Source organism: Sodalis sp. RH15, from assembly GCF_047324255.1.
Classification (GTDB): domain Bacteria; phylum Pseudomonadota; class Gammaproteobacteria; order Enterobacterales; family Enterobacteriaceae; genus Acerihabitans; species Acerihabitans ligni.
Genome location: NZ_CP178738.1, coordinates 2,989,926 through 3,047,596 on the forward strand (window position 1 = coordinate 2,989,926; position 57,671 = coordinate 3,047,596).

Genomic DNA, 57,671 nt, shown 5'->3' on the forward strand with positions numbered 1-57,671 from the left:
TGTCTGATTCTATCAACTTGTTGATATAAAAGACTAAATTATGGCGTTCATTTCAAATATGACGGCTGGCGGAGACTATTATGCGCTGAACAGGCCGGTTATCAAGCCATTGTTCTGCTGTTGAAATAATGACATGAGCGGAATCCAGGCGTACTTGTAAATAAATAAGTACTTCTGCGATATCTATTTCCTGAATAACGCATTGGGAAATAAGGCATAGAGGTAATAGCTGCTATCACGCTATTCATTAATACCCGCCATACTTCAAGTTTCAGGTGCTTTGGCTTTCCTGCAACTCGAATTATTTAGGGTAAAACATTTATTTTACAAGTAGGCAAAAATGAAAAAATTGATGTTAATATCGGCGCTGGCTCTCTGTGGCTGCAGCGGGGTGGGCCATTATAATGTGGATAAAACCGCAAGCGCCAAGGCGGATTTTCATTTCATTGGTATTCCGGTATTGGCGGGGGCTGTGGGCTCCAGTTTTCCCCTTACGGAGCATTACAGCCTGACCGCCGGGCATGTTGCCAAGATAATGATGGTGAAAGTGAAAGCCTATAATCCATTATGCGATGTTGCCATTATCTATCATAATAATAAAGGCGCTGTATTACCCAAGGTGGAATCCGCCATAAAGGGTGAGCATGTAAATCTTTATGGATATAATGCCTATACCGCATTACCCACCTCATCATCGGGCACATTAAAGGAATTCGGCTGGTGGGATAAACCCAACACCAGCTGCCTGGTGGGGCTCACCGACGCCGGCGGCATACAGGGCATGAGCGGCGGGCCGGTTTACGGTGTGGACGGCGCCGTTATCGGCGTATTTACCGCAACTCACCCGAAAAGGGACCAAAGCATTTTTGTTCCCTATCAGAATATCGCGGGCTGGATTAACCAGGAGTTGCAGGGAGAGGATTTAGCGCAAATCAGGCAAGCGGAAAACCTGCGCCTGGTTAAGCGCACGGCCGCTTCCTTGCCGCTGGCGCGGGCCGACCTCCCGGTACGCTAAGGCGCGGATAAGGCATAACGCGCCCGCAACCAGGCCGGGGAGCAAGACGAAACGGCGCTACTCCTGTTTGCTGTGCTGCTCACGGTAAGCCAGGGGGCTTATGCCCAGATTACGCTGGAATACGCGCCGGAAAACGTCCGCGCTGGTAAAGCCGCATTTCATCGCGATCTTGTCCAGGTTCATCGATGTCATCTGCAAAAATCGCTGCGCCGCTTCCATGCGGATATTTTCAATGTATTTTGCCGGCGTGGTGTTCAGCTCATGCTTGAAAATCCGTATCAGCGTGCTGCGGCTCATGGCCAACCGGTCCGCCAGTACATCCACCGACAGTTCCTGGGAGAGATGTTCATGAATCCAGGGCTGAAGCGCTTTAATGCTCCGCTGGCCGGAGTACTGGGCCAGCAGCGAATAACTCAGTTGGGCCTGATCGGCGGGGCGCCGTAAAAAAAGCACCAGTTCCTTGGTCACCTCTCCCGCCAATGCCTCGCCGTGATCGTCGGCAATCAGGTTCAGAGCCAGATCGATCCCGGCGGACATTCCGGCGGAGGAGTAGATTTTCCCGTCCTTGACCCATATCGGCCGTTCTTCCACATGTACGCCCGGATGGAGTTTGCTGAACTCCTCCATCACGCGCCAATGGGTGGCCACGCGTTTGCCTTCCAGCATGCCCGTTTGCGCCAGCGCGAAAATGCCTGACGATACGGTACAGATGCGGCGAACCCGGCTTGCCTGGGTGCGCATCCACTCAATGGCCATCGCCGGATACAAACCGAAAGAAGCGATATTGGTCGTCACGATCAGCGTATCGATATTGGGAGTGCGCCATTTTTTATCCGCCAGCACGGATTGTCCCAGCACGCTGATACCCGATTCGCTTTTGATCTCCTTATCCGGGCCGGGGGAGACCAGTTCCACCTGATAAGGATAATATTTATCCGCAAGGGTGTTGGCGATTCGAAATGCCTCCGTCGGCCCGGCGATATTTAACAAATCGACAGGAGGTATACCAAGAATGACTATATTTTTAGTTAACGGACGATTCGGCATCATTAATCCTCTTTCGCCATTAAATAAAAACAGCAATAAATTATATTAACTTTTGACACAAATTGTCGGGAACTTGGAATTTTACTATGCCTGGAATTAAATACAGTCATCATTCGCGGCTATAACTTCATATAAATTATCCTTGAAAAGATAGTAATGTAAAGTTGTGTACCTGTGCAAGGTTGTGAAATAATTAGATACATTTTAATATTAAAGGATTAATGGCTGTATTTATTTACAGAATCATTGTACAAGCAAGAATGTCATTGCTGGTATTTTTATACAATATTTTCCTTCAGGAACCATTTTTTACGAGCAGTAGACATGGCTTGATAAGCATGCATTTAAGCTATTGAAATTAAATATTATTTATCGAAATGCTGCGTGGATTTACATCCTGACTAGGATTTTACTGAAAAAAACATTTTTTACCTGTCCTGTGGTCAACGATTGATATAAGCTATGAAATCGAGAACGTTATCGTTTTTTTTGCGAGATAATGTGCTTACGTAATATATCATCACGCAAAACTGTTAAATATGAAATACATTGACATATTTAGAAATTAGCGCGATTGGGAGTAAAACACTCCACAAGCGGGGGCGCCTACATCCTCGTTATTATGCCCTTATCCGCCGCAATAAGGGACATAGTGCAGATAAACAGAGACTGTCACTTATTGTATGGGTAACCGCTCGTTAGAACTGGTATTGCACGCCGGCGGAGGCAGTATAATGCCTGTTTTTCATACCGGCAGAGTTATTCCCGCTATAGTTTTTTTCTACGCTACTGGTACTTGTCTTTGTAAGATATCCAATTTTTTGTTCATATTTATTAAAACTCAGTTCAACAAATATCTTTGCGTTAGGGGTAACATAGTATCCCGCATCCACGGCAGCGGAGTAATAGTGGGAGTTGTTCGCCTTATGACGGAATGTGGCTTGCCGCAGATAGTGTTCATCATTATCCTTGGCCGAAACCCAGGGGCTGAATTTCAGCAACGCGTTGAATTCCGCCTTTTGATAACGATACATGCCGGCCATGCCGAGGTAGGGCATGGCGAATTTCTGTCGGTAGCCGATGGTGCGCCCGCCCCGGGAAAATTCGCCAACGTCATTTCCATTGTCATAGTTATAATTCCCGCCAAAACTTGTCCAACTGAATCGCGTCTGCTGGTAGCCAAGCACTGTCCCCAGACGATACTCCGGTGTGTTAAGCATCCACCCTTTGACATTCACATCGAATTCATTGGCATGCTTGAGCCGGGTATTCGGATGCGTGGACCAGTCTGTCCAGTGGGACTGACCAGGATTTCTCCAGTCGTAGTCATCCATTCCTGCCCCGCTGGAAGCCAGGGTGGTCCATCCCTTGACGTTCAGCGTCAGAGAATCAGAGGCATCCCAGGCAATATCCCCTCTGAAGATGGCGGCGTTTTTGATTTGCCAGATTAATTCACTGATTTTATGGCCATCATAGGGATTATAAGAATACTCATTCGATTCCCCGTTCAGCCAACCCATGGCTGCGCTGGCTTTTATGCTGTCAGCATCGAAGCGAACCTTGTGCGCCAATGCGGATGGAGCGGTGGCCAGAACAGCAATCATGACTGCAACGTTTTTTTTAAGCATTAAAATTATTTCCGTAAACTAATTGATAAGAGGTTAACTAATATGCATGTGGTAAATAGTTTCAGATAAGAACCAGCCTCATAAAAAGAACACGCAAAATACAAATAAAAAGGTGGTAAGTAATTAATCATAAAAAAACTAAAAAAATCTTAAACGAAACAAAAAAATATCATCAATTGATAACTTATTAATGAGGTGAGTATATAATTAGGAATGAAATATTCAATCTAGGTTGGGGGACGGAATTGTAGGTACTATTATTATCGATTCATTTCGATGTAAATGATTATCAGCAACCCGGCATGCTCGAGCGGAACCCGAGCATGGCTTATTTGTTTAAATAATAATTTGGTTAAGTTTTAGTATATCAATCTTTACATTATTACTCATTTTTGAAGTATCCAGATTATTTAGGATATGCATTATTTCAATGAATATATCTTTATGTTCGCTTAGCTCCTCACCCTTTATCGTCGCTAAGGCTGCTATAAGCTCGCCGCCATAATTCTCACCTACCAGTGGATCTTCCTTCATTAAGGCAAGAGCTCTTGGCATCAGCTGATCAATGCAAATTTTCTGACGGATAGCACGGCAAATATCGTCCACGGTTAAAGCATCAATTGGCACATCCAGGACGCTCTCGTATCCTCTCTGGAGGGGAGGATTTTCTTCCTTTTTGCTGGGATTCAAGCTGGTCCCTCCCGTAATCTTAAAAAGGTCGATTGGCGTGCATACTAAATCGCAGGAATATTGCTTGCTGTAATAATTGCCAAATTAATATGGTTTAAAAACGATTACCGAATTTTTGAAAATTTCGTGGATTTCATTGTCCGGCGGCGCCGGTATATCCGCATCCTGAATGGCTTTAACAGCCGCTGCACAAAGCGGTTTATAACCTTCAGTCTTGAAGTCGCCATGCGTGGCGCCCTTTTTGGATATATTAAAGCTTACGGTACATTGCTTTCCGTTAAACTCTTTCTCAAGATGGAGTTTTATTTGAACGGCTGATTTGATGTCTTGAGCATATTGCATTTTCTTGCCATCCAACGGCACAAAAACCTGGGAGGGTAGAGGGCTTGGCAAAGGGCTGGCGTGAGTGCTGCACGCAGAGGAAAATACCAAGCTGAGCAGGCAATAAGGGAATACTCTTCGCATTATATAAATCCAGTTATGAGTGGAGTGGTGATTATCTTCATCAGTGAATAAGTTTTTTTGTATCAAGGGAGCACGAAAAATTCAACGATTATATTGATATCGTTTAACAACGGATGACAAAGGATGATATTACGGCAGTATGTTTAATTTACGATGGGAAATGCGGTTGATATGCGCTGTTTAAATGCTTATTCAACGATACGTATTGTTTAGCTTATCTGCCGCCGAGACAATATAGCAGATAAGCAGCCGATGGCAGGTATTGCCCACCGGCCGCCGTCTCTCCTCAGTTCAGCCTGACCTTGGAAAAATCGCTGCCGTTGAGGCTGACGCTATAGCCGCTGACGTTACTGCGGGTGGCATAAAAGGTTTTGCCGTTGGCCAGGGGTATCCAGGGGGCCTGCCGATGGAACACCTGCTGGGCCTGTTTATACAGGGCGGCGCGCTGGGCCGGGTCGCTGATGATTCTGGCCTGCTGAATGAGCGAGTCATACTGTTTATCGCACCAGAACGCGGCATTGGAACCGCTTTTGACGCTGTCGCAGCCCAGCAGGGTATTGGCGAAATTATCCGGATCGCCGTTATCCGACATCCAGCCGAACAGCGCGGTGGCGTGTTCGCCTTTGCGAATGCCGGCCAGGTATTCGCCCCATTCATAGCTCACGATTTTCGCCGTGACGCCGACTTTGGCCCAATCGCTCTGGATCATCTCCGCAATGCGGCGTGAGTTCGGGTTATAGGGGCGCTGTACCGGCATTGACCATAAATCGGTGGTAAAGCCTTGTTCAAAACCAGCCTGTTTCAGCAATGCCTTGGCCTTGGCCGGATCATAAGGGTAGTCCGCCAGATCTTTATCAAAGCCGAGCATATTGGGGGGAATGGGGGACTTCGCCACCGATCCGGAGCCGAGGAATACCGCATCGACGATGGCTTTTTTATCCACCGCATAATTCAACGCCTGACGCACCAGGGCATTGTCGAACGGTTTTTTGACGGTATTAAACGCCAGGTAACCCACATTCATGCCGTCCACGCTGTGAAGGGCCAGCGCTTTGTTATTTTTGATCTCGTCAAAATTAACCGGACTCGGCGCGGGAATAATCTGGCACTCATTTTTTTCAAGCTTGGCCAGGCGCGTGCTGACGTTGGGGGTAATCGAAAAGATAAGTCGCTTGGTGGGCACCTCTCCCTGCCAATAATGGGGATTGGCCTGATAGCGGATAATGGAGTCCACTTTATATTCCTGCAGGTTATAGGGGCCGGTGCCGATGGGATCGGTATCCACCCGTTCCGGCGTGCCGGCTTTTAACATCGCGTCGGCGTATTCCGCGGAGAGAATGGAGGCAAAATCCATGCCCCAATCCGCCAGGAAGGTGGCATCAGGTTTTGTCAGGGTAAACCGGACGTGATAGTCATCGATTTTTTTCACGTCCTGAATAAGCGAACCGAGGCCGACGTCATTGAAGTACTCATAGGTGGCCTGGGACACCTTATGGTAGGGGTGATTAGCGTCTTTCTGCCGCAAAACGGAGAAAATCACATCGTCGGCATTAAAATCACGGCTGGGAGTGAAATATTTATTGCTGTTGAATTTGACGCCCTGGCGCAGGGTAAAGGTATAGGTTTTGCCGTCCGGACTGATTTCCCACGCGGTGGCAAGGGAGGGTATCGGCAAATTATCGCTTTCCCGGAAGGCCACCAGCCGGTTATAGAGCACCTGGGAACTGGCGACAAATGAGGGGCCGGAGCTGGCGATTTGCGGGTTAAACGATTCCGGCGAGGCTTCGGAGCAGTAGACCAGAACGCTGTTGTCGGCGGCCAAGGCCGCGCCGGCCGGCAGCAGGGCGGCCATAAGCACTACGAGAGAGGTTTTCCTGAAATCCATTTTTCTTGCCTTATAAGATGATAATAATCCGATTTTAAACAGTCCATTATAAGCGGCCATAGCGGAAACTGAAAAATCTTATGCTTATTAGAGGCTTCTCGCTGGTTATAAGCGCTGCCTCTTAAGGCATGGGCGCCGGTAAAATCCTTCGCCGGCGCCGCCTTCAGTGGTTGCTTAAAATATTTCTAAGATATATCTTTAAAACGTCAATCTCCTGAGGTTTTCTCACCTGAAATTTTCATCGGGAAGGGTGATGGATAATTTATCTGATAAAAGAATCCTGGTCCTCGCCGTCGCGCTGGATGCTTGCGATCGCACTGCCCTGGGGGCGTTTTTCCATCAGTGGGGTCCGTTTGAGCATGGGATGTCCATGGCGGGGGATGTCATGGGCGGCGACATCATGCGCGGCTGATGTCGCTGGTATACCTCCTCTGCGCAGACGTCTGCATCACTATGTATGTATCGAAGAATAAAAAAGAAATTGGAGAGAAATATGGAGAATAACCCCATGAACAATGTAAATAATAAACGGCCGGTGAGAGTAAAAAATGAATTGAAATTCAGGGAAATCATTGTCAAACGCTGTGAGGACCTGTTCGGCTGCTTCAAACGCATTATTTTTACCGGAGAAGAGCTCGGCGGGTTCGTTTCACGGGGGTTTGACGATCATATCAAGGTTTTTTTCCCGTCGGCGCCGGGGAAGTCCGTCACACCGCCGCGCATCACCGAGGAGGGCATAGTATGGCCGGAGGGAGCACGGCCCATTGGCCGCGATTATACGCCGCTGTCTTTCAACGCGGAAAAAAATGAACTGACGCTGGATTTTTATTTGCATGACGGCGGCGTGGCAAGCGAGTGGGCCGCCAAGGCGAAGCCGGGGGATATGCTCGCCATGGGGGGCCCGCGGGGATCGCTTTTGATACCGACGGATTATGCCAGGCAACTCTATCTCTGCGATGAAACGGGCTTGCCGGCCATCAAGCGGCGCTGCGGGGAGCTTAACGCCGCCGGCACGGCCGGGAACGCGGTGATTTTGGCGAGTGCCCGGGATGCCCGATGCCGGGAGTATCTCGCTGACCATAATGATATGCATATCCAGTGGATTATTGGCGAAGCCCCGGGCCGCCGGCCGGACAATGACGCTGTGCTGGCAAGCGTGAAAGCATTGCCCCTTTCCGGTAAGGATTGCTTCATTTGGGCCACCGGCGAAGGTGGGCTGGTGAAAGCCATCGGGGATTTTTTCACCGTACAATGCGGCGTTGAGCCGGATTTTGTCAGGGCTGTCGCCTATTGGCATGATAAATAATGTGCTGTACGGCGTGCTATAAAGCGATATATTTGAAAAATCCTATAATGAACCCCCTACGATGATTTCGATGAAAAAAACGCCGCCCTACAGGCAGCAGGAACCGTTAGATAGCGATAAACAGCGCCCCGCGGCGATAGGGGGAAAAGAACATTGTCTCGGGGGGCGCAAGCATCGCCGCGAACGCATGTTCGACAGCGCGGACATCAGGTTGTTGATCATGCATTTTTTAGCGCAGGGGCCCGCCCATGGCTATGAATTGATCAAAGCGATACAGGAGTTGTCCAAAGGCGAATACACGCCGAGCGCCAGCATCGTTTATCCCAACCTGACCTTTTTGGAGGAGCAGGGGATGGCGTCCCCAGTCTATGACGGGGCGGGGAAGAAACAGTACCGGCTGACGGAGGAGGGCCAATCGCTGCTCGATGTCCAGCGTGGCAACCTGAACGGGATTATCGACCGTTTGTATTCCATGGCGATACTCTCCAATAATCGAAGCATTCCTGAAATGCAAAGAGCGATTAATAATATCCGGACGGCTTTGAATCTGCGCCTCGCCAAAGGGAAAATATCCCAACAGGCGCTTTATAACATTATCGATGCGCTGGATAACGCCGCCAAAGAAATCGAACGGAGCTAAAAGATATTCATCCAATACCCTTCAAAGGACGATTCCATGCCTATTCTTAGCCCCCTCTATTGCGGCAGGCTGTTATATGCCGCTCTGCTGCTATTTTCCGCCCTGTCGCTCGCGGCGCCAGGGACCGGGCGGGACGCATTACCGGGCATTGGGCTCATGCCGCGAAACGCCGAGTCGGGCAAACCGGCCGTATTGGCGGTGGTTAAACCGGCCATAGCCTGTTCCGCACTGATGCAGGTGGATTTAGCTGTTATCGGCGGCCAAGGCAGCCGGGTGGTGTCGGCGAAAGAGGTGTCTGCCGGCGGCACGGCGTTTTGCGCCGTGGAAGGGGTGCTGGCGCCGGAAATCAACTTTACGCTTATGCTGCCCACGGCCAGCTGGAACCAGCGCTATATGCAGCTGGGCTGCGGAGGATTATGCGGCCAGGTCAATCTTCAGGTGGGAGCGGCGGCCGGCTGCGCCGTGCTGAATGCCGGCGGGTTTGCCCTGGCCGCCACCGATATGGGGCATCCCGCGTCGGAGCAGGATTTCGGCAACGATCCGCAAAAGCGCAGGGATTTCGCCTACCGTTCGGTGCACCTGACCGCGCTGGCGTCCAAGGCGCTGGTGGCGGCGTTTTATCAGCGCCCCGCGGCCAGGTCCTATTTTAACGGCTGCTCTGACGGCGGTCGCGAAGCCTTGATGGAGGCGCAGCGGTACCCGAAGGATTTCGACGGCATTATCGCCGGCGCGGCGGCGATGAATTTCCAGGCGCAGAATGCCCTTTATCACAGTTGGCAGGCCGTCAGCAATACCGGCCCGGATGGCAAGGCCATCATCACCGCGGCCGAGCTTCCGTTGATTCATCGGGCGGTATTGGCGCAGTGTGATGGGATTGACGGACAGAAAGACGGCCTGATCTCCGATCCCCAGGCCTGCCATTTCAATATGCGCGTATTAAAATGCAATGGGGTGAAGGCGGGCAGCGGCGGGCAATGTCTGACGGATATCCAGCTTACCGCGCTGCGTCGCCTATACGACGGGCCGCGAGACGCCGACACCGGTAAAAAAATGACCGTCGGCGGGCCGCAGTATGGCTCGGAACTGGCCTGGGCCGGCGTCTTTGTGCCGCAAACCGCCGATGGTCCGATTTTCAGCCGGCTTATCGCACTGTCCTCCCTGAGGTACCTGAATTTTACCACCAACCCGCCGGGGACCTTCAGTCTGAAAGACCTGAAGTTCAACGGGGCAACGTTCCAGGCGTTGCAGAAACTTCATCCGCTTTATGATGCCACCAATCCCGATCTGAGCGCGTTTGCGGCGGCGGGAGGCAAACTGATTATTTGGCATGGCTGGGCGGACCCGCATATTTCCCCGCTGAATTCCATCGCCTACCACAATGCCCTGGCGCAATACATGGGCACGGCCAGGCGGGACAGATTCGAGCGGTTATATCTGCTGCCGGGCGTTTATCATTGCGCCGGCGGGGAGGGGCCAAGCCTGGTTGATTTTCTGACGCCGCTGATGGCCTGGGTGGAAAAAGGCGTCCCGCCGGATGGTGTCGCCACCTGGCAGGCGCCGGATACCGAAAAAAGCGGTTTTGGCCAGCCGGTTGCGAACGAAAACCCGGCGCCGCCGGTTCTGAGAACGCAGACCATCCCTGGGAAGGCGGCGTCACGGCCGGTGTTCCCGTATCCCTATTATGCGGCGTACGGCCTCGCTAAAGGCGATCGGGCCGAAACGCCGGCCTATAGTCCCAGGCCGCTGCTGGAGACCCATGCCTATTATCAATGGCTCGGCGAAGGCTTCTATCGGCCCTACAAATTCCTGGACTGATATTGTGCCCGGCCGGGGCGGCGCGTAGGTGCGTCCCCGGCCCGCTAGATGCCGTTGCCGGGGCTTTGCAGGATAACATCATACTGCCGGCGGCTGACGGGACTGAAGCCCTTGATAAGCACGGCGCGGCAAACCTCGCGGTGTTCCGGCGCGCTCACCAGCCCCAGCAGCGCCGTCCGTAAGGCCGCCAGCGTCGGGGGGGAGGTGTGCCGTTGCGTAATCAAGGGCAGGCCGGGAGCCAGCGGGGTGCGTCCGATGGTTTTCAGGCCGCGGATGCGTTCGGGACGATGGCGTTGCAGCAGGGCATAGGTGACGCAGTCGACGGCGGCGATATCCGCCTCTTCCCGCTGCAGGGCTATCAGGGATTGTTCATGGCCGCCGCTGAAAATGATCTGGCTGAAAAAATGACCTCCCGCGGCCATCGGCGCCGTCATGGCCCGTAATGCATGGTAACCGGAATAGGAGTCGGCGCTGTTGCAGACCGCCCGCCGCTGCCTGAAATCCCGGAGCTCAGCCCCTGTCTCCCGCTGACGGACGAGCAGGAAGCTACGGTAGCCGATGCCTTCACAGCCAGGGGCATCATAATGGAAACAGCCCACCGGCTGGACGTCCGGCAGCATGGTCATGAACGGATAGCCGCAGGTCTGGCTGAGCAGCAGTTGGGGATCTTGCCAATGGGCCGCCAGATCCGCCGGCCAGCTAAGGGCGAGACCGGCGGCGGCTACGCCATGTTCGGCCAGCAGCCGGCGCAGATGTTGCCACTGGGCGTCGACGTCGGCCCGGTTAATGGCATACATGGGAAGGGAGACGCTATCAGCCGGGGCCATCAGGTTTTTTTTCACCGGTGAACGACGCCGGATGAACATTGACATCCACAGGTCTCAACAGGAAACGGCTTAACCATTCGAAATACCCTCGCACGACAAATCCCCGGTTTTGCAGCTGGTAGCTGTGCCGATAGGTCAGATAAATATAGCGCAGAGCATACCAGGGGACACCCGGCAAATCATGGTGTACCGAATGATAGTTCAAATTGAGAAACAGCAGGCGCCAGGGCAGGGCGGCTTCATTGATCACCGAGCGCTCCTTGGGATCGTCCGCCGCCTGATGTTCCATAAAGGAGCGGATTTTGGTCAAGCCCAGGGCCGGGTAGCTGACCGCCAGCAGAAAATAGAGTACCGGGAAGCCGCAATAGCGTATCCAGGCGATAACCAGCATCAACAGCACGCCGTGCGCCAGCCACATCCCCATGGCCCGGCGGTCGCGGCGGTGAAATGCGGCAATCAGGCAAACCATGGCCTGGGCGATATCCAGCGCCGGCCCCAGCAGCACCCGGCCCGGCAGGGTATTGTGCAGCCGTATCAGGCCCCGCTGCCGGCGGCTCAATCGTTCCCAGCGCTCTGCTGAGAAATAATAGGTTTCCGGATCTTCGCCGGGCAGCGTCAGCTCTTCTTCCCGATGGTGCCGCAGATGCAAGTCGCGGTACAGGCCGTAGGGATACCAGATGGCCAACGGCAGCAATCCCAGCAGCTGATTGACGCGGGGATTGCGGGTGGGGTGGCCGTGGATCAGTTCATGCTGCAGCGACATATACCAGGCGGTGAACCAGGTAAGGACAAGAGTGGCGGGAACCCATCCAAGGATTCGCCAATAGGCCAGGGCGGCGAACCAGCCGCTGTAAATGGTCACAATCAGGATCCAGGTGGGCAGTTCGCTGCGCCACAGCCATGATTGGGATAATCCGTGAATAAAATCCCGCTGCTGTCCGTGCAGGTAGGACGCACCCTTTTTAACCGTTGCCATCAGCCTTATTCCAATGAATAACTACCCATTGGAAAATAAAATGGAATGCACGGCACTAAATAACAACGTATTTAAACGGTAATAGATGAACGGGAAATAGCTATAGGGTAACGGCGCTAGCCGCCGGGCTGATAACGCAGCGCGTCGACAAACAGGGCAAAGGCGGTGGTATGCTGTTTGCGGCTCGGATAATAGAGATAATAGCCGGGGAAGGGTTCGCACCACTCCTGCAGCACACGCACCAGGCGGCCTTGGCTGATGTCATCCGCCACCGAATCATCAGGTATGAAAGCCAGGCCGAAACCATTTACCGCGGCGTCTATCCGCTGTTTGAGGGTATTGAAGGTGAGTTGCCCCTCCACGCGGACTTTTATCTGCTGGCCGTTTTTTTCAAACTCCCAGGCATACAATCCGCCCATGGTGGGCAGCCGCATATTGATGCAGGCGTGATGCTGCAGATCCTGCGGCGTGCCGGGGACGCCGCAGCGGGCAAAATAGGCCGGCGCCCCCACCACGGCCATGCTCATATCCGGCGCGATGCGCACCGCAATCATATCCTTCGCCACCTGTTCACCCAGGCGAATCCCGGCGTCAAAACGGCCGCTGACGATATCGGTCAAGGCATTATCCACCGTGATTTCCACATGGATATCCGGATATCGGGCGAGGAACGATTTCAGCACCGGCCAGAGAACGTAATCCACCGCGTGTTCGCCGGCGGTCAGGCGAATATTACCCGCGGGTCGTTCACGCATTTCGCTTAGTGCTTCCAGCTCGCCTTCTATTTCGGCAAAGCGCGGCTCCAGGCTGGCAATCAGCTTTTCGCCGGCTTCCGTGGGGGCGACGCTGCGGGTGGTGCGGGTGAGCAGCCGGAGCGCCAGCCGCTCTTCGAGCCCGCGGATGGCATGGCTTAAGGCGGATTGCGACACGCCGAGCTTGGCCGCCGCTTTGGTAAAGCTGCGCTCCCGCGCCACGGCAAGAAAGGAAAGCAAATCGTTAAAATTTTCTTTTAGCATTTCATTAGGGATGTTTTTAGCATTGACCGGGCATAGATTAGCACTAATCAGCGGTAATACGGCACTATTTATGAATTGACCTCATAGACTTATGCACATTATCCACTCTAATATTTATGACCGTTCTTTGCTACCTTTCACATCAGGCGTTATATCCGGCGATCGGTATCCCGACGCGCTGGAAAAACTCACCGGACCGTAAATCGGAGCAAATATAATATGAAGATAACACCCAGCGGTTCCCAGCCGTCCAAAGCCGGCCCTGAAAGTTATTTTACCGGCGGGGTCCGCATCGATGCGCCTTTCCAGGCAACGGCGCCGGCCCGTGTGGGGGGCGCCACCGTGACGTTCGAACCCGGCGCCCGTACCGCCTGGCATACCCATCCCCTGGGCCAGACGCTTATCATCATCCAGGGCCGTGGCTGGCTGCAGGAATGGGGCGGCGAAATCAAAGAGATGAATCAAGGGGATATCGTCTGGATCCCTGACGGGGTGAAACATTGGCACGGCGCGACGCCTGACACCGCCATGACGCATCTCGCCATAGCGGAATCGCTGAACGGCAGTCCGGTTGAATGGCTGGAAAAAGTCAGCGACGAACAGTATCGGAAATAATTTCGGAGGAATTATGGCACAAGGTATTGAAAATAAAGTGGTGGTTATCGCCGGGGCCAGCAGCGGCCTGGGTGAGGCGCTGGCGCGCCGTTTGGCCAAGGACGGGGCAAAACTCATGCTGGGCGCCCGCCGCCTGGACCGGCTGGAAACGCTGGCCGGGGAGCTATCCCTGGATAAAGAGGCGGTGCTCAGAACCGATGTGACCCGGCCGGAACAGGTGCAGGCCCTGGTGGACAAAGCCGTGGCGCTGTATGGCCGCGTTGATGTGATGGTCAACAACGCCGGACTGATGCCGCATTCGCTGCTGGAACGCCGTAAAATCGACGACTGGAACCAGATGATTGACGTTAATCTCAAAGGGGTACTGTACGGCATTGCCGCGGCGCTGCCGTATATGAAAGAACAGAAGGGCGGGCATATCATTAACACCTCTTCCGTGGCGGGCCATAAGGTACGGCCGGGCAGCGCCGTGTATGCCGCCACCAAAACCGCGGTGCGGGTGATCTCCGAAGGGCTCCGGCAGGAAGTGAAACCCTACAATATCCGTACGACGATTATTTCCCCCGGGGCGGTAACCAGCGAACTGGCGGACAGTATTACCGAAGCCGACGTGGCGGCGAATATCAAGCAGTTCTATGCTGAAACCGCCATCTCCGCCGACTCGTTCGCCGCCGTGGTGGCCTTTGCCATCAGCCAGCCGGAGGAGGTGGATATCAATGAAATCCTGTTCCGCCCCACGAAACAAGATCTCTGATTAGCCGGATGCCGGCGTCCGGTGACGGGGCGCCTTTCAGCCTAATGACGCATAGATCACCTGGAACGGCTGGTGGTCTAGCGCCGGCATCATTTCCGGCCGATGGCGACAGTCAGTGACGATATCCGTCAGCGAGGGCAAAGGGCAAACGCGAAACAGCGACCATGAGCCGTATTTGCTGCTGTCGGCCAACAGCACCCGGCGTTGGGCATTGGCCAGCAGATCCTGCTTGAGGCCGGCTTTCTCTTCGGTCGGCGTGGTAATGCCTTTCTCCAGGCTCCAGGAGTTACAGCTGACAAAGGCAAGTTGCGGATTAATGCTGCGCAATAGCTTGCGGCCATGTTCACCGATGCAGGATTGACTGCTGTCGTCGATGCGTCCGCCGATTATGGTAACCTCGATTTGCTTAAAGCCGCTGAGAAACAGCGCGATATGCAAATCAGTGGTAATCACCCGTAACGGCAAATGGCTTAATTGGCGGGCCAGCTCGTACATGGTGGTGCCGGCATCCAGCACCACGGTATCACCGGCGGTGACGAAGCCGGCGGCCTCAAAGGCAATGGCCTGCTTCTCCGCCAGATTGCGCTGATTTTTTTCGTAGGTGGTGGGCTGGGAGGGAATGAACCGGTTAAGGGTTACGCCGCCGTGCATGCGGCAAATGACGCCTTCCCGATCCAGTTTGATGAGATCCCGGCGCACGGTGGCGGGCGATGCGCTCAGCACCGTCACCAATTGATCCACTGTCACCAGATTATGGTTTTTCAGGTAACCCAAAATCTGGTCAAGGCGAGGTTGTCCCGTCATCGCGTCCGTCCGCTTATGCCAATTGCATTGCCAGCGCGATGGCAACAGCCATGCTCTTGGCTTTGGCTTGTCCGCGCCAGGCGATATCAAACGCGGTGCCATGATCCGCGGAAGTCCGGATAAACGGCAGGCCGGCGGTGATATTCACCCCATCGTAGAAGCCTAGCAGCTTTAAGGGGATATGCCCTTGGTCGTGATACATCGCGACGACCATATCATATTGTCCCTCATAGGCTTGCAGGAAAACCGTATCCGGCGGACAGGGGCCGTAAACATTGATGCCTTTTGCCGTCATCGCCGCAATGGCCGGGCCGACAATGGTTATCTCCTCATCACCGAACAGACCGTGTTCTCCCGCATGGGGATTGACGCCGGCCACCGCGATGCGGGGGGCGTCGAAACCGACGCGTTTGAGAAAGGTATCCGCCATGGCGATAACGGTTTCTACCCGCGCCCGGCTCAGGGTATCCAGGAATTTGCGCAGGGCGATATGCGTGCTGACATGAATCACCTTCAGCTTTTCGGTATAGAGCACCATGGCGTAATCCCGGCTGTGGGTTAATGTCGCCAGCAATTCAGTATGCCCTGGATAAATATGGCCGGCGCTGTGCAATGCTTCCTTATTTAACGGCGCCGTGGCAATGGCATGAACCTCTCCCGCAATGGCCAGTTCGGTCGCCCGCTTTACGCAGCGGTAGGCCAGATCCCCCGCGGCCGATTGCACCTTGCCCGGCTGCAACGCCAGAGGGTCGGCCAGCGGTTCATCGATAACGTTCAATATGCCGGGAGCGAAATGCGCATCGGCGACGTTTTTAATAATCCGCAGCTCCGCCGCCGGCGTGATATTCAGAGATAAAACCCGCCGGAGCGTACCGGCGCAGCCCACCACCACCGCCGGCGCACCGGATAGGGGGCCGTCGATGAGTGATTTGATGATGATTTCCGGACCGATGCCCGCCGGGTCGCCCATGGTGACTGCAATAATTTTAATCACTCCGCTTCTCCTGATTGAAACACAATATGATTATATTGAATCATAGTTGATTATATGTGAGCACGATCAAAAAAAACCAACGTTAAATATTCTATAAAATAGGGGCGGCGGCCATGAGCTGTGATGTTAAATGATGAAATATAATCACCGACGTTCCCTGAGCGGGGAATGAAGAGACAAGGCAAGGTCAATGAATATAAACAGCACCCTTATCAGTGGTTATCAGGCGCTTAACGACCTGGGTTACCTGTTGCAGGATAAGCGAGCGGCATTACTGGTAACGGATAAAAACATCGCCGTTATTCCCGCCGTTCAAAGCGTGATTGAGCAGGTGTGCGGCAAGGTCGCCAGCCTTAAGATGATTGATAATGTCCCCCCGGAGCCCAGGGCGCAGGATGTGGAGGCTATCGTCGCCGCGCTGGGGGGAAAGTCGTTTGATCTGGTGATAGGTATCGGCGGCGGCAGCGTGCTGGACGTGGCGAAACTGCTTTCAGTGCTGTGTATCGGGGGCGCGCCGGATTTAACCGCCCTGCTGGCGGGAGAAAAGCCGCAAAAGCGCATCACCTCGCTGCTTATCCCCACCACGGCCGGAACCGGCTCGGAAGCTACGCCCAATGCCATTTTAGCCATCCCCGAACGGGAAACCAAAGTCGGGATCATTTCGCCGGTGATGCTGCCGGACTATGTGGCATTGGTGCCGGAGTTGACCGTCAGCATGCCGGCGTCTATCGCCTCGTCAACCGGTATCGACGCGCTCTGTCATCTGATTGAATGTTTTACGTCCGTGGCGGCCAACCCGGTCAGCGACAACTATGCCCTGATGGGGCTGAAAAAACTGTTCGCGAATCTGGAAATCGCCGTGGCCCGGCCGGATAACCTGGCCGCCCGATTGGAAATGCTGTGGGCGTCTTATTACGGCGGCGCCGCCATTACCCATGCCGGGACGCATCTGGTTCATGCCATGTCTTATCCCCTGGGAGGCAAATACCATATCCCCCACGGGGTGGCGAACGCCATTTTGCTGGCCCCCTGTATGCGCTTTATCCGTCCGGCGGCGGTGGCCAAATTTGCTCAGGCCTATGATTTAGTGCCTGATGCCATCACCTCTCTAAGCGACGAAGAAAAATCCCACGCGCTGGTGGAGTATTTTTCCGCCTTGGTGCAGCGCCTAAAGCTGCCGGCGAGTCTCGAGGCGCTGGGGATCGGCGGGGAGCATTTGCCTTATCTGGTGGAGGCGGCGCTGGACGTGCAGCGGCTCATGAAAAATGTTCCGACGCAAGTGGGCGCCGACGATGTCCGCCGCCTCTATTTGACGCTGTTCCAAACACAGGATTGTTGATTAATTACGAGGGTATTATGAGCAAAAAAATCAGCGGCGTACTGACGGCTATCGTCACCACCTTCGACAATAACGGCGATTTCAGCCCGAGCGCCATGCGTTTGCAGGTTCAGCGCCAGTTGGGTTACGGCAACGGCATATTCTGCGGTGGCACCAACGGCGAGTTTTTTGTGCTGAACGAGAAGGAAAAGCTGGCATTAATCGAGACCTGCACCGATGAGGTGGCGGGCAAGGCGGCGGTGGTGGGGCATATCGGCGAGATATCCACCCGCGAAACCATCCGGCTCGGTAAGCAGGCGGCGGGTTTGGGCGTCGATGCGGTTTCCGTGATCACGCCCTATTTTGTGCCGCTAAAACAGGAGGAACTGGTGTGGCATTACCGGGCCATTGCCGATGCCCTGCCGGTGCCGATCTTTCTCTACAATATTCCGGCGCGCACCGGCAACACGCTGCAACCGGAAACCGTCCGGCAATTGGCGTCCCATCCGAATATTATCGGTATCAAAGACAGTGCCGGCAGCTATGAAAGCCTGAGCGGCTTTCTTAACGCCGTGAAGGATCTCGAGGGTTTCAGCGTGCTTAACGGTCCCGACTCGCTCATTCATCAGGGCTTTGTCGATGGCTGCTCCGCATGCATCTCCGGTTTGGCCAACGTCGCGCCAAAAGAGATTAACGCTATCTGGTCCCGTTTCCATGCCGGCGATGTGGAAGGCTCCCGTGCGGCGCAGGAACAGGTGACCGGACTGCGAACCGATCTGTATAACGTGGCGTTTTCTCCGGCGGCGGTGAAAAAAGCGGTGTCGCTGATGGGTTATGACGTAGGGGAAAGCCGTTATCCCATCAGGTTCAGCGCGGCGGACGAGGAAAAAATCCTCCAGATCATCAATAAATATACCAAGTGATTTTTGCTGCGGGCGTTTATACGCGCCGCGGAATCACGACCATGGGCCGGTGGGATAATAACGGAATCTCAACATGAAAATACTCTGTACTTCGCCCTCTTTTGCTAAATATGATGATAGCCCGGTCATGGCGCTTAAACAGCATGGCCTGGAAATAGTCATGTTGCCGGCGGATATCAGTCTGTCCGAACTGCGTGCGCATCTAGCCGATACCGTGGCGATGATTGTGGCGTTTACCGAGGTGACTCCGGCACTGCTGGAGATGGCGCCGCAGCTCAAGATTGTCTGCAAGCATGGCGTCGGCGTGGACAATATTGACCTGAAGGCCACCGCTGAACGGGGTATTTATGTCACCAATGTTCCCGATGCCAATAAGCATGCGGTCGCCGATTTTGCTTTTTCCTTGATCCTGGCCGGCGCCCGCCAGCTGACGCAATCCGTTATCCAGACGCGGGAAGGCCGCTGGCCGCGGATCTTTGCCACCGATGTCTATGGCAAAACGCTGGGCATTGTGGGACTGGGGAATATAGGCAAACAGGTGGCCTTGCGCGCCGCCGGATTTAACATGCGCGTGCTGGCCTATGATTTTTATCAGGACGAAGCTTTTGCCCGCGACCATAACGTTGAGTTTGTTACGTTGGATTCACTGGTGCAACAGAGCGATTTCATTACGCTTCATACGCCGTTGACCACCGAGACCCGCAACCTGTTCGATGAAGCGCGGCTGAAACGTATGAAAAAAAGCGCCTTCCTGATTAATGTTTCCCGTGGCGGCGTGGTGGACGAAAACGCGCTGTATGATGCGTTGGTTGATCACGTCATCGCCGGTGCCGCGGCGGATGTGTTTGAACAGGAACCGTTAAAGACCCATCCATTATTTAGCTTAGATAATTTTATACCAACATCACATATCGCGGGGTATACCGACGGCGCCATCAGCGCCATCGGTGCCCGTTGCGTGGAACAGATTATTCAGTGCGTGGTACACCAGCAAAGACCTGTAAATATCATGAATTCACTTTGATGGTATTTAATAATGGGGAGAATGGCTATTTTCTCCCCGGGTATAATACTCGATATGGTGCTCATTTATTCAAATAAGCGCCACTCTATATTGGGCCAATCATCATGAACGATGCCGCAACGAAATCTCGTATCCGCTGGTGGGTCGCCGGCTTAATGTGGCTTGCCATTGCCATTAATTATGTTGACCGCACGGTGCTCTCCGCTTCCGCGCCGCAATTGATTAAAGAGCTCAGTTTAAATCCTGAGACCATGGGCCTGGTGATGGCCGCATTTTTTTGGTCTTATTCGTTATTGCAAATTCCCGGCGGTTGGTTTGCCGATCGTTTCGGCCAGAAAAAAGGGCTGGGATTGGCGCTGGGCTGGTGGTCCGTCGCCACCGCGGCCATGGGCCTGGCCACAGGATTCAAATCCCTGCTGGCGCTGCGATTGGCCTTGGGAGTGGGCGAGGCCGCCGCTTATCCGAGCAATGCCGGCATCACCGCCCGCTGGTTCCCGGACAAGGAGCGCGCCACGGTGTCCGGCCTGTTCGACAGCGCCTCGAAGTTCGGCAGCGCCGTGGCCATGCCGCTCATCGTTTGGCTTATCTATATGTTTGACTGGCGCATGACGTTCGTGATAACCGGTGCGGTCGGCCTGGTATGGCTGATTGCCTGGTATATTATCTATGCCGAAAATCCGGAAGACCATAAACATATCAGTTCGCAGGAAGTCCGCTATATTCGCGACGGGCAGTTACAAAAACACGGCGATAAATCGGTCCTGCCGATAAAATGGTATAAGCTGCTGCGTTATCGCAATATCTGGGCGATGTGCATCGGGTTTTTCACCATTAACTATACCTCCTATTTTTTCATTACCTGGCTGCCGACCTATTTGGTAAAAGACAAAGGAATGGACTTTATCAATATGGGGATGGTGGCCGCGCTGCCGCTGCTGTGCGGCATGATCATGGAGGTGGCGGCGGGCTGGGCCTCGGATGTCGTCGCCCACAAAAAAATCCTCTCCCTCACCGCCACCCGCAAGCTGTTTCTGACCATCGGCCTGCTGCTGGCGCTGTGTATCGGTTTCGCCCCGTTTACCCAATCCGTATTCATGACCGTATTGCTGCTGTGCGTGGCAAAATCGGGCACGACCATTGCGGCGTCGCAGGTGTGGGCCCTGCCGGGGGACGTGGCGCCGAAAAACAGCGTCTCTATGGTGGCCGGTTTGCAAAACACCGTCTCGAATTTCGGCGGGGCCATCGGACCGGTTGTTACCGGCTTTATTGTGGCGACAACCGGCTCCTTTACCTATGCTTTGGTATTTTCCGCCGCGCTGGTGGTGGTGGGGATTCTGAATTACCTGTTTTTGCTCGGTAGGGTTGAACCCATCGAGCCTGAAATTTCCGGTCCCGCCCCGCAAGCGTCCGTGGACCATATTTAACTATTCAGTTGGTTGTCGTTAGTTTTAATAATCGCATTATCCAAAGGTAATGCGATTATCGATTTACTCTGCGTCCTACATAATGATTTTCCGCAGGAGATGATAATGTCGCTTAATCCGGAGCCACAAAAGTATATGACAGGCCACAATGCAGTGGAGAATATAAAATCGGCTAAAGGCAAGATGCGGTTTATTATATTGACCGTGTTGTCCGTGGGTATTGCCATTAATTATATCGACCGTGCCACGATGAGCGTTGCCATTCCCTTTATGTCAACGGAATTGCATTTATCCAGCACCGACAGCGGATTTTTATTATCGGCGTTCTTTTGGAGCTACGTCTTGTTCCAACTGCCGGGGGGCTGGCTGGTGGACAGGTTCGGTCCACGTATCACCTTTGCCTTCAGTAGCCTCTGTTGGGGGCTGGCCACCGCGGCCTGCGGACTGGCGAACGGTATCACCGCGTTACTGGGCTTTCGGTTTGTGCTCGGCGCGGTGGAAGCGCCCAGCTATCCCGCCAGCTCATCAACGGTCACCCGCTGGTTCCCGCGACAGGAGCGCAGCTTTGCCGCGGCCACCTTTAATAACGGCAGCAAGATAGGCGGCACCCTGGCCATTCCCATCGTCTCTTTCCTGATTGCCCTGGTGGGTTGGCGCATGACGTTTGTCATCTCCGGCCTGGCGGCGGTGATTTGGGCCGCGGCATGGTATGTCTGGTATCGTGATCCCCGCCAGCATCCCACCGTGTCGCAGGAAGAAGTGGAATTTATCGAGGCCAATCAGGAGCATATAACCGGCGAGGCCATGAGCATTGCCCAACTGCTGGCGCAGCGCACGGTGCAGGCCATGATGGCGGGCTTTTTTTGCGTGAATTTCGTCTCCTATTTTTTCTTCACCTGGTTTCCCACCTATCTGGTGGAAACCTTTCATCTGTCCCTGATGAAATTCGGCCTGCTCGGCATGCTGCCGGGCATCGCGGCGATTGTTGGCGGATGGTGCGGCGGCCTGTTGTCCGACAGTCTGGTGCGGCGGGGCTATTCTCTGACCATCGCCCGTAAAATCCCGCTGGTGGGGGGGATGCTGGGCAGTTCGGTCATCGGCATAGCGGCTTATTCTCCCACGGTTACCCTGGCCCTGGCCGCGTTGTGTTTCGCCAATTTTGCCGCGACTTTCGCTTCCGCCGCATTATGGGCGCTGCCCTCCGACGTAACGCCCAACCGCGCCAACGTGGCGACCATCGGCGGTATCCAGAATATGGCCGCGAATCTGGCGGGAATTATTTCGCCGATTTTTATCGGCGTGGTGATGCAATTTACCCATTCCTTTGTTATTCCTTTGGTTCTTGCCGGCGCTGTGGGCTTGGCGGGCGCGGTGGTCTACGGTATCTGGTTGCCGAAAGTGCAGCCAATGGCGCTGAAAATCAATTCCGGGAGGAGAAGAGCATGAACCGGCAGACCCGCTGGAAACAGCGTCCAGACGATGCAACATGGGGTGATTTCGGTCCTGACGATCAGCTGGGCCGGCTTAATTTACTGACGCCGGAAAAAGTGCTGGAAGGGGTGGCGGAGGTCAAGTCCGGCCGCACCTTCTGCCTGAGTTTGCCGCTGGATCTGCCCGGCGGAACCGTGATGAATCCCAGACGGCCGCCGCCGCGCATCCAGGCGACCCGGCGGGGGGATTATCCCAATATGACCTATCCCCTATCGCGGGACAATGCCCGCCTGACCGATGTCATTTGCGACGACATGGTTACCCTGGCTTTGCAGTATTCAACCCAGTGGGACAGTTTGGCGCATATGGGGCAATGGTTCGATGTGGCCGGTAACGGGGTGCCGGAAATGGTGTTTTATAACGGCTATCGCGCCGGGGTGGACATCGTGGGGGAACAGGATTACCGCCCCGGCGCAGGCTGCCATCACGGCAGCCACCTCGGCGCAACGGCGCTGGGCATTGAGCATATGGCGCAGCACGGCATACAGGGCCGGGCGGTCATGGTGGATATTAAAAAACATTTCGGTATCGAGCGGCTGGCCTTCGGCTATGAGCATCTGCTGCATATTTTACGGGCGGACAATATCACCGTTCGTCCGGGGGATATGGTCTGTTTCAGAACCGGCATGGATGAAGCCATCATCGCCATGGCGGGGGCGCCCGACGGCGATTACCTCGGCCGGCATTTCGCCGGTCTGGACGGCAGCGACGGACGGCTGCGCCGTTGGATTGTGGACAACGGTATCGTGGCGCTGATTGCGGATAACCCGGCGGTGGAAATTCTGCCGGCCCATCCCATGAACGAGCATGTTTATCCCTCTCATCCCCTGCATGAGCTTTGCCTGTTTCGGCTCGGCACCTATCTGGGCGAACTGTGGCATCTGAGCGAGTTGGCCGATGGGCTGGCGGCGGAGCGGCGGCACGCTTTCCTGCTTACCGCGCCGCCGCTCCGATTACCCGGTGCCGTGGGGTCCCCGGTAACGCCGGTGGCGACAATATAGTGAAAATATCGGGCGGCAAGCGCGCATGAGACGAGCCGCCCCATAAAGTATCACGCCCGATAATGCTGTATACCTAACGCGACTCTTCTTTGCTCCGACCCCGCCTTGCCCCATGTGGCTCATTGCATTGGTAATTATTATTTACATTAATAATGCTAATGCGTATGATTCTCGTTTTCTTTTCTGTCTCATTTATTCTTTTTAAGTGACAATGTAACATTAAGTTATTTCAGGCTAAACAACCTATAAATCAATAAGACCCCCTGGCTATGTGAGCAAAAATATAACCGGTTTCATGGAGAATAGTGATGTTGCTGTTTGTTTCGAAGAGTAAGGCTAGAGAAGCGATGGGTAGGTTTAATCATTCAGGTTCGAGATATTTATTGCCCGTTGCCGCCGCCCTGATCTCTTCTTGGTATCACATGGCCGCCGCGGACGAGCCGGGCGGGGCGAAAAATGCCGATGACACCCTGGTGGTCACCGGCAGGCCAAGCGGCAATAGCAGCGGCGGCCAGCAGGATTACAGCGTGCCGGTGACCACCGCCGGCACCAAAATGCTGCTGGCGCCGCGGGATATTCCCCAGTCAGTGAGCATCATCACCCAGCAGCGCATGCAGGATCAGGATCTGCAAACCCTTAACGATGTGCTGAGCAATACCATTGGTATCTCACCGGAAATCATCGATTCCGATCGCGTCAGCTATTATTCCCGCGGTTTTCCCATCACCCGATATTTGTTTGACGGTATTCCCACGACCGTTGATCAGTTGTGGAACTTCGGCGATGCGGGTTCGGATACCGCCATCTATGACCGTATAGAAGTGGTGCGGGGCGCCACCGGCCTGCTCACCGGGTCGGGGGATCCCTCCGCCTCCGTCAATATGGTGCGTAAACATGCCGACAGCCGCGAATTCCAGGGTTCCGTCACCGGCAGCTACGGCAGCTGGGACAAACAACGAATGGTGCTGGACCTTTCCGGCCCGCTCTCGGCGTCCGGCAACGTGCGCGGCCGGGTTATCGCCGGCTATCAGGATAATGACAGCTTCCTTGACCGCTACCATTACCGTAAAAAGTTTCTTTACGGCGTGGTGGACGCCGATCTGACCGATGCCACCACCTTATCCCTGGGTTACGACTTTCAGGAAAACCATGCATCGGACCCCACCTGGGGAGGCTTGCCCACCTGGTATAGCGACGGCAGCCGTACGCACTTCCATCGCAGCTTTAACCCGGCGCCGGACTGGAGCTATAACAACCAGCTGTCGAGAAAGGTATTTGCCAATCTTGCCCATCATTTTGACAATGGCTGGGAGGCGCGCGTTAACGGCACCCATGCTGAAACCGATTTTGATTCCAAGCTGATGTATGCCGCCGGTTTTCCCGACAAGGATAGCGGTACCGGGGTGACGGCCTACGGCGGATGGAATACCGGCGTACGCAAGGTGGATTCCGTCGATACCTATGCCAGCGGCCCCTTTGACCTGTTGGGCCGCCGGCACAAGCTGATCGTCGGCGCCAGCTACAGCAGGCAAAATAACCGCTACTACAACTCCCAGGCCACCCTTAGCGAGTCTGATATCGGTGATTACAACAATTGGAACGGCGACGTGGCGGACCCGGTCTGGAGCCCCTGGGTGGATTATTCCAGTGATACGATACGGCAAAAATCGTTCTATACCGCCGCTCGCTTCTCCCTGGCGGATCCCCTGGCCCTGATTGTGGGCGCCCGTTACACCGATTGGCGCGCCGAGGGCACCACCGCCGATGCCGATAAAAGCGACGTCACGCCTTATGCCGGCCTGATTTATGATATTAACGACACCTGGTCCGCTTATGCCAGCTACACCTCCATCTTCCAGCCGCAGACCTACAGGGACCTGAATAAAAACTATCTGGACCCTACGGTGGGGAAAAACTATGAGACCGGCCTGAAAGGCGACTGGAATGACGGTCGCCTGACGGCGTCTGCCGCGGTGTTCCGCACGGAACAGAACCATGTGGCGGTGGATGAGAATACCTATATTCCGGGTACTACCGAAGAGGCCTATCGCGCGGTTAACAATACCGTCAGCAAAGGGGTTGAATTTGAGGTGAACGGCGCGGTAACCGACCGTCTGCAAATGACGTTCGGCGGTTCCCGCTATGTCGCCAAAGACGGTGACGGTAATGCCGTCAACTCTTTCCTGCCGCGCACGTCGCTGAAATTCTTTACCCGCTATCAGCTGCCGGTATTGCCGGATCTCACCGTGGGCGGCGGCGTGAACTGGCAGAATCATACCTGGCAAAGTGACTACGGCCCGCTGGGGATGACGCGGGTGGAGCAGGGCAGCTATGCGCTGGTTAACCTGTTCGGGCGCTACCAGGTCAGCCGCCAGCTTTCGGTACAGGCCAATATCAACAACCTGTTTGATAAGGAGTATTACGACTATCTCGCTTCTTACGCCGTCTACGGCACGCCTCGCAGCGTCTCGGTGACGCTGAACTATACCTTCTGACGGTGCGGGATAATGTCCGGATGGGAGGCCTTTGGCTAAAACGTGACAACGTCACTTTGTGTCGCGCACTATACTCGTTCAGTGGCGCGGCGGAAGGCATCATATCCGGACAAAGGCAACCTTGATGCCCGCCGCGTTGACATCCCAAAGGTTAATTGCTCTGGTCGTCGGCGGTATCAACCAAATATTGCACTGCCTTTAAGACATTATATCTTACATTTATTTTAAATATTCCCTGAAATGCCGACTAATCTTAATCGGTAAATTTATTGATTCCCCTCATCCTTTTATCAGCCGCGGCGGCTCCTGCCGGCGGCTGATTCCACATGGCTTTAATTAAGAAGAATGAATAATGGCGATAACGGTAGGTAGTCGTAAAGTGGGCCTGGTTCCGGTAACCCTGATGGTTTCCGGCAATATCATGGGGTCCGGGGTGTTCCTGTTGCCGGCGAATCTCGCCGCCACGGGGGGGATAGCCATTTATGGCTGGATAGTCACCATCATCGGCGCGCTGGCGCTGTCCATAGTGTATGCGAAAATGTCTTCCATCGATGACAGCGCCGGCGGCTCTTATGCCTACGCCAGGCGCGCCTTCGGCCCCTTTATCGGCTATCAGACCAATCTGCTGTATTGGCTGGCCTGCTGGATCGGGAATATCGCCATGGTGGTCATCGGCGTCGGTTACCTCAGCTACTTCTTCCCTGTCCTTAAAGAGCCGATGGTGCTGACAATAACCTGCATCGCCGTATTATGGCTTTTTGTCATCCTGAACATCATCGGGCCGAAAATGATCACCCGCGTGCAGGGCGTCGCCACCGTATTGGCGTTGATCCCCATTCTGGCCATCGCCATCTTCGGCTGGTTCTGGTTCAAGGGCGATACCTATATGGCGGCCTGGAACGTCAGCGGCAAGGGGACCTTCGGCGCCATCCAAAGCACCCTGAGCATCACGCTGTGGTCATTCATCGGCGTGGAAAGCGCATCGGTGGCGGCAGCGGTAGTGGAAAACCCTAAGCGCAACGTCCCGATTGCCACCATCGGCGGCGTGTTGATTGCCGCCGTTTGCTACGTCCTCTCCACCACCGCCATCATGGGCATGATTCCGAACGCCGCGCTCAGGCTGTCCACTTCGCCGTTCGGCGACGCCGCCCGCATGGCGCTGGGTAATACCGCCGGCGCCATCGTGACCGCCTGCGCCGCCATCGGCTGCCTGGGCTCGCTGGGGGGCTGGACGTTACTGGCCAGCCAAACCGCCAAGGCCGCGGCGGATGACGGCCTGTTTCCCGCCATCTTCGGCAAGGTCAATAAAAACGGCGTGCCGGCCGCCGGGCTGCTGATACTTGGGGTACTGATGACGCTGTTTCAAATCACCACCATCTCCCCGAACGCCACCGCGCAGTTCGCTCTGGTCTCTTCCGTTTCTGTGATCTTTACCCTGGTGCCCTATCTTTATACCTGCGCCGCATTGCTGCTGGTGGGACACGGGCATTTGGGCAGCCAGCTGAAAATGTACAGCGCCATTACCCTGATAGCCTTTGTGTACTGCATCTGGGCCGTGGTGGGCTCGGGAGCGCAAGAGGTCATGTGGTCATTCGTCGCGCTGATGGTGATTACCGCCATGTACACCCTCAACTATAACCGCCGCCATCAAAACCCCTTTCCCCTGGATCAACCGCTTAAACAGGATTAACCCGGTTTCGGATAAAGGATTCTCATGTTGATTAAGACGAAAAGGAACCGGATATGATTGAGTTAACCCGCCAAAAAAAACGCAAGGTCCTGGTGGTGGACAGTAATCTCCCCGACGGCGGCACCGCCAACGGACGCGCCGTCAATGAGCTGGTGGTGGCGCTGGAAGATAATAATCTGCAGGCGATCCGCGCCGCCACCTTCGAGGACGGCGAGGCCACCATCGGCTCGGATGCCTCCATTTGCTGCGTATTTGTCGATTGGACCTCCGGCGGCAATGACGACGCGTCCCATAGCCAGGCGTCGGCTTTATTGACCGCCATACGCGCGCGCAATAAAAACCTGCCGGTGATGCTGATGGCCGAACACTCCTGCATTGATACCCTTACCCTTGAAACCATGCAAATGGTGAACGAGTTTGTCTGGATGCATGAGGATATCGCGGAGTTTATCGCCGCCCGCGCCGTATCCCTTATCAGGAAATACTACGATCAGCTGCTGCCGCCGTTTACCCGCGCGCTGTTCGATTACACCCGCAACTCGCCGGAGTATTCCTGGGCCGCTCCGGGACACCAGGGCGGCGTCGCTTTTACCAAAACCGCGGTGGGACGTGAGTTCCTCGATTTTTTCGGCGAGAACCTCTTTCGTACCGATACCGGTATCGAGCGCGGTTCCCTGGGCTCCCTGCTGGATCACAGCGGCCCCATCAAAGACTCCGAAGCCTATGCGGCGAGGATTTTCGGCGCGCACCGCAGTTACTCCGTGCTTAACGGCACCTCCGGCTCCAATCGCGCGGTGATGGCGGCGGCTATCGGCGACCGTCAAATCGCGCTGTGCGATCGCAACTGCCATAAATCCATTGAGCAGGGCCTGGTCATGACCGGGGCGCTACCGGTCTTTTTTATCCCGACCCGTAATCGCTACGGCATTATCGGCCCGATTCCGAAAACGCAGCTCACCGCCAGGGCCATCAAGGATAAAATAGCCCGGCATCCCCTTAAGGCGCTGGCCGAGAGCCTAAAGCCCACCTACGCGGTGATCACCAACTGTACCTACGACGGTATGTGCTATAACGCCGCCCAGGCTCAGACGCTGCTGGCGAAAAGCGTTGATCAGATTCATTTTGATGAAGCCTGGTATGCCTACGCCCGGTTTAACCCCCTTTACCGCGACCGGTTCGCCATGCGCGGCGATCCGGCGGCCCACGACCCGGATGGCCCGACGGTTTTCGCTACCCAGTCCACCCATAAGCTGCTGGCGGCCCTGTCGCAGGCGTCTTATATCCATATCCGCAATGGCAAAATCCCGGTGGAGCACTCGCGTTTTAACGAATCCTATATGCTGCAGGCCACCACCTCGCCGCTTTACGCCATTATTGCCGCCAATGAAGTGGGCGCCGCGATGATGGACGGCCCGCAGGGGGAATCGCTGACCCAGGAAGTGATCAACGAGGCGGTGGATTTCCGCCTCGCCTTGGCCAAAGCCCACGCCGAACTACAGGGGAAAGGGGAATGGTTCTTTTCCCCCTGGAACGCGCCGGAGGTAACAGACCGCGTTACCGGCAAAAAAATTCCGTTTATGAACGCCTCAAAACGTCAGTTGACCACCGACCCGGATTGCTGGGTATTAAAACCCGGCGAAGCCTGGCATGGTTTTGGGCAGATCGACGATGGCTGGTGCATGCTGGATCCCATCAAGGCCGGCATTCTGTCGCCGGGCATGGGGGATAACGGCGAGATGCTGGACAACGGCATCCCCGCGGCGATGGTCACCGCTTTTCTCGGGCAAAACGGTATTGTCCCCTCCCGCACCACGGATTTTATGGTGCTTTGCCTGTTCTCGGTGGGCGTAACCAAAGGCAAATGGGGGACCTTGATCAACGTCCTGCTGGAATTTAAACAGCACTACGATAACAACAGTCCGCTGACGCTGTGCCTGCCGGACCTGGCCGCCGCCAACGCCGCGCGCTATGCGGGCCGGGGACTGAAGGATCTCTGCGACGAGATGTTTGCTTACATGAAAACCAGCCAGATGGATAAATTGCAGTCCGCGGCCTTCGGCAAACTGCCGGTGCCGGTAAAGCTGCCACGGGCGGCGTTCCAGGATCATATGGCCGGGCGCTGTGAACATCTGACGCTGGATAAACTGGCCGGACGGGTCTCGGCGGTAGGGGTAATTCCTTATCCGCCGGGCATCCCGATAGTGATGCCCGGCGAAAGTTTCGGCGCAGAGGATGAGCCGTGGCTAGGTTACATCCACAGCATCGCCGACTGGGGTAAAAAATTCCCCGGTTTCGAAAAAGAGCTGGAGGGGGCGCAGTATGACGACGGCGAATACCGCATCTGGGTGCTGAAAGACGAAATCATCCGGTGAATACCCGATGAAAACTGTAGGTTATGATCACATCAATCGTCACAAAACCATACTATTTTACAAGATAAGCCTCTGGCTTCTGGTGATTATGGAGTGCCGCAGTACTAACGAATTGATAAAAGCGACCCTTGCCGGCGATATCGCGGCCGGGGTGTTCTTTTTCCATCAACGATAGGGCATATTCATGGATCATATTGTGTATGTTGTTGACGACGATAATTCGGTAAGACATTCCATTGTCAGGTTGCTACAGTCGGAAGGCTTCCATGTAGCTGATTTTGCTTCAGTGCAGGCGTTTCTTAAGCAGCATTTCAGTCATATTCCCTGTTGCGTTATTGTTGATATGAACGTGCCGGTATCGGATGGGTTTGACGTGATGGAGGCGCTGGGAAAAACCGGCCGGGCGTTTCCGGTGATTTTTATCACCGGCTATGGCACCATCCCGTTGTCGGTAAAAGCGATGAAGGCCGGCGCCTATGAGTTTTTAACCAAGCCCATCGATCCCGGGCAATTGCTGAGCGCGGTCCGGGGAGGGCTGCTGATGGCCGAGAAAAACCTCTCCTTTTACCATGAGCTATCAAGCCTTGCCGAGCGCCATCAAACCCTGACGCCCCGGGAACGGGAAGTGCTTGGCTTGGCCATAGGCGGATTGCTTAATAAGCAGATAGCCACGGCGCTTGGGGTCAGTGAAATCACCGCCAAGGTGCATAAACGGCGGGTGATGGAGAAAATGCAAACCCGATGCCTGGCTGATTTGGTCAGGGCGGCGGAGCGCCTGCATATCGTCAAGTCCCAGAGCCGCTAACGGCGGCGCCTGGACGGGCGTCCCCCCGGCGTTGCCGCCGGGGCGAACCCGCCATGCCGTTGCTCAAACCTGTAGATGATTTTCGAGGAACAAGACCTATGAACACCCAAGAGATGTCCGATCCCCGCGCCGCCCTCAAAAAATTGTCCGGCGCGCTGCGCAAATTGCACAAGACGCTGGTTGATCTGGAAACCGGGCGCTTTGGCCCGGTGGGCAGTCCCTTTGAGCATCTGCAACTGCTCACCGGCCACCCGCAGTTCGCCTGGCTGAGGCGGATTTCGGAGATCGTAGTGGAATTGGATGAACGGCTGGATGACAAGGAGGATATCGATACGGCGGCTATCGTTGCCTATAAAACCGTGGTCGAGCGCCTGTTGTCGCCGCCGGAAAGCGACGATGATTTTTATCGCAAATATGTGGAGGCTCTGCAGGAATCAACCGAGGCGGCAATCGCCCACGGCGAACTGCGTCAGGTGCTGTCCTTGCTTGCCGCTCCGTCGGATCCGGCATCCGGCCGCCAGGCCTAGGGGATTCGTCTGATGGCGCACAACCGGTAATGGCTCATTGAACCGGTATTCAGCCGTCCCCACTGGCATCCTTTCCCATGGCCCGCATGCGCTGCCAATTGCCCGGCGGCGTACCTATAACGGATTTGAATACCCGGGAAAAATGGCTTTGATCGGTAAAGCCGCACTCCAGGGCGATTTGCGTCAGGCTTTGCTCATGGCGGCCAAGCAGTTCCTGGGCCTTTTGAATGCGCATCTTTTGCAGCCAGGCATAGGCTGAGTTACCGGTGCTGTTTTTGAAATAGCGGGCAAAGTGCGCCCGCGATAGCCGGCACTCTTGGGCTATCTGCTCCAGAGATACCCCTTTGGCCATATTCAGCAGCATATACTCTTTCGCCCGTTGCTCCTGCCACGGCGCCAATCGGCCTTTTCGCCGGCTCCATTCCGGCGGCGCGTTGCCGTAAGCCGCCGTGAGGTGCGCCAGCAGCGCCAGGGAAAGATGCTCAATAAGAAAATCCGATGCGCCGTCGGGCATATCCATCAAGGGTATCAGCGCCTGCGCCAGGTGGAACATCACCGGGTCGGTGGTGCCGGGCGGACAATCGAAGCGGGCAACGCGCTTTTGCCCGCTGTCATAGGTGAATTCGTCCAGGGCCTGGCGGGGGATAACCAAACGGACATTATCAAAAGGGCTCAGATGCTGGCAGCGCCAGTCCTCGGTAAGATCGGTAATGGCAACCGCCTGTTTCACATGGCCGCCGGTATGGATAAGCCGGCCATCGTGCCACAGCTTATGCAGCCTGAAATCCGCAAGCTGGACAATCACCGCAAAAGCCTCGCCGCAAGGGATGGTAATAACAGGCGCATTTTCAAGGGGCAGGGTGTCCGCGTGCCGGCTGGCATAAAAGCGAACGGAGCCGGCGTGAAGCGACATGCGGTTGGATAAGATCATGGAAGTTCCAATCCTTGCCTGCAGGCAGGCCAAGAAAATACATACCGTAACATTAGGCATCATTTTGTTAACAGTAAACTATAAATTTCCTGACAAATCTGCACCGGGTTGCAAAAACCGGCGTGAAGGGCGGTTTACCCGCATTTGGGGCGGGAGGGCAGGCGGGCGAATCAGAATTTGACTATCAATATACCCGTCATCGAATTATTTAGGGTATAACTCATCCGGCGGCGGTTTTTCTCCTCCCGCCGGCGGCGTGCCGCTGATCTTCGGCACGCACTCATGGCGAAACCACGCCAGGGTCAGCGGTTGCCGGTTAATCAGCCGCTTGCAAACCGGGACAAGCTGCTCACCCACCAGCATGCCCAGCAGCCCCAGCAGCGCAGGCACCGGCGGCGCGGGTGAATGCACCTGCAATAAAGAATAAATGATACCGGCCAATATGCCGGTTACCAGGGAAACCAGGTAGGGTTTCATCACTTTCCTCATATTACCGCGGCGGCTGCGCGCCGACAGAGTGGCTGCCGGGCGGGGCCGCCGCCGCGTGCCGCGCCACCTGGCTGATAAGCTGCTCCCCTGCCAGCATGCCCAGCAGACCGATAAGGGCGATGGCGGGCGGCGCGGGGGAACGCACCTTGAGCAGGGCGTAAACCAGGCCTATGAGTACGCCTGCGCCCATGGAAATAAGATAGACTTTCATGGTCGTTTCCCTTAGCGTCGTTCGCGTAAGCCGGAACGTAAGACCTCTGAGGCCGGCCAGTACCCTGTCGCCCGGACGCAATATCGCTCCGCCACCGGAGGGATATGCCGCCTGGCCGGCAGACTACTGCGCGGCTCAAGGGTAAGTTATCTGGCCGGTACCGGCGCCAGCGTACGGTGTTCGCCGTGGATGCGTTCCGGGGCGTTATGGACCATGGTATAGGCATAGTCCACTCCCATGCCGTAGGCGCCGGAATGCTCCTTGACGATGGCCATTACGGCGTCGTAGGTCTCTTTGCGCGCCCAATCCCGCTGCCACTCCAGCATGACCTGCTGCCAGGTCACCGGAATCACGCCGGCCTGGATCATCCGCTGCATGGCATAATCATGTGCTTCCTTTGATGTTCCCCCCGAGGCATCGGCCACCATATAGATTTCATATGCTCCTTCGGCCATGGCGCATAAAGCGAAACTGTTATTGCACACTTCGGTCCATAAACCGGAAACCACCACCTTTTTCTTACCGTTGGCCGCCAGGGCATCGCGTACTTTCTGATCGTCCCAGGAATTCATGGAAGAACGCTCGAGAATGTCATGGGTGGGAAAGACGTCCAGCAGTTCGGGGTAGGTATGGCCGGAAAAACTCAATGTTTCCACCGTGGTGATGGTGGTGGGAATGCCGAATGTCTTGGCGGCTTTCGCCAATGCCACCACGTTGTTCTTTAACGCCTGCCGATCCATGGACTGCACGCCGAACGCCATTTGCGGCTGTTGGTCGATGAAGATCATTTGACAGTTCGTGGGGGTCAGTACATCAAGTTTAGAGTCAATCATAATGATATCCATTGAGGTTTGGGTAATGGAATCGCCGGAGTATCCGCGGCGCGTCGATAAAGCCGATAGCGGCCAGGACGGCTTTTCGCTATTAAGCGGCATGGTAGGGCGTCTGGGCGGGAGAGACTATTATCTCTATGTATAACCCAGGCGGCGCCATTATCTCTTTGTATAACTAGACGCTGCTCCGGCATGCCGACCATAATCCGGTCATTGCCCATGCCGCGCGGGCCCTCACTGCTTCGGAGGTTTTATGGTTTCGCCTGATAAAGCTGAGTTAATCCTTACCAACGGGAAATTTCATACCCTCGACAGGCAAAAGCCCCTGGCCGATGCGGTCGCCGTCAGCAACGGTAAATTTCTGGCGGTGGGGACCCGCGCCGAGGTGATGCGCCACGGCGGCGATCAAACCAAGGTGATTGACCTGGGCGGACGGACGGTTATCCCCGGTTTAAACGATTCCCACCTGCATCTTATCCGCGGCGGACTGAACTATAACCTCGAATTGCGCTGGGAAGGGGTGCCGTCGCTGTCCGATGCCCTGGCCATGCTGAAAAAGCAGGCGGATCGCACGCCACAGCCGCAATGGGTAAGGGTGGTGGGAGGCTGGACCGAATTCCAGTTTGCGGAACGGCGCATGCCGACCCTGGATGAACTGAACGCGGCGGCGCCGGATACGCCGGTGTTTGTGCTGCATCTTTACGATCGCGCTTTGCTTAACCGGGCGGCGCTGCGGGTGGTGGGCTATACCAAGGACACTCCCAATCCCCCCGGCGGCGAAATCCAGCGCGACCAGGCGGGCAATCCCACCGGTATGCTGATTGCCAGGCCCAATGCCATGATTCTTTACGCTACCCTGGCCAAAGGGCCGGTCCTGCCGTTGGAATACCAGGTGAATTCTACCCGGCAGTTCATGCGCGAGCTTAACCGCCTGGGCCTCACCAGCGTTATCGACGCCGGCGGCGGCTTTCAGAACTATCCCGATGATTACAAAGTGGTGGATCAATTGGCGAAGGAGGGACAACTGACCCTGCGCATCGCCTATAACCTGTTTACCCAGCGCAAGGGCGGCGAGCTGGAGGATTTCACGCGCTGGACCGATATGGTGACGCCCGGACAGGGGGATGATTTTTACCGGCAGAACGGCGCCGGGGAGATGCTGGTGTTTTCCGCCGCCGATTTTGAGGACTTCCTCGAACCCCGGCCCGATCTGCCCCCTGCCATGGAGAACGAGCTGGAGGCGGTGGTCAGGCATCTGGTGAGCCAGCGCTGGCCGTTCCGGCTGCATGCCACCTATAACGAATCCATCAGCCGGATGCTGGACGTCTTCGAAAAGGTGAACAAGGATATTCCGTTTGACGGCCTGCACTGGTTTTTCGATCATGCCGAGACTATTACCGCCAAAAATATCGAGCGGGTACGGGCCTTGGGAGGCGGTATCGCCATCCAGCATCGAATGGCGTTCCAGGGAGAATATTTTGCCGAGCGCTACGGCGCGGAAGCCGCCGCCCAGACGCCGCCGGTGGCGCGCATGCTGGAGATGGGCATTCCGGTGGGGGCCGGTACCGATGCCACCCGGGTGGCCAGCTATAATCCCTGGACCGCGCTGTACTGGCTGGTCTCCGGCCGTACGGTGGGCGGCATGAAGCTGTTCGACAGCCTGAACCGGCTGTCCCGCGATACCGCGTTGGAGTTATATACCGCGGGCAGCGCCTGGTTTTCCACCGAACAGGGCAAAAAAGGACATATCGAGGCCGGCCAACTGGCGGATCTGGCGGTGCTGACGGCGGATTTTTTCGCTATTCCGGAAGAGGATATCAAAGCCATTGAATCGCTGATGACCGTGGTGGGCGGCAAGGTGGTCTATGCCGCCGGTGAATTATCTTCCCATGGCCCGGCGGCGATCCCGGTATTGCCGGAGTGGTCTCCCGTTACTCTGGTGCCGGGGCATTATCGGCAGCTCCCCGCTGCCGGCGCCTGCCTGTTGCCCCATAGCTGCATCGGCGCCTGCGGCGTTCATGGTCACGCCCATGACAGTGCCCGGCGTTCGGCGGTGCCGGTATCGGATCACTCCGGGTTCTGGGGCGCGCTGGGCTGCAGCTGCTTTGCGTTTTAACAGCATGAAAATCTTAGCGACGGCGGCTCCGGCTCCGCCCATCGATCTGGGTTTGCTGTTCCTGCGGCTCGCCGGCTGCTTCATGCTGCTGTATGTGCATGGCATACCCAAGGTGCTGCATTTTAATGAACAGCTGGCGCACATCGAAGATCCGTTTGGCCTGGGGCCTTATATGAACCTGCTGCCGGCCATTTTCGCCGAGGTGGTGTGCCCGATTTTCATCATATCGGGGGTGGCCGCGCGGCTGGCCTGCCTGCCCATTATCGCGGTGCTGCTGGTGGCCATGCTGGCGGTCCATCCCGAATGGACGGTGGAACAAGGGCAGTTCGGCTGGCTGCTGCTGATCATTTTCATCACGCTGGCGCTGTGCGGCCCGGGACGGTGGCGCATCCGGCCGGGCTACAGAGAGGAAATCCATGACAGACGCCCAGGATAGCGGGTCCGGCGCCACCCCCGCCACGCCGGCCACCGGTGGTTTTTCCCCCTGGAGTCCGCTGCGGCAGCCGGTCTTTCGTATGCTGTGGATTGCCACTGTGGTGTCCAATATCGGTTCATGGATGAGCGATGTGGGCAGCAGCTGGATGATGCTGCTGCTGAATTCCGACCCGCTGTGGGTGGCGATGGTGCAGGCCGCCGGCAGTCTGCCGATGTTTCTGTTCGCATTGCCTTCCGGGGTCATGGCCGATATCGTCGACCGCCGCCGCTATCTGCTGTTCTCGCAGCTTTGGGTGTTTATCGCCGCCGCCGGCCTGGGCCTGCTGGCGCTCACCGGCCATGTGACGCCCATCGGCCTGCTGGCGGCGGCATTTTTGCTCAGCACCGGGGCGGCCATGAGTTCGCCGCCGTTTCAGGCCATTGTGCCGGATTTGGTAATAAAAACCGAGCTGCCGGCGGCCATTGCCCTCAACTCCCTGGGGATCAATATCAGCCGCGCCATCGGACCGGCCCTGGGGGGGCTGATATTGTCCTTTGCCGGGCCGGGGGTGGTATTTTTGCTCAATGCGCTGTCGGTGTTGGGGGTGGGTTTTGTCCTCTATCGCTGGAAGGCCGAACCCACCATCCAGCGGCTGCCTCCCGAGCATTTTTTTTCCGCCGTGCGGGTGGGGCTGCGCTATGTACATTCCGCGCCGGTTTTGAGGAACGTACTGGTGCGCGCCCTGGCGTTTTTCCTGTTCGGCAGCGCCGGCTGGGCCCTACTGCCGTTGGTGGCGCGGCGCGAACTGGGGCTGGGGCCGGGGGGCTACGGCATTCTGCTGGCGTCCATCGGCATCGGCGCGGTGTGCGGCGCCATACTGCTGCCGGGGCTGCGGAAAAAACTCTCCCCGGACCGCCTGACGGTGACGGCCAGCCTGCTGTTTGCCCTGACCATGCTGGCCCTGGCTTTTATCCGATATTTCTGGGTTTTAACCGCTATTGAGTTTTTTACCGGCTTCGCCTGGATTACTATCCTATCAACCCTCAACGTCGGCGCGCAGCGCAGCGCGGCCCGCTGGGTCAAGGCTCGCGCCCTGGCGGTTTATCTTACCGTGTTCTTCGGTTCCATGACGCTGGGCAGCGCCATTTGGGGACAGCTGGCGTCTAAAACCGGTATCCGGACCGCCCTCTGCGCGGCGGCGGTCGGCATGATCCTCGCCTCCGCCGCCGCACTGCGCTGGCGCTTGGATCAAGATCCCGATTTGAACCTGGACGCCAGTGAACATCCCCTGGCCCCGGCGCCGGACATCCGGCAGGAAAGGGGGCCGGTGATGGTCAGCATCGAATATGAGATAGACCCGGCCCAGGCAAGGGCGTTTATGCTGGCCGTCCAGGAAATGCGCCGGGTGCGGCGGCGCGGGGGCGCTATGACCTGGGCGGTTTACGAAGATGTCCAACTGCCGGGCACCTTCGTGGAAGTGTTCGTGGTGGGCTCCTGGCTTGAGCATCTGCGGCAGCATGAACGCCATACCGTGAACGACCGGCTTATCCAAAGCCGGGTGCAGGCCTTTCACCGCGGGAGCGTTCCGCCGGTGGTACGCCACCTGGTGGCCCCCGGTTAACCGGGGCGGGCCTGACGCGAAAGTCTTTATCCAAACTGGTTACCCATGCCAGACATAGTGACATGTCATCATTTCAATTACTCACCTGTGGAGAAAATCATGAGTACTATCACTACCAATGACGGCACCAGCATTGCTTATAAAGATTGGGGCAGCGGCCAGCCCATTGTATTCTCCCACGGCTGGCCCCTGGCCGGTGATGCCTGGGAGGCGCAGATGCTCTTTTTTGGCCAGAAAGGCTTTCGGGTGATAGCCCACGATCGCCGGGGGCACGGTGCCTCCGATCAACCCTGGCAGGGCAATAATATGGATCAGTATGCCGACGATCTGGCCGAGCTGATTGATGAGCTTGATTTGCAGGATGTGATCCTGGTGGGGCACTCCACCGGCGGCGGAGAAGTGGCCCACTATATCGGCCGTCACGGCACATCCCGCGTCGCCCGCGTCGTGCTGGTGGGCGCCGTTCCGCCGCTGATGCTGAAGACGCCGGAGAATCCGGAAGGCACGCCGCTGGAGGTCTTTGACGGCATCCGTAAGGGCACGGCGCTGGATCGCTCGCAGTTTTTTCTCGATCTGGCCCTGCCGTTTTATGGCTTCAACCGCGAGGGCGTTAAATTGAATCAAGGCTTGCAGGAGTCGTTCTGGCGTATGGGCATGCAGGGGGGGATTAAAGGGGAGTACGATTGCGTGCATGAGTTTTCCGAGGTGGATTACACCGCCGACCTGCTGAAAATCGATAAACCCACGCTGATTATTCACGGTGATGACGATCAAATCGTACCCATTGCCGCGGCGGGCCTGAAGAGCGCCAAACTGGTCAAAGGCGCCCAGCTGAAAGTTTACCCCGGCGGCTGTCACGGTTTGGCGCAGCTGCATGCCGAACAATTCAACGCGGATCTGCTGGCGTTTATCAAAGGCTAGTGCGCCGCCGGGCAAATATGTACCGGTCGGCGATAATCAACAAATAACGCGCCGCCGTGCATCTTCTCCTTTGAGGGCGTTGTTAAAAAGTAACGTGCTACCGTGCCCGCGCCGGTGATAAAACCGGGGCGGTGCATTCGGGCGCCAAGGGCGTTCGGCTCCGCTTTCAAATCCTCCCGCGGCATAAAGGCGCATTTGCCGTTGAATAACGCTTTTTAAGGCGGCGAAAAGCCCTGGTTTGCCCCGCGGCGCTGGATTATGCTGAGGTTTTAGCGCGCCCGGGAGATAACATGACCGTCAGCCTGATGATCGCCAACCGGCAAACCTGGTTCGGCACCGGCAGTATCAACCAACTGGTTCCCCTATTGCAGTCCGATGCGCGGCCCACGCTGCTGTTCAGCTGCCGATCCTTCCTCGGGGGCGCGGTTTATGCGGGCTTGGCGGATACGCTGGTGCCGCTGCTGGCCGGTACCGAGATAGTGAGTCATGAGGCGTCGCCGCAGGATATTGACCGCTGGGTGGCCCGCTGGCGCGGCAAGGTACTGCGGGTGGTGGCTATCGGCGGCGGCAGCGTGCTGGACGCCGCCAAGGCGTTTGCCGCCCTGGCGGAGCATCCGTTGCCGGCCTTGCGCTATATGGAAAAGATCGGGGACAGCAAGGTGAGCGGCGCGACCCTGCCGCTTATCGCCATTCCCACCACCGCCGGTACCGGCAGCGAAGTGACGCAGAATGCCGTTATCACCGACACTCTGGTCCATAAGGTGAAGGCGTCGCTGCGCCACAACAACTTTGTGCCGCAGGCGGCGATCCTGGATCCGCAACTGCTGGCGGGGACGCCGGACCGGGTGCTGGCCTATTGCGCCATTGATGCCTTTACTCACCTTTTTGAATCCTACCTGTCCAAGACCGCCGGCAGCCTGTCTCGCGAGATGTCCCTCACCGGTATCCGCCTCTTTCTGCAGGCGTGGCCGGCATTAAACCGCAGTGATGCGGCCCGTGAAGCCATTATGCAGGCATCCTATCTGGGGGGACTGACGCTGAGCATGGCGGGACTGGGGGTTATACACGGCATCGCCGGCGAGGTCGGCGCGCTGCGCGGCTATCATCATGGACAGGTGTGCGGCCGGCTGCTGTTGCCGTTTCTGGATCTGCTGGCGGCAAGCGAACAGCCGCAACAGCGGGCGCTGATGGCGGAACTGGCCATGCGTCTGTTTCCCGATGAACAGGGCGGTCCGGAACGCTATTTGCGGGCATTCATTACCCGCAACGCCGTTGCCCCGTTTTGGCGGGAGGATTTGCCCCTGAGCCCCGAGGAGCTGGCGGTGAGCCTGGAAAAATCCAATAGCAAGAATTCACTGCTTGAGTATTCATCGGCGCAGCGCCGGGAAATGATAGAAGGGGCCTTTCGCATCGAGGAGTGAAGTGAGGTTTCTTGCCGGCATCCCGTTCCGATCGTGTCCTTTAACACGTTTGTTGCACGATCGGTGATTGCGGGCCTGGCGTGCCATGAGGCGCTTTCCCTTTAACACGCCCTTACTTTGACATGCTCGGTTCCCCTCAGGACAGATTAAGGCCCATCCAAGGAATGGGCCCTATGCCTCAGTCCTTCTGTTCCTCATGCTCTTCCCACGAGCGGGCGCGCGCCACGGCCTTTTGCCAGCCGCGGTAGCGCACATTGCGCTCCACGGTTTCAATGCCGGGGTGGAATTCCCGCTCGATAACCGATTTGCTCCTCACCTCGTCCAGATCGTTCCAGAAGCCCACCGCCAGTCCGGCCAGGTAGGCCGCCCCCAGCGCGGTCACTTCCCGCACCGCAGGCCGCTCCACCCGGGTGCCCAGGATATCCGACTGGAATTGCATCAGGAAGTTATTGGCCACCGCGCCGCCGTCCACCCGCAGCGACTTCAGCCGGGCGCCGGAATCCCCCTGCATGGCATCCAGCAAATCCCGGGTCTGGAACGCGATGGACTCAAGCGTCGCGCGGATAATATGGTTGGCGTTGACGCCGCGGGTGATGCCGAAGATGGCCCCGCGCGCATAGGGGTCCCAGTAGGGGGCCCCCAGGCCGGTAAAGGCCGGCACCACGTAGACGCCGTTGGTGTCTTTTACCTTGCAGGCGAAATAATCGCTGTCGGCGGCGTCGCTGATAAGCTTCATTTCATCGCGCAGCCACTGGATGGCCGCGCCGGCGACGAACACCGCCCCTTCCAGCGCATAGTTCACCTCGCCGCGCGGGCCGCAGGCGATGGTGGTCAGCAGGCCGTGTTTCGACCGTACCGCTTCGGTGCCGGTATTCATCAGCAGGAAGCAGCCGGTGCCGTAGGTATTCTTGGCCATGCCCTTCTCGACGCACAGCTGGCCGTACAGCGCGGCCTGCTGGTCGCCGGCGATGCCGGCGATGGGAATACGGATTCCCCCTTTACCGCCGATATTGGTCTGGCCGTAGACCTCCGAAGAGGAGCGCACCGTCGGCAGCATGGAGCGCGGGATATCCAGCACATCCAGCATTTTCTCATCCCAGTCCAGGGCATGGATATTGAACAGCATGGTGCGGGAAGCGTTGGTATAGTCGGTCACATGCACCCGGCCCTGGGTCATGCGCCAAATCAGCCAGGTATCAATGGTGCCGAACAGCAGCTCGCCGCGCCTGGCCCGTTCCCTGGCGCCCTCGACGTTATCCAGGATCCATTTGACCTTGGTGCCGGAGAAATAGGGGTCGATAACCAGCCCGGTGGTTTCACGGACATACTCTTCCAGCCCGTCGTTTTTCAGTTTTTCGCAGATATCGGCGGTGCGGCGGCATTGCCAGACAATGGCGTTGTACACCGGTTTCCCGGTTTCCTTATCCCACACCACCGCCGTTTCACGCTGGTTGGTGATGCCGATGCCGGCAATCTGGTCGGAGCTGATATCGGCCTTGGCCAGGACCTCCACCAGGGTTGAGCTTTGCGACGCCCAGATTTCCATCGGGTCATGCTCCACCCAGCCGGGCTTGGGATAGATTTGAGCGAATTCGCGCTGCGAAACGCTGACGATATTAGCCTCGTGGTCGAGAACAATCGCCCGGGAACTGGTGGTGCCCTGGTCGAGGGCTACAATGTATTTTTTTTCAGATGGCATGATGTTTACCTGCAAAAGTTATCGTTCTTATAAGGAATATTACGCTTTATGCTCGCTGCCGGCGCGGTGCGTCTCTTCCAGGCCGTCTTCGTTTACGGCGGAAGGCAGATAGGGGCCGATAAGCGCACGGTAGCCGAACGCCCCCAGGCAGGCGCCCACCACCGGCGCAATCAGCGGAACCAGGAAGTAAGGAATATCGCGTCCGCCGGTAAAGGCCACTTTGCCCCAGCCGGCCAGATAGGCAAATACCTTGGGTCCGAAATCACGGGCCGGATTGAGGGCGAAGCCGGTCAGCGGTCCCATGGATGCGCCAAGCAGCGCAATGAGCAGGCCGATGAGCAGCGGCGCCAGCGGGCCGCGGGGGATGCCGTTGCCGTCATCGGTCAGCGCCAGGATCAGGCACAGCAAAATGGCGGCGATAACCGTTTCCACAAAGAATGCCTGTATCACGGTGATGTGCGCATTGGGATAAGTGGAAAAAATGCCGGCGAGCTGCAGGCTTTCCACGCTTCCCCGTACCATATGGTTGGCCTGTTCGAAATCAAAAAACAGGTTGTAATAAAGGAAATAGACCACCGCCGCGCCGATAAAGGCGCCGAGCATTTGCGAGATAATGTAGGGCAGCAATTTACGGCCTTCGAAATTGCCGAATAGACACAGGGCGATGGAGACCGCCGGATTTAGGTGGGCGCCGGACACCGCGGCGGTGAGATATACCGCCATGGCGACGCCGATGCCCCAGATGATGCTGATTTCCCATTGTCCGAAGCTGGCTCCCGCCACCTTAAGCGCGGCGACGCAGCCGACGCCGAAGAAGATTAACAGAGCTGTTCCAAGAAATTCAGCTATGCACTGGCCTGTTAGCGTGGGCGTTTTTAATTGGCTCATAGACTTTTCCTGCTGGCATATAGGTGGATCAAGGCAGAGTAGGTTCTGCATACCAAAACAGTTGTAACCTAAAGGCATAAGTAGGTATGGAGCGAGTTTATCGTTAACGAGCAAAAACGAGAAATATCGAAATCTAAATGTGTGCAATGCGTCATGAAATGATCGAAAACGATTAATTTTGAGGGATTTCCGCTCATGAGCGAAAATTTTATTTTCGAAACATGAGGCTGCGAACCGCGCCCGGCAGGGAGCGGATAAGGAAATGGCCGCGCAAGGAACGCCGGCCTATCTACGGCGGCGCCTTGCGCCTTGAGATAAAGTATTAAACCACAAATCCATCGCCCGTCTTTCCGGGGACAGCCCTTTCGTCACTGAAACGGTTATGACTCCAGCGCCTGCGCCAGCAGGGTGATGGGATGTTCGCAGCGCTTGCCGGTGGACATCTCAATCTGCCATTTGCAGGTCTCGCAGTCGGTCACCACCAGGTCAACGCCGCTCTCTTCAATCTGACGAAACAGCGGGGCGCCGATGGCCTGGGAGCTGGCGTAATTCTCCGACTTGAACCCGTATGTCCCCGCAATGCCGCAGCATTGTGAGTCCAACACCGTCAGCTCCAGACCCGGAATGCGGCGCAACAGTTCAATCGTATAGGCGCCCCAGCCCATTTTTTCCATATGGCAGGGGGTGTGGTACGCCACCCGCAAAGGTGTATGTTTCAGGGGCAGGGTTTTGCCCCCGTCCAGCAGGCGGTAGAGATAACGGGTCGCCAGCTCCACCCGTTCACGCACCGCAGAGGTATCCACATCCAGCAGATGGGGATATTCATCGCGCAGGGCATAAATACAGCTCGATGAGGTGCCCACCACCGGTATGCCCTGCGTCAGCACCGACTCCCGCAGCGATTCATTATTAACTCTGGCCTGTTTTTGCGCCTGTTGGATAAAGCCGTTGGCAATCAGCGGCACACCGCAGCATTTCTCGCGCTTTAGCAACTGCACGCCGGTACCCACGGCGTTGAAGACCCGGATCAGGTCCTTGCCCAGCTGCGGATGGTTATAATTAACGAAACAGCCGTGAAAAAACGCCACCTGATCCTGATACCGCCGCTGGCTTGCGGCCTGTTGGCGATACCAGCGGCGAAAGGTGCCGAAGGAATATTTCGGCAGCGTACGGCGATGATCTATCTTCAAGGCGCTGTCCAGCAGACGGCGGACCGGCGCCAGGCCGGTGGCGATATTCACCACGGGAGCAAACGGCGTCGACAGCCGGCCCATGATATCGGTATGGCTGAGGAGAGCATCGCGCAGGCTGGGCTTGTGCTGAGAATAGCTCGCCTTCGCCCGCTGGATAATATCGCCGATGCGCACCTCTGACGGACAGGCCACCTCACAGCGTTTGCAGTTGGTGCAGTAAATCAGCGCCTCGTCGAACAACGCCGGGTCCTTCAACCGCAGCCGTTCTCCGTCCGGCCCGGCCTGCTTAGGCCCCGGATATAATGGATTCACCTTGGCCACCGGGCAGTAGGTGGTGCAGACCGTACATTTGATACAGCTTTCGAAGCTTAAGTCTTTTGGCAGGTTCATGCTGTTTCCTTAAGCGACAGGGCAATCCGCTGTGCGGCGTGCAGGGCGCTGATAAGGGAAACGCCCGCGCCGCAGCCCTGCTGCAACGGATCGTACCCCCCCAGCACCGCCCCGACGGCATAGAGATTTTCCACCGGCTCATTATTGAGCAGCGCGCGCAGGCGGTGGTCGGTTTTCACGCCGAACTGCAGATAGGGTTGGGGCTCGAAAAAACCCGCCCGGCCCCATTCGCCGCGATCGGCGTGACCCCAGACATCAGCGCCGAACACCGGTTCGTAAATCCGGTCGCGGTCGGCCATCAGTCCATTGCTGAAAAAGCTGCCGCCGGCCAGCACCACCTGCTGCGCCCGCAGCATAATATCCGTATGGCTGCGGGTATAGACCCCGGCGATGCGCCGTCCGTCAAACTCAGCCTTCAGTACGCGGTCTCCCGGCATAAAAACGCCGCCGAGCCGGCAAAAGCGCTGGCGCAGCGCCTGAAATATACGCAGCCCCAGCAGCGAGGGCGGCAGGGTCGGCAATAAACGCACCGGCCTACCTACCGCGGCGCGCAGCTGTTCAAGGGGGCCGGGGCCGTCCAAACCGATACAGGCCGGCAGAATGATGCACTGGGCATCCCCCGCCAGGCGATTAAGCTCTTCCGCCAGCGCCTGGGTATTTTTCGCGATATCCAGCACCCGGGCAATATTCACCGCGCGGAACTCGCTGGGATTATTACGCAGCGGATCCAGCGCCGGCAGATGGACATAGGCCGCGCCGGTTTCTATGCCCTGTTCCGTCGCCAGTGAACCGGCCACCAGATGCGGCTCGAAATCCAGGAATCCTTCGATGCCCGCCACCAATACCTTTTCCCAGGGCAATGTCTGCCCGAGTTCGGTGACCGGGATATCCTCCGGGCTGAGCCAGGTTGCGCGCCGGGTGCCCAGGGGAGTTATGCGGTAATGGTTCTGCGCCCCGCGGCCGAACAGGGGGATGCCGCATCGGGCCAGCAGCGCCTGGGAGTCACGGGCCAGGGCCGCCACGGTGTCGGCCCCAAGGATACTGTAGGGATGGCGGGGCGCCTGCCGGGCCAATTCACCCAGCGCCTCCAGGGGAGCGGTTACCGGGGTGCCGTCCGGCAGGCGGGACAATAAATCCAGCGATCCGGAAGAAAAAAACAGCGCCCCCTGGCCGGCGCTGACCACGCCACAGCGTTTGCCCTGTTCCGCCAGGCGGATAGCGCAGCTTAAACCGGCCAGGCCGCCGCCAATCACCACGACATCAAATTCCATGTTCCGCCTCCGGTTTGTCATTGTCCTCACGGCCGTCAAGACCGCACAGTCCCTGGTAGACCCAACTGGTAAATTCGCTTTCCCGCAGCGCGTTTCCCCAGGCGATGGGCCGGATGCCTTTCCATCGTTCGTCAAGAAACTGCGAGAGCTGCCGGATGGACTGCCGCGGCGTGGCGACGTTAAATCGCGTCAACAGCCCGGCGGCGCGGCAGGCGCAGAGTTCGCCCTGGCAGGTGCCCATGCCCACCCGCGTCCGCCGCCTGAGGTCGGTAAGATTGTTGACGGTCAGGGAATCCACCGCATAGCGCACCTCGCCGGCGGTGACCGCCTCGCATTCGCAGACCAGGCTATTATCCAGCCGATTGCCCCGGGGCACCCGGCTGACGCGGTCGCCGTGACGATAGCGCGCCGACCCGGCAATGCTGGCGGGCAGCGGCAGCATGCCGACGGCGGTCTCCTTCGCCGGGGCGTGAGAACCGGGCAAAACCTCCCGTGCGGTGGTGCAGGATGCGTTGACGCCCAATTTTTCGCACACCTTGTCGGTGGCCCATTCCGCCATCAGGCGATAGGTCATCAGTTTGCCGCCGGTGATGGTGATGAATCCTTCCATACCGTCGCGGCTGGCGTGGTCGAGCAAAACAATGCCGCGGCTGACGTTGCGTCCGGAGGGATCGTCGTCGCTGGCCACCAGGGGCCGTACTCCGGCGTAGGCGCGCAGCAGGCGGGTAGCGGCCAGGGCCGGGGCCAGCAGCGCCCCTTCGCGAATCAGCAGATCCACTTCCTGCGCCGTGACCTGCAACCGGTCGATGTCGGCATAATCCACGTGGGTGGAGGTGGTGCCGATAAGGGAGATGGTGTCTCCCGGCACCAGAATATCGGCATCCGCCGGAGCGCGGCAGCGGTTAATCACCATATTGTTGATGCGGTGGCCCAATATCAGCAGCGCGCCTTTGGCCGGGAACATCCGGATGCGCAGGTCGGCATATTCGGCGATCTTCTGGCCCCAGATCCCGGCGGCGTTGACCACCACCTGGCCACGGATCTCATGACGCAGGCCGGTCTGGTGGTCGAAAACGCGCACACCGCTGACGCGGTCGCCCTGGCGGATAAGACCGGTCACTTCGTGATAGGTTAAAAAGCATGCGCCCTGTTCGCGGGCGTCGAGCATATTGGCGACGGTGAGCCGGAACGGATCGACGGTGCCGTCCGGCACGCGTACGGCGCCGGTAAGGGAGGGATTGACCGAAGGTTCCAGCCGCAGGGCCTCGGCGGGATCGATGGCTCGCGCGTCAATGCCGGCATCGTTGCAGGAGCGGATAAAACGCTGCTGATACGCCAGGGAATCCTGCGGCAAGGTGATAAAAAGCCCGTCGGTGGGCTCGATGCAGTGCCGGGCGATATGCTTGAGAATGCGATTTTCCGCGATGCATTCCCGTGCGGACTCGCCGTCGGTCACCGCATAGCGCGCGCCGCTGTGCAGCAGGCCATGGTTATGTCCGGTGGCTCCGCTGGCGATGTCGTACCGCTCAAGCAGCAGGCAGCGCAGCCCCCGGCGGGCGCAATCCCGCGCAATGCCCGCCCCGGTGGCGCCGCCGCCGATGATGATGACATCCGTATCCGCATAAGGAGAACGGCCTTTTATTACCTTGTCCGTAACGACGTCCATAACCTAACCCTGTATCTGGCGGAACCTTAGGAGGACAGTAAGGCACAGATAAACGTAAAAAGGTTTGATTAAGAGCAAAAACGAACATTAAACGAAAATAAAAGGCGCGATAAAATCCATTTATGTGATTGCCGTCATACCTTATACGTGACTTCAGAAATGATTGAAAATCCAGTACAGCCCCGCTGAAAGCAGGATTGAGGCCGGCAGCGTCAGGACCCAGGCCATCAGCAGGTTGCGCAGCGTGGACATTTGCAGGCCGGATTTATTGGCCGCCATGGTGCCGGCGACGCCGGAAGAGAGCACATGGGTAGTGGAGACCGGCAGGCCGAACACATCCGCCGCGCCGATGGTTACCATCGCCACGACCTCGGCGCTGGCGCCTTGGGCATAGGTAAGATGTGTTTTGCCGATTTTCTCGCCCACGGTGACCACGATGCGTCGCCAGCCCACCATGGTACCCAGGCCCAGAGCGATGGCCACCACCACTTTGACCCAGAGCGGGATAAAGCGGGTCGCGCTGTCAAGCCCGCTTTTCAGCGCATCCAGATTATGCAGCGTGCCGGCCGGCAGCGTAAGGGACTTCTCCGCCTTCACGCGCTTGATGGTCTCGGAGGCCAGATACATATCATTGCGGGTATTGGAGACCGAGCGCGCCGGGATTTTGTCCATCGAACCGTACCTGCTGAGCTCATTGCCGATGGTGCCGATCAGCTGCGCCAGGGCGGGTATCACCTCCGGCGTCAGCTTGCTGGTGTCGACATAACCCGTCAGTACCGTACGGGCGGGCGTATTGCCGGCGGCGGGGAACTGCTGCAGCAAATCGTTTTTGACGGTAGTCGCCAGGGCGGCCACCTGCGGGGCTTGCTCCGGCGGCAGGGCGCGGTTCAGGGCATAGGCGATGGGCATGGTGCCCACCAGGATCAGCATGATAAGCCCCATGCCTTTCTGTCCGTCGTTGGAACCGTGGGCGAAAGAAACCCCGGTGCAGGTCAGGATAAGCAGGCTGCGGATCCACAGCGGCGGCGGACTGTCGCCCTTGGGGGCGGCGTAGAGCTGGCGGTTTTTGATAAAGACCTTCATCACCAGCAACAGCAGCGCCGAGAAGACAAAACCCACCACCGGCGACAACAGCAGGGAATAGCCGATGCTGATTGCCTGGCCCCAGTCGACGCCGCTGGCGCCGGTGCGGCCGTGAATCAGCGCGTTGGCGACGCCGACGCCGATAATGGACCCGATAAGCGTATGGGACGAAGACGCCGGCAGACCGAGCCACCAGGTGCCGAGATTCCATATAATGGCGGAAAACAGCAGAGCATAGACCATGGCGAAGCCATTGCCGGTGCCGGCCTGCAGAATAAGCTCTACCGGCAGCAGGGAAATAATGCCGAACGCCACGATGCCGCTGGAGAGCACGACCCCGAGGAAATTAAAGAAGCCGGACCATACCACCGCCACCATCGGCGACAGTGAATGGGTATAGATGACGGTAGCCACCGCGTTGGCGGTATCGTGGAACCCGTTGACAAATTCGAAGCCAAGGGCAATCAGCAGGGCCAGACCCAATAACAGGAAGGGAACATAGCTGGTATATTCCTCGCCGGCGTTGGTCACGTCGTTAAAAAGATTCACTCCGGCGAACGCGATGCCGAGTACCAGAAGCAAAACAAAAAAAAGAACAGATGTCCGACTGTTCTTTTTATATATTTTCGGCAACCCCGGCGCGGCTTGCGCACCCTGCCGAATGGCGCTGTTTTCGCTCATAGAAGACCTTTATCCAGTTATACCCGTCATCTTCCCAGCCGCCGGTGCGTTAGCGCTTTCCTGCAGCTCAAAGTATTCAGGGTATAGATGCCATATAAGATGCCTTGAAAAAAAATCGTCATAGACCCGTGGCGTGCCTGTTAATTATTCGCAATCAATGTGACTTATTTATGAAGTAAAGGTTAAAGGTTTGGCATCTTGTGAGAAAGGGGGGGATTTCGACGGAGCGATGCCGGATTTCACCGCCAGTTCGGCCCCGATGTGGGCATTGACGCGAACGGTAAAGAAAAACGACGGCAAGATTTCATAAAACGTGATCGACATTGTACTACAATGAAAAAATATGGTGCTACAATAATCACCGGTTTGCGGCTAACCGGCTCAAAATTGTGCGGCGGTTCAGCGTCATAAAGCCATAAAATGATAAAGTGACGTTATTTTTCACCTCTTGGAATTTTTATGGACCGTCAGACATTAAGCAAAACCGATCGCATTATTCATGAAATGGGCCAGCAGATCGTCAGCGGCAAGTATATACCCGGTACCGGATTACCGTCTGAAGCGGAGCTTTGCGAGGAGTTCCAGACCTCGCGCAACATTATTCGCGAAGTGCTGCGCGCGCTGATGGCCAAGAATCTGATAGAAATCATTCGCTACCGCGGCGCTTTTGTCAGCGTGCGCAACAAGTGGAACTATCTGGATACCGATGTTCTGCAATGGGTGCTGGCCATGGATTACGATCCCAGGCTGATAGCCTCGCTGACGGAAGTACGCCATCTGGTGGAGCCCACCATCGCAAGATGGGCGGCGGAGCGGGCAACGTCCAGCGAACTGGCGGTTATCGAGACGGCGCTGAACGACATGATTGCCAACAGCCACGATCGCGACGCGTTCAACGAAGCGGACATCCGCTATCACCAGGCGGTACTGAGCGCGGTGCATAATCCGGTATTGCAGCAACTGGGAGTAGCCATCAGCTCGCTGCAGCGCGCGGTGTTTGAACGCACCTATATGGCGGATGAAAGCAATATGCCCAGGACGCTGAAAGAACATCAGAATCTCTACGACGCCATCAGGCATCAGGACAGCGTGGCGGCGGAACAAGCGGCGGTCACCATGATCGCCAGCTCGACCCAGAGATTAAAGGACATTACATGAGCAGTTGAAGGAAATGACATGAGCAAAAGTTATATCGCTATTGATTGGGGATCGACGAATTTACGCGCCTGGCTCTATCTTGACGGCGTACTGGCGGATACCCGGCAGTCGGAAGCCGGCGTGACCAGGCTGAACGGCCGTACGCCGCAGCAGGTATTTCAAGAGGTGACGGCGCCGTGGCGCCGGCACGGGGTGCCGGTGATCATGGCCGGTATGGTAGGCAGCAACGCCGGCTGGATTTCGGTACCTTATTTACCCTGTCCCACGGACCTCGCCTCACTGGCGGGCCGCCTCACCCGCGTTGAACAGGCGGCCCCGCAGTCGGCCTGGATTATTCCCGGCATCAGTATTGTCAGCGATAGCAACTGCAATGTCATGCGCGGAGAAGAGACCCAACTGCTGGGGGCCTACCGCACCCAGCCTTCGTCCCTGTACCTTATGCCCGGCACCCACTCCAAATGGGTACGCCTGGAAAACGGCGTTATCAACGATTTTCGCACCGTGATGACCGGCGAATTGCACCACCTTCTCATCAAGCAGTCGCTCATCGGCGTCGGGTTATCTGAACAGCAGCCGAATCCGGCGGTTTTCCGGCAGGGGATGGAGCAGGGCTTTAACCAAAGCAATATCCTGCGCTGCCTGTTTGAAATCCGCGCCGCCCACGTGCTGGGCCAACTGGATAAAAGCGCGGTGAGCGAATGGCTCTCCGGACTGCTCATCGGCAATGAAGTGGCGCAAATGCGGCGGGACTGGGGTATCGCCAAAGGCGAAACGGTGACGGTTATCGGCAATCCGCAGCTTGCCGCCCGCTATCAACAGGCATTGGAGTATGCCGATCTTCATCACAGGTTGCTGGACGGCGACGAGACCTTTCAAGCTGGAATAAGGAGCATATTAAATGAGCTGGACCAATAGATTACCCTTGATTGCCATTTTGCGCGGCATCACTCCGGAGGAAGTGCTGGAGCACGTTGAGGTATTGCTGGATGCGGGTTTTGAGGCGGTGGAAATCCCGCTGAATTCCCCGGACTGGCAAGAAAGCATAGGCAAGACGGTAAAAGCCTACGGCCAGCGGGCATTAATCGGCGCCGGCACGGTGCTTAAACCGGGGCAGGTGGATATCCTGGCGGCATTGGGCTGCAAGCTGCTGGTGACGCCTAATATCAATGCTGAAATTATTCACCGGGCCGTAGGCTACGGCATGGAAGTCTGCCCCGGCTGCGCCACCGCCACGGAGGCGTTCACCGCGCTGGACGCAGGCGCCCAGGCGTTGAAAATATTCCCCTCGGTAGCGTTCGGGCCGGATTATATCAAGGCCCTCAAGGCGGTATTGCCTCCGGATGTTCCGGTATTCGCCGTAGGCGGCGTATCGCCGGAAAATCTCCCTCTCTATCTCAAGGCCGGCTGCATCGGCGCCGGTTTGGGCAGCGATTTGTACCGCGCCGGCCAGCCGGTCAGCCGCACCGCCCAGCAGGCAAAAGCCTTTGTCCGCGCCTATAAAGAGGCGCTGGCGCAACACTAACGGGCAACGAACGTGTTAAAGGGAGAGCGCGCCAAAGAGGTGGAATCGGGCGTGGTTTTCCCGCCCGCCCGAGCGCCTCATGTCACGCCAGGCCCGCAATCACCAGACGTGCAACAAACAATCCCAGTCTCCTCAGCCACACACTGATTATTTCGAATAGCAGCGCTCACCCGCCGGTGGATTCCTCAAAGTGTGATCCAGATTGTAGTACAATATTAAATCTTGATGCTACAATCCAAAGCATAATAGTGCGACAGCAAACGCATGCCGTTATTGACCAAGAAGGACGTGAAAATGAAAGTGACAAAGCTGACCACCTACCGTTTACCTCCGCGCTGGATGTTTCTCAAAGTGGAAACCGACGAAGGTATCACCGGCTGGGGCGAGCCGGTGATTGAAGGCCGCGCGCGCACGGTGGAAGCAGCGGTACATGAACTTTCCGAATACGTAATCGGCCAGGATCCCGCACGCATCAATGATATCTGGTCAACCCTCTATCGCGGCGGATTTTATCGCGGCGGCCCAATCCTGATGAGCGCCATCGCCGGTATAGATCAGGCGCTGTGGGATATCAAAGGCAAAGCGCTGGGGGTGCCGGTGTATCAACTGCTGGGCGGCCTGGTGCGTGATAAGATCAAAGCATACAGCTGGGTAGGGGGAGACCGACCCGCCGATGTTATCGCCGGCATGAAAAAACTCACCGAAATCGGCTTTGATACCTTTAAGCTCAACGGCTGCGAAGAGATGGGCCTCATCGATAATTCACGCAAAATCGACGCCGCGGTAGCGGTGGCGGCCCAGGTGCGTGAAGCCATGGGCAACGCCATCGAGTTCGGGCTGGATTTCCACGGCCGGGTAAATGCGCCCATGGCAAAGCTGCTGATTAAGGAGCTGGAACCCTATCGTCCGCTGTTTATCGAAGAACCGGTACTGGCGGAGCAGGCGGAATACTACCCGCGCCTGGCGGCGCAAACCGCCATCCCCATCGCCGCCGGCGAACGCATGTTCTCCCGTTACGAATTCAAACGCGTTCTGGCCAACGGCGGCCTGGCCATTGCCCAGCCGGATCTCTCCCACGCCGGCGGCATTACCGAATGCCTGAAAATCGCCTCCATGGCCGAAGCCTATGACGTAGCTCTGGCGCCACACTGCCCGCTGGGTCCCATTGCGCTAGCGTCCTGCCTGCACGTTGACTTTGTTTCCTATAACGCGGTATTGCAGGAACAAAGCATGGGCATTCATTATAACCAAGGGGCAGAACTGCTGGATTACGTTATTAACAAAGACGATTTTAAAATGACGGACGGTTATTTTTATCCGTTAACCAAACCCGGACTGGGTGTGGAAATCAATGAAGAACTCGTTATTGAGCGCAGCAAAAATGCCGGCGACTGGCGTAACCCGGTATGGCGCTATCCTGACGGCGCGGTGGCGGAATGGTAACCGGCGCCGGACGGTACTAACCCTAATGATACCCGTTATACTTCAACGTGAATTATTGCGGGTATAACCGGGGTGGAAATACGTTACCTCTAGGAAACGGACAGACTGCTTATAAAGTTTACCAGCGGTTGGCCGTGACATTATAAGCCCTACAATAACTCGCCATGGCCGATCAAGGGCTTCCTTTGCCTGCCATTCGGCCGTCGCTAAAAGGTGATGATATGACTATCGATTTGGGCACCTCGACCATCAGTAAGCTTAATTTAAAAATAATCCCGTTTATTATTCTCTGTTATTTTATTTCCAATCTCGATAAGACCAATATTTCGGTGGCCGCATTACAAATGAATGCCGATCTCGGCTTGACCACCAGTATGTATGGATTAGGGGTAGGGATGTTTTATATTTCCTATATCCTGTTTGAAGTGCCCAGCAATATTATTATGACCCGGGTCGGCGCCAAACTCTGGATCGCCCGCATCATGATCACCTGGGGCCTGGTGAGCACCGGCATGGGGTTTGTCCATACCCCGACCCAGCTCTATATCATGCGTTTCCTGCTGGGCATGGCCGAAGCGGGCTTTGCGCCGGGCATTATCTATTATATTTCCTGCTGGTTCCCGAAAAGCAACCGGGCACGGGCCATGTCATTTTTTTATATGGGCTCGGTACTGGCTTCCATTATCGGCCTGCCCATTTCCGGCAGCATACTCGGCATGCACGGCCTGGCCGATATCGCGGGCTGGCGCTGGCTGTTCTTTATCGAGGGCACGCCGGCGGTGATCATGGGCATTCTGGTACTGTTCTACCTGTCTGACACTCCCGAGAAAGCCCATTGGCTGAGCGCTGAACAAAAAGGCTGGCTAAAGAACAAGCTGGAGCAGGATAACGCCGGCGCGGTGGTGGATAAAAACCACTCATGGGGCAGCGCCTTCAAGAATAAAGTGGTGTGGTTGCTGAGCCTGGTGTGGTTCCTGCAGGCGTTTTGTTCCATCGGGATCACGCTGTTTTTACCGCTGATACTCAAAAGCATGGCGGCGGACAAGAGCAACTTTGTTATCAGCCTGCTCGCAGCGGTGCCCTTTGTGTTTGCCTGCCTGTTTATGTACCTCAACGGCCGCCATTCCGATACCACCAAAGAGCGCCCTTTGCATCTGGGGGTACCGCTGATTATCTCCGGTGTGCTGCTGGCCATCTCGATTTACTGCGCCAATCTGTGGCTGGCCTACATATTACTGGTCCTGACCGTCGGCTTTAACTTTGCCCTGACGCCGATTTTCTGGGCGGTTACCACCGAAAAATTGACCGGCGTGGCGGCCGCGGCCTCCATTGCCTTTATCAATGCCATCGCCAACTTCGCCGGACTGGGATTACCGCCGCTACTGGGAAAAATCAAAGACGTCACCAACAGCTACCACTACGGACTGCTGATTATCGCCGTCGCGCTGATTATCGGCGGCATCGTCGGTATTTTTGTCGCCAGAACCCGTGCGCCCGCGGTGGAAGAGAATCCTCTCCCAAGCGTTGACGAACGCGCCCGGAGCTAATAAGGCGGCGCAGGATGGCAGAGGCGTAAAGACTCTGCGGACTGTGCCGACAGACCCGGCATGTAAAATAAATGACATTAATTATCAGGTAAATATCATGACATATTTCGTAATGAAAGCCGCCATGCTGCCCGACGCGCTGACCCGCCGGCTGGCGGAGAGTTTCCGGATGGCGGACTATGCGCTGCTCTCGGAACGGGAGCGGCAGGTCTTGTCGCCGCAGACCCGCGTGCTGGTGGTGAATGGCGAATCGACGGTGACCGAGGACTTCATCGCCGAATTCCCCGCCCTGGAGCTGATTGCGGTATTCGGCGTCGGTTATGACGGCGTGGATGTGGCGGCGGCGCAACGCCGCGGTATCCGCGTTTCCAACACCCCTGATGTATTAACGGACGATGTGGCGGATATGGCGATGGGATTGATGCTGGCCACCTCCCGGCAAATCGTCGGCGCCCAGCGGTTTATCGAACGGGGTGGCTGGAACGAAGGCGGTTATCCCTGGACCAAAAAGGTCTCCGGCGGGCGGCTCGGCATTGTCGGGATGGGGCGTATAGGCCATGCCATCGCCAAACGCGCCGCCGCTTTTGATATGGTTATTGCCTATAACGATTACCGCCCCCAGCCGGATAGCCGGTGGCAATATTACGCCCATATCGCGGACCTGGCCGCCGCCAGCGACTATTTGGTGGTGTGCGTGAACGGCGGCGAGAAAACCCGCTCGCTTATTAACGCGCCCATCATGGCCGCGCTGGGGAGTGAAGGCATCCTGATTAATATCGCCCGGGGCACGGTGGTGGACGAAGCGGATCTGATCCAGGCTCTGGACAGCGGCGCCATCGGCGGCGCCGGACTGGACGTCTTTTACGACGAACCCCATGTGCCCGCGGCGCTGTACAACCGCGCCAATGTGGTTATAACGCCCCATATGTCCAGCGCAACCCACGCCACCCGCAAAGCGATGTCGGATTTGGTGTTTGACAATGTTGCCGCCTATTTTGCCGGCCGGCCGCTGCTCTCGCCGGTGGCGCCTTATTGATACGGCAGCGGGATAGCTAAACTGTGATCAGCATTGTAGTACAATAATGGAATATAGCGCTACAATCCTTAATGCCATACTCTCCGCTCTTTACGGGCGGCAAGGTTATTCGTACCGATAATATCGATCTCGAATAACCGTAATATATACAGGGTGATCCTGATGTAATAATGATGCGTAACAGACGCAGAGGATGCTTTTGCCCTGAGAAAGTTGGCGGTGTATTTACCGCCGTTACCCTACCTTTTTAAGTTGTATAAACAGGACGCAAAAGATGGATATTTCAGTTTCCGCGGCGCCGACGAAAAGACGCTATTTGACGCTGCTGATGATCTTTATCACGGTGGTTATCTGTTATGTCGACCGGGCAAATCTGGCGGTGGCATCGGTGCATATCCAACAGGAATTCGGCATTGATAAAGCCCGCATGGGATATATATTTTCAGCCTTTGCCTGGACCTATACCATTTTCCAAATACCCGGCGGCTGGTTTCTCGACCGGGTCGGCTCAAAGATGACCTACTTTATCGCCATCTTCGGCTGGTCGCTGGCCACCCTGGGGCAGGGGTTCGCCAATGGTTTAACCACACTGCTCGGGCTGCGCGCCATTACCGGTATGTTTGAAGCCCCGGCTTTCCCCACCAATAACCGTATGGTCACCAGCTGGTTTCCGGAGCAGGAGCGGGCTTCCGCCGTCGGCTTTTTCACTTCGGGGCAGTTCGTCGGCCTGGCGTTTCTGACGCCGCTGCTGATTTGGATCCAGGAAATGCTCAGTTGGCATTGGGTCTTTATCATTACCGGCGCCGTCGGTCTTATCTGGTCGATTATCTGGCACTTTGTGTACCAGTCGCCAAGAAAGAGCAAAGGCATCAACGCCGCGGAGCTGGATTATATCGCCGCCGGCGGCGGCATGATTGACGGCGACGCGCCCGTTGAAAAGAAAATGCGCGTAGCCCTGTCCGCCGCTGACTGGAAGCTGGTATTCAACCGCAAGCTGGTGGGGGTCTATCTCGGACAGTTCGCCGTGACCTCCACGCTGTGGTTCTTTTTAACCTGGTTTCCCAACTATCTGACGCAGGAAAAGCATATCGGGGCGCTTACCGCCGGTTTCATGACCACCGTGCCCTTCCTGGCGGCTTTTTTCGGCGTGCTGCTGTCGGGTATCTTCGCCGATCGCATGGTAAAGAGCGGAAAATCCATCGGTTTTGCCCGTAAAACGCCGATTATCTGCGGACTGCTGCTCTCTACCTGTATTATGGGGGCCAACTATACCAACGATCCCGTCTGGATTATGGTGCTGATGGCGCTGGCCTTCTTCGGCAACGGCTTCGCCTCCATCACCTGGTCGCTGGTGTCGTCGCTGGCGCCGCTGCGGCTAATCGGCCTTACCGGCGGCGTGTTCAATTTTGTCGGCGGGCTGGGGGGCATCACCGTACCCCTGGTGGTGGGATACCTGGCGCAGGATTATGGCTTTTCGCCGGCGCTGATCTATATCGCCGTGGTGGCCCTGCTGGGGGCGCTGTCCTATATTTGCCTGGTGGGCGAAGTAAAACGCGTGGGGTGATAACCATTTCGGACTATGCGCCATG

At 56.6% G+C, this 57,671-nt stretch carries 51 protein-coding genes; 30 read left to right on the top strand and 21 right to left on the bottom strand.

All coding sequences use genetic code 11. The features are described 5' to 3' along the window. Positions 1–340 precede the first annotated feature (340 nt). Positions 341–1,015, top strand: coding sequence for a trypsin-like peptidase domain-containing protein (locus ACL2XO_RS13745; protein ID WP_132921802.1), 675 nt, complete (start codon positions 341–343; stop codon positions 1,013–1,015). A gap of 57 nt (positions 1,016–1,072) precedes the next feature. Here the strand turns inward: ACL2XO_RS13745 and ACL2XO_RS13750 are convergent, their stop codons facing one another. The 5 genes from ACL2XO_RS13750 to ACL2XO_RS13770 form a co-directional block, all read right to left on the bottom strand. After that, positions 1,073–2,065 carry a GlxA family transcriptional regulator gene (locus tag ACL2XO_RS13750; protein WP_132921801.1) on the bottom strand — a complete coding sequence of 331 codons (993 nt, stop codon included), beginning with the start codon at positions 2,063–2,065 and terminating at the stop codon, positions 1,073–1,075. A gap of 695 nt (positions 2,066–2,760) precedes the next feature. Beyond that, the gene (locus ACL2XO_RS13755; protein ID WP_413742967.1) at positions 2,761–3,690 is read right to left on the bottom strand and encodes an omptin family outer membrane protease; all 930 of its coding nucleotides are present in this window, start codon (positions 3,688–3,690) and stop codon (positions 2,761–2,763) included. A 336-nt stretch (positions 3,691–4,026) separates the two neighbouring features. After that, complete coding sequence (locus ACL2XO_RS13760; RefSeq protein ID WP_413742968.1) at positions 4,027–4,380, bottom strand: contact-dependent growth inhibition system immunity protein; 354 nt, start codon at positions 4,378–4,380, stop codon at positions 4,027–4,029. Between the two features lie 84 nt (positions 4,381–4,464). Beyond that, positions 4,465–4,845, bottom strand: a complete 381-nt coding sequence (locus tag ACL2XO_RS13765; RefSeq protein ID WP_413742969.1) for a cell envelope integrity TolA C-terminal domain-containing protein — start codon at positions 4,843–4,845, stop codon at positions 4,465–4,467. A gap of 286 nt (positions 4,846–5,131) precedes the next feature. Beyond that, on the bottom strand, positions 5,132–6,730 hold the full coding sequence (locus tag ACL2XO_RS13770; RefSeq protein WP_203521608.1) for an ABC transporter substrate-binding protein: 1,599 nt from the start codon (positions 6,728–6,730) through the stop codon (positions 5,132–5,134). A 253-nt stretch (positions 6,731–6,983) separates the two neighbouring features. On the opposite strand from ACL2XO_RS13770, the gene ACL2XO_RS13775 reads away from it, so the two are divergent. The 4 genes from ACL2XO_RS13775 (at position 6,984) to ACL2XO_RS13790 (ending at position 10,491) form a co-directional block, all read left to right on the top strand. Continuing rightward, positions 6,984–7,142, top strand: a complete 159-nt coding sequence (locus ACL2XO_RS13775; protein WP_413742970.1) for a hypothetical protein — start codon at positions 6,984–6,986, stop codon at positions 7,140–7,142. Between the two features lie 96 nt (positions 7,143–7,238). Beyond that, positions 7,239–8,036 carry a siderophore-interacting protein gene (locus tag ACL2XO_RS13780; RefSeq protein ID WP_413724322.1) on the top strand — a complete coding sequence of 266 codons (798 nt, stop codon included), beginning with the start codon at positions 7,239–7,241 and terminating at the stop codon, positions 8,034–8,036. Between the two features lie 61 nt (positions 8,037–8,097). Then, positions 8,098–8,676, top strand: coding sequence for a PadR family transcriptional regulator (locus tag ACL2XO_RS13785; protein WP_413742971.1), 579 nt, complete (start codon positions 8,098–8,100; stop codon positions 8,674–8,676). Positions 8,677–8,712: 36 nt separating this feature from the next. Next, complete coding sequence (locus tag ACL2XO_RS13790) at positions 8,713–10,491, top strand: tannase/feruloyl esterase family alpha/beta hydrolase (RefSeq protein WP_413742972.1); 1,779 nt, start codon at positions 8,713–8,715, stop codon at positions 10,489–10,491. Between the two features lie 44 nt (positions 10,492–10,535). Here the strand turns inward: ACL2XO_RS13790 and ACL2XO_RS13795 are convergent, their stop codons facing one another. From ACL2XO_RS13795 to ACL2XO_RS13805, 3 genes are all read right to left on the bottom strand, one after another. Beyond that, positions 10,536–11,333, bottom strand: a complete 798-nt coding sequence (locus ACL2XO_RS13795; protein WP_413742973.1) for a phosphate/phosphite/phosphonate ABC transporter substrate-binding protein — start codon at positions 11,331–11,333, stop codon at positions 10,536–10,538. Next, positions 11,305–12,294: a fatty acid desaturase gene (locus ACL2XO_RS13800; RefSeq protein WP_413742974.1), complete on the bottom strand. Its 990-nt coding sequence runs from the start codon at positions 12,292–12,294 to the stop codon at positions 11,305–11,307. The genes ACL2XO_RS13795 and ACL2XO_RS13800 overlap by 29 nt, the downstream gene beginning before the upstream one ends. A 116-nt stretch (positions 12,295–12,410) precedes the next feature. Beyond that, the gene (locus ACL2XO_RS13805) at positions 12,411–13,310 is read right to left on the bottom strand and encodes a LysR family transcriptional regulator (protein ID WP_413742975.1); all 900 of its coding nucleotides are present in this window, start codon (positions 13,308–13,310) and stop codon (positions 12,411–12,413) included. A gap of 219 nt (positions 13,311–13,529) precedes the next feature. Between ACL2XO_RS13805 and ACL2XO_RS13810 the strand changes: the two genes are divergently transcribed. Beyond that, a complete protein-coding gene (locus tag ACL2XO_RS13810; protein WP_413742976.1) occupies positions 13,530–13,925 on the top strand; it encodes a cupin domain-containing protein in 396 nt (131 codons plus the stop codon). Between the two features lie 13 nt (positions 13,926–13,938). After that, complete coding sequence (locus ACL2XO_RS13815) at positions 13,939–14,679, top strand: SDR family oxidoreductase (RefSeq protein ID WP_132921787.1); 741 nt, start codon at positions 13,939–13,941, stop codon at positions 14,677–14,679. A gap of 36 nt (positions 14,680–14,715) precedes the next feature. On the opposite strand, the gene ACL2XO_RS13820 is transcribed toward ACL2XO_RS13815, so the two are convergent. Continuing rightward, complete coding sequence (locus ACL2XO_RS13820) at positions 14,716–15,483, bottom strand: DeoR/GlpR family DNA-binding transcription regulator (protein ID WP_132921786.1); 768 nt, start codon at positions 15,481–15,483, stop codon at positions 14,716–14,718. Positions 15,484–15,496: 13 nt separating this feature from the next. Next, positions 15,497–16,477 carry a D-threonate 4-phosphate dehydrogenase gene (locus tag ACL2XO_RS13825; protein ID WP_413742977.1) on the bottom strand — a complete coding sequence of 327 codons (981 nt, stop codon included), beginning with the start codon at positions 16,475–16,477 and terminating at the stop codon, positions 15,497–15,499. Between the two features lie 190 nt (positions 16,478–16,667). Between ACL2XO_RS13825 and ACL2XO_RS13830 the strand changes: the two genes are divergently transcribed. The 11 genes from ACL2XO_RS13830 to ACL2XO_RS13880 all read left to right on the top strand — a co-directional run bounded on the left by ACL2XO_RS13830 (position 16,668) and on the right by ACL2XO_RS13880 (position 31,547). After that, positions 16,668–17,816, top strand: coding sequence for an iron-containing alcohol dehydrogenase (locus ACL2XO_RS13830; RefSeq protein WP_203521595.1), 1,149 nt, complete (start codon positions 16,668–16,670; stop codon positions 17,814–17,816). A 17-nt stretch (positions 17,817–17,833) separates the two neighbouring features. Further along, positions 17,834–18,718, top strand: a complete 885-nt coding sequence (locus tag ACL2XO_RS13835; protein WP_413742978.1) for a dihydrodipicolinate synthase family protein — start codon at positions 17,834–17,836, stop codon at positions 18,716–18,718. A 73-nt stretch (positions 18,719–18,791) separates the two neighbouring features. Then, complete coding sequence (locus ACL2XO_RS13840; protein WP_132921782.1) at positions 18,792–19,742, top strand: phosphoglycerate dehydrogenase; 951 nt, start codon at positions 18,792–18,794, stop codon at positions 19,740–19,742. A gap of 104 nt (positions 19,743–19,846) precedes the next feature. Then, entirely contained in the window at positions 19,847–21,166 is a 1,320-nt protein-coding gene (locus ACL2XO_RS13845) for an MFS transporter (RefSeq protein ID WP_203521593.1), read from the top strand. Between the two features lie 135 nt (positions 21,167–21,301). Next, entirely contained in the window at positions 21,302–22,612 is a 1,311-nt protein-coding gene (locus ACL2XO_RS13850) for an MFS transporter (RefSeq protein WP_413743060.1), read from the top strand. Next, complete coding sequence (locus tag ACL2XO_RS13855) at positions 22,609–23,658, top strand: cyclase family protein (RefSeq protein ID WP_132921781.1); 1,050 nt, start codon at positions 22,609–22,611, stop codon at positions 23,656–23,658. Before ACL2XO_RS13850 ends, ACL2XO_RS13855 begins: the two co-directional genes overlap by 4 nt. A gap of 347 nt (positions 23,659–24,005) precedes the next feature. Beyond that, positions 24,006–26,153 carry a ferric-rhodotorulic acid/ferric-coprogen receptor FhuE gene (gene fhuE, locus ACL2XO_RS13860; protein WP_413743061.1) on the top strand — a complete coding sequence of 716 codons (2,148 nt, stop codon included), beginning with the start codon at positions 24,006–24,008 and terminating at the stop codon, positions 26,151–26,153. A gap of 352 nt (positions 26,154–26,505) precedes the next feature. Continuing rightward, complete coding sequence (adiC, locus tag ACL2XO_RS13865; RefSeq protein ID WP_203521590.1) at positions 26,506–27,843, top strand: arginine/agmatine antiporter; 1,338 nt, start codon at positions 26,506–26,508, stop codon at positions 27,841–27,843. Between the two features lie 53 nt (positions 27,844–27,896). Next, entirely contained in the window at positions 27,897–30,215 is a 2,319-nt protein-coding gene (locus ACL2XO_RS13870; protein WP_413742979.1) for an Orn/Lys/Arg decarboxylase N-terminal domain-containing protein, read from the top strand. A 184-nt stretch (positions 30,216–30,399) separates the two neighbouring features. After that, complete coding sequence (locus tag ACL2XO_RS13875; RefSeq protein WP_413742980.1) at positions 30,400–31,020, top strand: response regulator transcription factor; 621 nt, start codon at positions 30,400–30,402, stop codon at positions 31,018–31,020. Positions 31,021–31,118: 98 nt separating this feature from the next. Beyond that, positions 31,119–31,547, top strand: a complete 429-nt coding sequence (locus tag ACL2XO_RS13880) for a hypothetical protein (protein WP_132921776.1) — start codon at positions 31,119–31,121, stop codon at positions 31,545–31,547. Between the two features lie 49 nt (positions 31,548–31,596). Here the strand turns inward: ACL2XO_RS13880 and ACL2XO_RS13885 are convergent, their stop codons facing one another. From ACL2XO_RS13885 to ACL2XO_RS13900, 4 genes are all read right to left on the bottom strand, one after another. Then, a complete protein-coding gene (locus tag ACL2XO_RS13885; protein ID WP_165934108.1) occupies positions 31,597–32,478 on the bottom strand; it encodes a helix-turn-helix domain-containing protein in 882 nt (293 codons plus the stop codon). 204 nt (positions 32,479–32,682) lie between these two features. Then, a complete protein-coding gene (locus ACL2XO_RS13890; protein WP_132921774.1) occupies positions 32,683–32,955 on the bottom strand; it encodes a DUF1427 family protein in 273 nt (90 codons plus the stop codon). 13 nt (positions 32,956–32,968) lie between these two features. Further along, entirely contained in the window at positions 32,969–33,178 is a 210-nt protein-coding gene (locus ACL2XO_RS13895; protein WP_132921773.1) for a DUF1427 family protein, read from the bottom strand. Positions 33,179–33,324: 146 nt separating this feature from the next. Beyond that, positions 33,325–34,011, bottom strand: coding sequence for a hydrolase (locus tag ACL2XO_RS13900; RefSeq protein ID WP_132921772.1), 687 nt, complete (start codon positions 34,009–34,011; stop codon positions 33,325–33,327). A 253-nt stretch (positions 34,012–34,264) separates the two neighbouring features. Between ACL2XO_RS13900 and ACL2XO_RS13905 the strand changes: the two genes are divergently transcribed. The 5 genes from ACL2XO_RS13905 (at position 34,265) to ACL2XO_RS13925 (ending at position 40,505) form a co-directional block, all read left to right on the top strand. Then, positions 34,265–36,127: an amidohydrolase gene (locus tag ACL2XO_RS13905; RefSeq protein WP_203521585.1), complete on the top strand. Its 1,863-nt coding sequence runs from the start codon at positions 34,265–34,267 to the stop codon at positions 36,125–36,127. 4 nt (positions 36,128–36,131) lie between these two features. Then, positions 36,132–36,563, top strand: a complete 432-nt coding sequence (locus ACL2XO_RS13910; protein ID WP_413724336.1) for a DoxX family protein — start codon at positions 36,132–36,134, stop codon at positions 36,561–36,563. Then, positions 36,544–38,163 carry an MFS transporter gene (locus tag ACL2XO_RS13915; protein WP_413742981.1) on the top strand — a complete coding sequence of 540 codons (1,620 nt, stop codon included), beginning with the start codon at positions 36,544–36,546 and terminating at the stop codon, positions 38,161–38,163. The genes ACL2XO_RS13910 and ACL2XO_RS13915 overlap by 20 nt, the downstream gene beginning before the upstream one ends. Positions 38,164–38,262: 99 nt before the next feature. Further along, complete coding sequence (locus ACL2XO_RS13920) at positions 38,263–39,084, top strand: alpha/beta fold hydrolase (RefSeq protein WP_203521582.1); 822 nt, start codon at positions 38,263–38,265, stop codon at positions 39,082–39,084. Between the two features lie 290 nt (positions 39,085–39,374). After that, on the top strand, positions 39,375–40,505 hold the full coding sequence (locus ACL2XO_RS13925) for an iron-containing alcohol dehydrogenase (RefSeq protein ID WP_413724338.1): 1,131 nt from the start codon (positions 39,375–39,377) through the stop codon (positions 40,503–40,505). 178 nt (positions 40,506–40,683) lie between these two features. On the opposite strand, the gene glpK is transcribed toward ACL2XO_RS13925, so the two are convergent. From glpK to ACL2XO_RS13960, 7 genes are all read right to left on the bottom strand, one after another. Beyond that, entirely contained in the window at positions 40,684–42,204 is a 1,521-nt protein-coding gene (gene glpK, locus ACL2XO_RS13930) for a glycerol kinase GlpK (RefSeq protein WP_132921767.1), read from the bottom strand. A gap of 39 nt (positions 42,205–42,243) precedes the next feature. Next, entirely contained in the window at positions 42,244–43,092 is an 849-nt protein-coding gene (locus ACL2XO_RS13935) for an MIP/aquaporin family protein (RefSeq protein WP_132921766.1), read from the bottom strand. 380 nt (positions 43,093–43,472) lie between these two features. Beyond that, entirely contained in the window at positions 43,473–44,675 is a 1,203-nt protein-coding gene (gene glpC / locus ACL2XO_RS13940) for an anaerobic glycerol-3-phosphate dehydrogenase subunit GlpC (protein WP_413742982.1), read from the bottom strand. Next, positions 44,672–45,946, bottom strand: a complete 1,275-nt coding sequence (glpB, locus tag ACL2XO_RS13945; protein ID WP_413742983.1) for a glycerol-3-phosphate dehydrogenase subunit GlpB — start codon at positions 45,944–45,946, stop codon at positions 44,672–44,674. The genes glpC and glpB overlap by 4 nt, the downstream gene beginning before the upstream one ends. Further along, the gene (gene glpA, locus ACL2XO_RS13950) at positions 45,936–47,612 is read right to left on the bottom strand and encodes an anaerobic glycerol-3-phosphate dehydrogenase subunit A (RefSeq protein ID WP_413742984.1); all 1,677 of its coding nucleotides are present in this window, start codon (positions 47,610–47,612) and stop codon (positions 45,936–45,938) included. Before glpA ends, glpB begins: the two co-directional genes overlap by 11 nt. Before the next feature lie 153 nt (positions 47,613–47,765). Further along, positions 47,766–49,376, bottom strand: a complete 1,611-nt coding sequence (locus ACL2XO_RS13955; RefSeq protein WP_413742985.1) for an inorganic phosphate transporter — start codon at positions 49,374–49,376, stop codon at positions 47,766–47,768. 168 nt (positions 49,377–49,544) lie between these two features. Beyond that, a complete protein-coding gene (locus ACL2XO_RS13960) occupies positions 49,545–49,700 on the bottom strand; it encodes a hypothetical protein (RefSeq protein WP_413724342.1) in 156 nt (51 codons plus the stop codon). A 135-nt stretch (positions 49,701–49,835) separates the two neighbouring features. Between ACL2XO_RS13960 and ACL2XO_RS13965 the strand changes: the two genes are divergently transcribed. From ACL2XO_RS13965 to ACL2XO_RS13995, 7 genes are all read left to right on the top strand, one after another. After that, a complete protein-coding gene (locus ACL2XO_RS13965) occupies positions 49,836–50,534 on the top strand; it encodes a FadR/GntR family transcriptional regulator (RefSeq protein ID WP_132921762.1) in 699 nt (232 codons plus the stop codon). Between the two features lie 18 nt (positions 50,535–50,552). Further along, positions 50,553–51,449, top strand: coding sequence for a 2-dehydro-3-deoxygalactonokinase (locus tag ACL2XO_RS13970; protein WP_132921761.1), 897 nt, complete (start codon positions 50,553–50,555; stop codon positions 51,447–51,449). After that, positions 51,433–52,056, top strand: coding sequence for a 2-dehydro-3-deoxy-6-phosphogalactonate aldolase (locus tag ACL2XO_RS13975; RefSeq protein WP_413724343.1), 624 nt, complete (start codon positions 51,433–51,435; stop codon positions 52,054–52,056). The genes ACL2XO_RS13970 and ACL2XO_RS13975 overlap by 17 nt, the downstream gene beginning before the upstream one ends. Positions 52,057–52,350: 294 nt before the next feature. Then, positions 52,351–53,499 (top strand): galactonate dehydratase, encoded by a 1,149-nt coding sequence (gene dgoD / locus ACL2XO_RS13980; RefSeq protein WP_132921759.1) that lies wholly within the window; start codon positions 52,351–52,353, stop codon positions 53,497–53,499. Between the two features lie 221 nt (positions 53,500–53,720). Then, a complete protein-coding gene (locus ACL2XO_RS13985; protein ID WP_413742986.1) occupies positions 53,721–55,046 on the top strand; it encodes an MFS transporter in 1,326 nt (441 codons plus the stop codon). Between the two features lie 97 nt (positions 55,047–55,143). After that, on the top strand, positions 55,144–56,082 hold the full coding sequence (locus ACL2XO_RS13990) for a 2-hydroxyacid dehydrogenase (RefSeq protein WP_413742987.1): 939 nt from the start codon (positions 55,144–55,146) through the stop codon (positions 56,080–56,082). A gap of 274 nt (positions 56,083–56,356) precedes the next feature. Further along, the gene (locus ACL2XO_RS13995) at positions 56,357–57,646 is read left to right on the top strand and encodes an MFS transporter (protein ID WP_132921756.1); all 1,290 of its coding nucleotides are present in this window, start codon (positions 56,357–56,359) and stop codon (positions 57,644–57,646) included. Positions 57,647–57,671: the final 25 nt, after the last annotated feature.

Bases quoted from the DNA above. Each gene is read 5' to 3' on its own strand.
- ACL2XO_RS13745 (WP_132921802.1), top strand. From the start codon at position 341: ATGAAAAAATTGATGTTAATATCGGCGCTGGCTCTCTGTGGCTGCAGC.
- ACL2XO_RS13750 (WP_132921801.1), bottom strand. From the start codon at position 2,065: ATGATGCCGAATCGTCCGTTAACTAAAAATATAGTCATTCTTGGTATA.
- ACL2XO_RS13755 (WP_413742967.1), bottom strand. From the start codon at position 3,690: ATGCTTAAAAAAAACGTTGCAGTCATGATTGCTGTTCTGGCCACCGCT.
- ACL2XO_RS13765 (WP_413742969.1), bottom strand. From the start codon at position 4,845: ATGCGAAGAGTATTCCCTTATTGCCTGCTCAGCTTGGTATTTTCCTCT.
- ACL2XO_RS13770 (WP_203521608.1), bottom strand. From the start codon at position 6,730: ATGGATTTCAGGAAAACCTCTCTCGTAGTGCTTATGGCCGCCCTGCTG.
- ACL2XO_RS13775 (WP_413742970.1), top strand. From the start codon at position 6,984: ATGGATAATTTATCTGATAAAAGAATCCTGGTCCTCGCCGTCGCGCTG.
- ACL2XO_RS13780 (WP_413724322.1), top strand. From the start codon at position 7,239: ATGAACAATGTAAATAATAAACGGCCGGTGAGAGTAAAAAATGAATTG.
- ACL2XO_RS13785 (WP_413742971.1), top strand. From the start codon at position 8,098: ATGATTTCGATGAAAAAAACGCCGCCCTACAGGCAGCAGGAACCGTTA.
- ACL2XO_RS13790 (WP_413742972.1), top strand. From the start codon at position 8,713: ATGCCTATTCTTAGCCCCCTCTATTGCGGCAGGCTGTTATATGCCGCT.
- ACL2XO_RS13800 (WP_413742974.1), bottom strand. From the start codon at position 12,294: ATGGCAACGGTTAAAAAGGGTGCGTCCTACCTGCACGGACAGCAGCGG.
- ACL2XO_RS13805 (WP_413742975.1), bottom strand. From the start codon at position 13,310: ATGCTAAAAGAAAATTTTAACGATTTGCTTTCCTTTCTTGCCGTGGCG.
- ACL2XO_RS13810 (WP_413742976.1), top strand. From the start codon at position 13,530: ATGAAGATAACACCCAGCGGTTCCCAGCCGTCCAAAGCCGGCCCTGAA.
- ACL2XO_RS13815 (WP_132921787.1), top strand. From the start codon at position 13,939: ATGGCACAAGGTATTGAAAATAAAGTGGTGGTTATCGCCGGGGCCAGC.
- ACL2XO_RS13820 (WP_132921786.1), bottom strand. From the start codon at position 15,483: ATGACGGGACAACCTCGCCTTGACCAGATTTTGGGTTACCTGAAAAAC.
- ACL2XO_RS13830 (WP_203521595.1), top strand. From the start codon at position 16,668: ATGAATATAAACAGCACCCTTATCAGTGGTTATCAGGCGCTTAACGAC.
- ACL2XO_RS13835 (WP_413742978.1), top strand. From the start codon at position 17,834: ATGAGCAAAAAAATCAGCGGCGTACTGACGGCTATCGTCACCACCTTC.
- ACL2XO_RS13840 (WP_132921782.1), top strand. From the start codon at position 18,792: ATGAAAATACTCTGTACTTCGCCCTCTTTTGCTAAATATGATGATAGC.
- ACL2XO_RS13845 (WP_203521593.1), top strand. From the start codon at position 19,847: ATGAACGATGCCGCAACGAAATCTCGTATCCGCTGGTGGGTCGCCGGC.
- ACL2XO_RS13850 (WP_413743060.1), top strand. From the start codon at position 21,302: ATGACAGGCCACAATGCAGTGGAGAATATAAAATCGGCTAAAGGCAAG.
- ACL2XO_RS13855 (WP_132921781.1), top strand. From the start codon at position 22,609: ATGAACCGGCAGACCCGCTGGAAACAGCGTCCAGACGATGCAACATGG.
- fhuE (WP_413743061.1), top strand. From the start codon at position 24,006: ATGGGTAGGTTTAATCATTCAGGTTCGAGATATTTATTGCCCGTTGCC.
- adiC (WP_203521590.1), top strand. From the start codon at position 26,506: ATGGCGATAACGGTAGGTAGTCGTAAAGTGGGCCTGGTTCCGGTAACC.
- ACL2XO_RS13870 (WP_413742979.1), top strand. From the start codon at position 27,897: ATGATTGAGTTAACCCGCCAAAAAAAACGCAAGGTCCTGGTGGTGGAC.
- ACL2XO_RS13875 (WP_413742980.1), top strand. From the start codon at position 30,400: ATGGATCATATTGTGTATGTTGTTGACGACGATAATTCGGTAAGACAT.
- ACL2XO_RS13880 (WP_132921776.1), top strand. From the start codon at position 31,119: ATGAACACCCAAGAGATGTCCGATCCCCGCGCCGCCCTCAAAAAATTG.
- ACL2XO_RS13885 (WP_165934108.1), bottom strand. From the start codon at position 32,478: ATGATCTTATCCAACCGCATGTCGCTTCACGCCGGCTCCGTTCGCTTT.
- ACL2XO_RS13890 (WP_132921774.1), bottom strand. From the start codon at position 32,955: ATGAAACCCTACCTGGTTTCCCTGGTAACCGGCATATTGGCCGGTATC.
- ACL2XO_RS13895 (WP_132921773.1), bottom strand. From the start codon at position 33,178: ATGAAAGTCTATCTTATTTCCATGGGCGCAGGCGTACTCATAGGCCTG.
- ACL2XO_RS13900 (WP_132921772.1), bottom strand. From the start codon at position 34,011: ATGATTGACTCTAAACTTGATGTACTGACCCCCACGAACTGTCAAATG.
- ACL2XO_RS13905 (WP_203521585.1), top strand. From the start codon at position 34,265: ATGGTTTCGCCTGATAAAGCTGAGTTAATCCTTACCAACGGGAAATTT.
- ACL2XO_RS13910 (WP_413724336.1), top strand. From the start codon at position 36,132: ATGAAAATCTTAGCGACGGCGGCTCCGGCTCCGCCCATCGATCTGGGT.
- ACL2XO_RS13915 (WP_413742981.1), top strand. From the start codon at position 36,544: ATGACAGACGCCCAGGATAGCGGGTCCGGCGCCACCCCCGCCACGCCG.
- ACL2XO_RS13920 (WP_203521582.1), top strand. From the start codon at position 38,263: ATGAGTACTATCACTACCAATGACGGCACCAGCATTGCTTATAAAGAT.
- ACL2XO_RS13925 (WP_413724338.1), top strand. From the start codon at position 39,375: ATGACCGTCAGCCTGATGATCGCCAACCGGCAAACCTGGTTCGGCACC.
- glpK (WP_132921767.1), bottom strand. From the start codon at position 42,204: ATGCCATCTGAAAAAAAATACATTGTAGCCCTCGACCAGGGCACCACC.
- ACL2XO_RS13935 (WP_132921766.1), bottom strand. From the start codon at position 43,092: ATGAGCCAATTAAAAACGCCCACGCTAACAGGCCAGTGCATAGCTGAA.
- glpC (WP_413742982.1), bottom strand. From the start codon at position 44,675: ATGAACCTGCCAAAAGACTTAAGCTTCGAAAGCTGTATCAAATGTACG.
- glpB (WP_413742983.1), bottom strand. From the start codon at position 45,946: ATGGAATTTGATGTCGTGGTGATTGGCGGCGGCCTGGCCGGTTTAAGC.
- glpA (WP_413742984.1), bottom strand. From the start codon at position 47,612: ATGGACGTCGTTACGGACAAGGTAATAAAAGGCCGTTCTCCTTATGCG.
- ACL2XO_RS13955 (WP_413742985.1), bottom strand. From the start codon at position 49,376: ATGAGCGAAAACAGCGCCATTCGGCAGGGTGCGCAAGCCGCGCCGGGG.
- ACL2XO_RS13960 (WP_413724342.1), bottom strand. From the start codon at position 49,700: ATGTCGATCACGTTTTATGAAATCTTGCCGTCGTTTTTCTTTACCGTT.
- ACL2XO_RS13965 (WP_132921762.1), top strand. From the start codon at position 49,836: ATGGACCGTCAGACATTAAGCAAAACCGATCGCATTATTCATGAAATG.
- ACL2XO_RS13970 (WP_132921761.1), top strand. From the start codon at position 50,553: ATGAGCAAAAGTTATATCGCTATTGATTGGGGATCGACGAATTTACGC.
- ACL2XO_RS13975 (WP_413724343.1), top strand. From the start codon at position 51,433: ATGAGCTGGACCAATAGATTACCCTTGATTGCCATTTTGCGCGGCATC.
- dgoD (WP_132921759.1), top strand. From the start codon at position 52,351: ATGAAAGTGACAAAGCTGACCACCTACCGTTTACCTCCGCGCTGGATG.
- ACL2XO_RS13985 (WP_413742986.1), top strand. From the start codon at position 53,721: ATGACTATCGATTTGGGCACCTCGACCATCAGTAAGCTTAATTTAAAA.
- ACL2XO_RS13990 (WP_413742987.1), top strand. From the start codon at position 55,144: ATGACATATTTCGTAATGAAAGCCGCCATGCTGCCCGACGCGCTGACC.
- ACL2XO_RS13995 (WP_132921756.1), top strand. From the start codon at position 56,357: ATGGATATTTCAGTTTCCGCGGCGCCGACGAAAAGACGCTATTTGACG.